This window comes from Sinobaca sp. TMA16-18 (assembly GCF_059510535.1).
In genome coordinates this window covers 1-57,671 of record NZ_JCAKFM010000007.1, presented here as the reverse complement: position 1 = coordinate 57,671, position 57,671 = coordinate 1, and the positions used below count along the sequence as shown (strand labels likewise).

Here is a 57,671-nt window from a genome sequence, read left to right as displayed (position 1 = left end):
CGTTCACATTAATCTTTTCTGGATCGATCTGCAGGTCCTGGGCAACTGCCAGTGACTGGGAAGCGAATGCTTCGTTGGCTTCCACCAGATCAATGTCGTCCATCGTCAGGCCGGCGCGCTCAAGCGCCTGGCGGGAAGCAGGAACCGGACCGTATCCCATAATAGCAGGGTCAAGCGCTGCGTTGCCGTAGGAGACAATTGTTGCTAATGGGGTGAGGCCAAGTGCTTCTGCTTTGTCCTTCGACATGACGACAAGAGCGGCCGCACCGTCATTTAAGCCCGAAGCATTTCCTGCAGTCACGGTACCGTCTTTTTTAAACGCCGGACGCAGTCGTTCGAGTTTTTCCATCGTCATGTCTTTTTTAGGATGTTCATCCACTGACACGGTAATCGGATCTTTCTTTCGCTGCGGCACATCCACCGGAACAATTTCTTCATCAAAATAGCCGTTCTCAATCGCGGCGGCGGCCCGCTGCTGGCTGCGCAGAGCAAATTCATCCTGCTCTTTTCTGCTGAACGACCAGCGCTCCGCAATATTTTCAGCGGTAATACCCATGTGAATCGGTTCAAACGAGTCCATCAGTCCGTCCTGAAGCATCGTATCCACGAGCTCCGTGCTGCCCATCCGTGTGCCCCATCGGGCCAATGGCATGACATAAGGGGCGTTGCTCATCGATTCGGCGCCGCCGGCAAGAACCACGTCAGTGTCGCCTGCTTTGATAAACTGGGCAGCCATGCTCACACTTCTTAGACCCGATCCGCACACTTTATTAATCGTCATTGCCGGTACCGTATGCGGAAGACCGGCATGTACGGCAATCTGGCGGGCCACGTTCTGGCCGAGCCCGGCTGACAGCACATTCCCTAATACGGTTTCTTCAATATCGTCCGGAGATAAACCGGCCCGTTTGACTGCTTCTTTTACAGCGACTTTTCCCAGGTCTACAGCAGATACATGTTGAAATGCCCCTCCAAAACTACCAATCGGTGTTCTGGCTACGCTTACAATAACGGCTTCTTTCATTCTTATCGACTCCTTTTAGAATATAGAAAAAGAGAAGCTGTCTTCTCTTCTCTTTTCCTTTGTAGTATGCAATTTATATGCCAACTCAGCTAAACTGATAGAGGTCTTTGTACTTGTCCGATAAATAGCGCAGTAAATAATCGGGATTAATTTCTTCGCCGGTGGCGTCTTTGATTAGTTCAATCGGCGTTTTGCTGCGCCCATATTGATGAATGTTTGCCGTCATCCACTCGCGGATCGGCTCCAGGTCCCCCTGCTCCACCAGTTCATCAAATGCCGGCAGGTCCTTGTCCATTGCGGCTTTTAACTGGGCGGCATAAATATAGCCGAGCGCATAGGACGGAAAGTAGCCGAAAGCGCCAAACGCCCAGTGTACATCCTGAAGGACGCCTTTGTCGTTCGACGGTGGCGTGACGCCCAGATACTCCTGCATTTTTTCATTCCATACGCGGGGAAGGTCTTTTACTTTCAGGCTGCCTTCGATCAGCTGCTTTTCCATTTCATAACGGAGAATGATATGCAGGCAGTATGTGAGCTCGTCCGCTTCAATCCGGATCAGGGAAGGCTTTGCTTCATTGATTGCCCGGTAAAATTCCTGCAGGGACACTCCTGTAAATTGGTCCGGTGCATAAGACTGCAGCAGCTCGTAGTTTTTCTCCCAGAATTTCGGGTGCCGGCCGACAAAATTCTCCCAGAACAGCGACTGGGATTCATGAATGCCCATCGAGGCGCCATCGCTTAAAATCGTTCCGGTCAGTTCGTCGGCAATATTCTGCTCGTACAGCGCATGCCCGCCCTCATGGATTGTACCGAAGACCGCTGTACGAAAGTCCGCTTCATCATACTTCGTTGTGACCCGGACATCGTTTGGATTTAACCCGATTGCAAAAGGATGCACCGTCTCATCCAGGCGGCCCGCTTCAAAGTCATACGTCATCTGCTTTAATACATCCAGGCTGAAAGCCCGCTGCTTGTCTTTCGGAAACGTGGAAAACAGAAAATCCGTCTTTGGCTTTTGGTCGGAGGAGGTGACCCCTTCGACGAGTGGAATTAACCCTTCCCGCACTTTCGCGAAAATTGCATCCAGTTTATCGACTGTCATGCCCGGCTCATAGTCTTCAAGCAGCGCATTATACGGGTGGGAGTCATAGCCCCAGTGGTCGGCGAACCGGCGGCTGAAATCTACAATTTTCTCCAGGTACGGTTCAAACATCGCAAAGTCATCGGCCTCTTTCGCCTCTTCCCATACGCTTTCCGACTTGGCAGTCAGAATGCTGTATTCTTGAAACTCTGCTTCGGGTATTTTTGTCATGCGGTCGTATTCTTTTTTCAATTCCGCAGCGGCTTTTTTGGATGTATCCGATACATCGGTCCCCTGGTGGCCGAGCACCGCATGTAAATATTTTGCTGTTTCATCAGACGTTTTAATTTTAAACAGCTCGGTAGCCATCATCCCTGCCACATCCGCCCGTTCATCGATTCCTTTTTTCGGTGCCCCCGTGCGGGAGTCCCAGTTTAACAGACCAATTGCCTGTTCATAGGCGCTGATCTTCTTTAAATGGCTCCGGAATGCCTGTTCCAGGTCTTGATTAAGTGTCGTCATCGTTACGTCCTCCATTATAGATATTTCGTTACTGGAAATACTTTCTCTTTAAGTATAAACAATCCTGCAGGAATTTTGAAAGAATTTTCTATTCATGATATAAAGAAGAAGGAAAGGCGGGATACTATGAATTTATCCATCAGCGAAGCCGCGGCTCTGCATTATCAAAAGGAAATGGGCATGCAGGCAGGCGACCACCTGAGATTGTTTGTCCGTGTCGGCGGCGTCGGCTCCGGCGGATTTTCCATCGGTGTGAGCAGGGAAAATCCGGAAAATACTGCCTATATCCTTGAGAAAAGCGGCATTCAGTTTTTTGTAAACCCTCAGGATCAATGGTATATCGACGGCATGGATATTACCTATGACGAAACGATCGATTACCTGAACTTTTCAAATCCCCGCATGGAAGATACCGCCCATCCGGAATAAATAAGAAAGCCGGCCATGGCGGCCGGCTTTTTTTATCCTTCAATGGAGGAAAAAGAATGGGTAATATCGCGCGCCGTGTTTTCGACAACCACAGTCGTCCCTTTCAATGTCCAATCATGAATCGTTAATTCTTCGATGCCTTCCGGGCGGTCCGGACGGCTCAGGCGCTGGCGGTCGAGGCGGATTCTGCCTGTTTCCCCGGCCAGTGCAGCCGCGTCTTCCTCCCGCAGCTGGATGACCTCGTTTTGTTCATCAGATACGTTCGCTTCATGGACGTTTCCAACGCTGTGCCACTGTCCGTCTTTTTCAATCGATAGGTTCCAAAGCTTCGGCTGTTCCATCTTCTGCCCCTCCTTTGCTGTCTAGTAACAGATATTCCCTATCGCTGCCGGCGCGAAACAAAACGTCCTTTTTTTCCGGGAACGGAGAAAAAGGACGTTTGGGTATTAACTGCGGCGCGGCGGACGCTCTCCCCAGTACTGGTAATAATCGGTGCGGATGTTGCCATTGTAAAGCTTGCGCTTTTTAGTGGCTTTCGCGCCGTACGTATTTTCAAACTTTTCATCAGACGTAATAATATAAACCGACCATGTGGAGAGCGGCTTCCAGATCTTGCCGAGGTTCCGGTACAGCTCTTTAACTTCTTCTTTTTCCCCGACGCGTTCGCCGTAAGGGGGGTTTGTAATAATCGAGCCGTACTCTTTGTTTGTCGTAAAGTCGACCGCCTGCATCTGCTTGTAGGTAATCGCGTCCTGCAGTCCGGCTTCTTCGGTGTTTTCTATAGCAAGCTCCACCATCCGGTGGTCAATGTCACTGCCGGTAATATCAAGCGGCAGATCGTAGTTCGCTTTATCGTCCGCTTCCTCGCGGGCCTGGTCCCACCATTCTTTTTTTAGAATGCCCCAGTCTTCCGAGTCAAAAAAGCGGTTGATACCAGGGGCAATATTCCGGCCGATGAGGGCGGCTTCAATCGGAATCGTGCCGGATCCGCAGAAAGGGTCAACGAGCGGGTAATCCGGGTTCCAGTGGCTGAGCTTAATCATCGCAGCGGCAAGCGTTTCTTTTAACGGAGCGGCGCTGTGCAGCGACCGGTATCCGCGCTTATGAAGGCCGACGCCTGTAGTATCGAGCGTAAGCGAGACTTCGTCTTTTAAGATAGCCACTTCCACTTTGAATAAAAAGCCGTCTTCAAAAAACCACTCTTTTTTATACGTCTGCTTCAACCGCTCCACGATCGCCTTTTTTACAATCGCCTGGCAGTCGGGGACGCTGTACAACGTTGATTTAACCGAGCGTCCGGTCACAGGAAAAGCCGCATTTTCCGGAAGAATGTCTTCCCAGGGCAGGGCTTTCGTTTTTTCGAACAAATCATCAAACGTGCGCGCCTGAAACGAGCCGAGCTGCAGTTTAATCCGGTCGGAGGTACGCAGCCACATGTTCAGGCGGGGAACGGCCGAAAGCGGAGCCTCGATAATGACCTTGCCGTTTTCAATTTGGGTATTCGTGTAGCCGAGATCCTTTACTTCTTTAGCCACGATTGCTTCAAGCCCCATCGTGGATGTTGCAATAATCGTTACGTTCTGTTCCATATTATCTCTCCTGTAGCCTGCACGGCTGCTTTTTCAAACCAGATGTTCTGTATAGTATCTATTATATACATAGAAAAAACCCCTGAAAACAGGGGTTTTTATATGCTGAAAGCATTCATGTAAGCCATGTTCTGTTCCTTCGTGCTAAAACGGCTCTTAACCTCGCACTCCGGCGGCAATCATCTATCTGCAGACGAATCTGCCCTTTCTTTCCGTTTGGTTCCTTCCGAAAGGCGCCCCTACCTTATTTTGGGTTTCTCGCTCGAGGGGTTTACCCCGTTCCACTTTTTCCGTTTCCGGAAAAACTACGTCACTGTGGCACATTAAGGATACCGTAACCATATCTTGCGACGTAGGTTACTTCTCCGCCGTCATCCCTTAAAAAGAGATGCCCTGACTTATGCATTCGTCAGGCACGAACACTACAGCCATCCCAGGCTGTGCGAGCATGGACTTTCCTCTGCACTCATCGAAGAGTACAGCGATTGCCTAGAATGCTTTCAGCATGATCTAAGACCATGTGCAATTATATCCGTTCTTGTGCATTTACGCAACTATGCATCGTGCTTTCTTTTCTCTTTCTGCACGGCCTGTTTGGATAGCTGGTCTGCTGCTTTATTTTTCGAGGACGGAATCCACTTAATAAAATACAAAGGGTGCTCTTCCAAAATGAGCAGGCTTTCCTGCAGGTGGAAAGCAAACACCGGATTTTTTACGTAGCGTTTAGCCACGGCATCATCCACTACCTTCGAATCGGTGCAGATGACCGCAGACTCCCAGCCGTGCTCTACACAATAAAGAAGAGCCAGCCGCAGCGCCATAAATTCCGCTTCGTGGTTGGTCCGCACGCCAAGCGGCACAGCCCGGCTCTCCGCACCGCCGCCGTCCGGCTTAATATGAATGCCGGCACCCGAATACCCCGGGCTGCCGGCACTTGCTCCATCAATATAAATAGTATTCATCCGTTCCGATTAACGGGAATTTTCGTCGTAGAGCTTTTTGCCGAATACTTCTTTTTCCAGGTTGGACAGGCGGCGGAGAATATCGTAATTGGTGCTGCCGGCAGCCGTGCTTTCATTGTCGTCGGTGTGATCGCGTCTGGATTCTCTTGATGATGTAATCGGCGCGGTGGAAGCACTGGAGCCGTTGCTGGACTGTTCCAGGTCACGGATGCGGTTTTCAAACGTTTCATAATCCTGAATCACAAGATCCAGAAACTGATCCACTTCGTCTTTATTGTATCCTTTTACACTGCTTTTAAAGTCTTTGTCTAAAATCTCTTTTGCGCTTAGTCTGGTATTTTCCATTCAAGCTCACCTCATGTCGTAATATTCTGTATCAAAATGATTGTATCATATCATACCTATGCCTATACCCCTGATCTTAATTTTTCATGCGCCGGTTTAGAGCCACTGCTCTTCTTCCACCACATCCTGAATGTCCTGCGGGGTAACCCAGATGATTTCATAGCCGTCGTGTTCCTGCCTCGTTTCGGCGGGTCCCAGGTAAAATTTCGGCGTTCCCGTCATGTCCTCATCATACAGCAGCAGCAGCCCTTCCGTGTGGCCGATAATAAAATCATTTTTAGCACGGAGCTGGCTTGGGTTTGTATATTTAGCATTTGAAATGGGCTTCACAAAGTCCGCCTGTTTCAACAGTTCCGCGTAAGCAAGCTGGGCCGGTTCCGGCCAGATTTTCTCCTGTTCCAGAAAAGGCGGCAGCACAGCAAGCTTCAAGTCCTCCCATTCTTCTTTCATCTGGACCACTACTTCGCCCGCCCACAGCTCGACCCCGGGCTGGCCGGAAATAATAACCCATTCCAGGCCGTTGTCGAGCAGCGCGAGAATGCGGCGCTCCAGTGCTTTTTTTATAAATTTGATTTCTTTGGCATCTGGTTTAAAAATGCCGAGTTCGTGCGGTTTGTATCCCGTTACGGCAACGGTTTTCATGTTATGGCCCTCCTTGGCTGAGCTTGTGTTCCAGCCGGCCGGCCCGTTTGGCCAGATCTGATTTCTGTTTATCGGACAGCTGGTCCGCCGGCAGCGCGGCAGCCTGCTGCACGAGCTCGAGCGCCTGCCGGCGGTTTTTCACCTGATGCTCGTAGTATTTGGCAAGCTCCACCGCCGCTGCGGGGGCGAGGCGCTGCTGAGCGCTCCAGACGAGCAGCCATTTTTCTTCGGCCTCTTCCAGCCGCTTTTCTTTTCTGAGCAGATCGGCATGCGCCAGCAGGCATTTTTCCTGCCACTCTTCACCCATCAGCTCCTCTGCCCCGCTTTTGCGGTAGCACCAGAGCGCTTTTTTCGTTTCACCCTGCTGTTCGAACCAGCGTCCGATTTCGTACGACTCCCGGCCCGAGGGTGCTTCTTCGAGCACGCGCTGCGACAGTTCAATATAGAGCGTAATAAGTGACAGCACGTCCCATTCGTTGTGCTGAAGGATGCCTTCTATAAACCCGGGGTTCGGGTCGTTTAGAAAGTCAAAATAAAGCATCGGAGCCATGTACCCCGGCGTATCGTCCACCCGTTCAAATTGAAGCACGTCGTGTTCCACAATCGAGAGCCTGCATGACTCCAGCGAGTATTTAAACAACCGCCTGGAGGCATGAAGCAGGTCAAAATGACCGAACTGCGGCAGGTTTGGCACTTCCCGGCGCAAAAGCGTATGGCGTGTGCGGAGCTGCGGCCAGTCAAATGATTTTCCGTTATAGGTGACCAGGTGCTTCATGGAAGGCACGTCGGTGAGAAAATGATGGTAAAACGCGACTTCCGCTTCCGGTCCCGGCAGAAAATACTGCGTTACGGTCACGTGATTCTCTTTAAAGCGGGCGTCGCCCAAAAGAAAAATCATGTTGCCGGTGCCGCCGCTCAGTCCGGTTGTTTCGGTATCAAAAAAAAGCAGGTCTTCCGGGCGCCGTCCTTCCGGATGAAGCGGGTGCACTTCTTCGGTCGCGGCCCATCGTGCAAAAACGGAAAAGATATCCTCGAGGCGGTGTTTGCCGTGCTGGTAGTCAAGCGGATAAACAATTTCCCGTTTCATAATATGGCGGTCTTCAAAATACAGCGGAAACCCCTGGACTGCTTCCCACTCTTTTTGGTAAGGAACTCCGGCAACCGGCCGGTCCGGCTGAGGATTTTCCGCTTTTTTCTGCTTGTCCGGCAGCGACAGGTGATTTTTCATGCGCTGCAGCTTATGTTTCATCGGCCGGCACCTCCTGCTTTTCGGCTTTTTCCAGCTCCGCTATAAAGCGCAGCGTCAGCCATTTGGTCTCTTCCATGCCGGTATCGAGTCCGACACAGGAAGGGCAGCCTGATGTGCACGGGCACCCCTGGATGAGCTGGCGGCACTCTTTAATGAGGCGGGGAAGCTGTTTGTACAAGCTGGAAGCAAGCCCCGTCCCGCCCGGATACCGGTCGTAAATAAAAATCGTTGGCTTTTCTGAGTGGGTGGCTTTCATCTGTGGCACGACGTGAAGATCGCTCTGGTCACACATCACATGGACCGGCGCAACGTGGCGGATAATCTGGGCCAGTCCCGTCAGTGCCTGCTCGAGAGGGTCTTTTCCAAACTGTTCCAGTACGTGATTCGGAAAGCTCAGCCAGCAGGCGTTTGTATGCAGCTCTTCTTCCGGAAGGTAAATCGGACCTGAACCGATGTTTTCAAAGCTGCCGAGCTTAATTTTTTTGAAGATCGTGGCTTTGGCGTGGACCATCACATCGCCGTAGGCCGCTTCATAAAAATCAAAAACAGCTGATTCGTCTTCTTCGAGTACTTTCAGTTCCACTGCAAGGTTGGCGTCCGTGTAATAGTCCACGCGCACTTCTTCGACAAACGCCTTCTTCTCCTCCCAGTCGAGCTTCTCGACCTGGTACTGAATGCCCTGATGGAGGTAGACTGCCTCGTCATGCAGCAGCGTCATTGCGCTGAAACGGTCCATTTCCCCGATCACTTTGGACTGGGAAGGAATCGTCTGGTCGATGATAACGACATTTTCCTGGGACGCCGAACGGAGGCTGATGCCGTGGGCCGGAAACGAATCGCTCATCCAGTACCATTTGTTCACGCGGTGGTGCAGCACCTGTTCTTCCGCCAGGTATTCCAGCACATCGGTAATATCGAGGCCGTCAAATGTGTCCCCTTCTTTAAATGGAAGCTCAAAGGCGGCACATTTTAAATGATCGACTAAAATAATTAAATTTTCCGGATGAATCCGTGCGGTTTCCGGATTCTGTTCAAATAAGTATTCCGGATGCTGCATCATGTATTGATCGAGCGGCGCGGAGCTTGCGACAAGCAGTATCAACGATTCTTCCTGCCTGCGTCCCGCCCGTCCCGCCTGCTGCCAGGCGCTGGCAATACTGCCGGGATAGCCTGTCATAATGCACACCTGGAGCTGGCCGATATCGATGCCAAGCTCCAGCGCGTTTGTACTGACAACGCCCATCACGTCCCCGGTACGGAGGCCCCGCTCAATCGCCCGGCGTTCATTGGGGAGGTAGCCGCCGCGGTACCCCTGAATGCTTTTCATGCCCAGCTCTTTACGGACGAGTGTCTGCAGCTGACTGAGAATAACCTCTACCCGCGTCCGGCTCCTTGCAAAAATAATCGTCTGGATGTTTTCCTTTAAAAAACGGGACGCCCAGCGGTTTACTTCAGACGTCGCCCCTTTGCGGATATTCATCGATTCATTGACAATCGGCGGATTGTAAAATACAAAATGTTTTCTGCCGGTCGGTGCGCCGTTGTTATTGATCAGCGCCGTTTCTTTGCCCGTGAGGGTTTCGGCCAATTCCTTCGGGTTGGCGATCGTCGCGGACGTGCTGATAAACACGGGGTCACTGCCATAGTAGGCAGCAATCCGTTTCAGGCGGCGCAGGACATTGGCCACATGGCTGCCAAACACCCCCCGGTACGTATGAAGCTCGTCGACAACGATATATTTAAGGTTTTCAAACAATGCCACCCATTTCGTATGATGAGGCAGAATGGCCGAATGCAGCATATCGGGATTGGTCATTACGACGTGGCCGGCTTTGCGGATCGCCTGCCGAATCGTCGGAGACGTGTCCCCATCGTACGTAAAGCTTTTGATCGGCTCCCCCAGCTCATCAATAAAGGCATTGATTTCATGCATCTGATCCTGGGCCAGCGCTTTGGTGGGAAACAAATACAGCGCGCGGCTTTCTTTGTCATCTAAAATAGACTGCAGCACGGGAAGGTTATAGCAGAGCGTTTTTCCGGAAGCCGTTGGGGTCACGGCCACAAAGCTCTGCTTCTGGGCGTAGGCTTTTTCAAAGGCGGAAGCCTGATGCGTGTATAGAGATTCGACCCCCCTCCTGGTCAGCGTTTCCCGGATACGGGTATCAAGGCTCACCGGAAAAGCGGCTGTCTTAGCCGCCGTTTCTTCCACCGTATGCCAATGTTCTATTTGATCGCTTCCTTCTTCTTTAATAAGAGAAATCAGCTCGGATAATGTTTGTTTTTTCATATCTCGTTCACCTCTGTATTCCTATTGTAGCGAATATACGTTTGTTTTTCCATTCTGCGCAGCCGGTCGGTTTTGAACTGTCATAATACAGCACAAAAAAAGCCGGAGTTCCTGGGAACTCCGGCTTTTTGTATTTATTTATTTGATTAGCGGCGGCCGTGGTACTCGTTAATCATTTGAAGCACGGACTGTTCCTCATTCGTTGGGATAAAACGGTTTTCGCCTTCTTTTTTCGTTTCGTTTTTCATGTGGAAAGCCTCCTTGTTTTTGTTATATTATAGTACTGAGTATATATTGTTGTTATAATACAGTCAAGTGTTTTCACTTATTTATTTTAAAAAATGCAATTTTTTCTTAAAATACCGGTGTGAATAGAAAAAACCTTCCTTTATACAAAAGGAAGGTTTTTTGATGCTGCTGTTTCTGCCTCAGCAGAAGGTATCTTTTGGTTTGGGGACTGACAATCCGAACAACGGCCGGAGAAACAGCGCTAAAAACGTGCCGGCCAGCGCCATCACGCCCCAGATATAACCGTGGGCGCTGAAAGACGCTATCCCGCCGAAATACGCGCCGATGTTGCAGCCAAAAGCGAGGCGGGCGCCATATCCCATCAGCAGGCCGCCGATAACAGAGGCGGCAGCGTTGCCGGCTTTTATTTTCGTGAAGGAAAACAGGCCGCCGGCCGCGGAAGCAAGAAACGCTCCCAGAATAACGCCAAAGTTCAAAATGGTTGTGGAATCGGCGAAAATAGAACCGTGAAGAGCCGTCAGGTCACCGGCCCAGTAACTCCAGCTCTCTACATCAAATCCCATTGCATACGCGGCTTTCGATCCCCAGAGGGTGAAAGCAGACGTTACGCCCCATGGCTGATCCCGTGTCGCGAGCGTTACTGCATTAAGCACGGCTAAAATAATCGCCGCGGCGAACAGCGGCCACGAGCCGCGGAAGATCCGGCGCCATCCTTTTTCGGACGGCACTGCTGCCATTTTCGGCGGGCGGCGCTTTTTCTCAATAATGAGGGTAACCGCGGCGATAACAGCAAATATCCCTAATGAGACGAGCCAGGCTCCACTGTAACCGAGTCCCGTGGACGTAGCCAGCGAGAATGGTTCCGCCGCAGGCATGTCTTCCATCCAGAAATCAAAATGAGCGGCACCGATCGTCGAACCGATGATAAAAAACAGCAGCGTGATGAACATCACGGAACGTCCGCCCCCGACCGCATAAAGCGTGCCGGATGCACATCCCCCTCCAAGCTGCATGCCGATACCGAAGATAAAAGCGCCAACGATAAGGCTGACACCGACCGGTGATACGTACCCGGCTGGTGTTCCTCCAAAAAAGGAAAAGCTTGTTGCCAGAATCGGTGCAAACAGCGTAACCGCTACCGCGAGCATCAGCATGTGGGCCCGAAGTGACTGGCCGTTTCCAACACTCGCCAGCCTCCGAAAAGCCGAAGTGAACCCAAATCTGGCATGAAACAGCGTATAGCCGAGCAGCAGCCCGATGACGAGCAGCAGCGGCTGTACGATATCCTGTGTCAGAAGCAGAAACACCAAAAGGACGGCCGAAACAAGCAGGCCTCCTATAATCAAGCCGTTTTGCGGCTTATTTAATGTAGAAGATTTCTTTTCAGCCGATTTTTGTTCCGATACCGGCTGTACAATAGTAGACATTCACTTCACCCCTTAATCCTATCTTATAAGTCAGAATTACTTGTATATCTTAGGGCGAATGACGAACAATGTCAAGAATCAGGATTTCATTCAGGAGATTTATTTTTAACTCATTAACAATACGAATGGTTGTAGGGGATAAAAAGGATTCATAAGCCCCCTCCTTTGTATTCCTCTCATTTAATCAGGCGATTTTTTGTTAAGAATCCAGGCGAACAGAAAATAGATTACAGCAATAGTACACCCAATCAAGACGAACGTTTGATTTGAATTTAGAGAATTGCCTTGAAAAAAATGAAAAAGCACATTTATGTAGGATAATGCTCCAAGAATAACAAGTATTATCATGATCGCGTTTAAAACAGGATTTTTAAACAACAAAGTAAACCCTCCAATTAATAGGCACTGATAAAAAGCCTCTCACCATTAAAAGTGGAGTGAATCAATGGGCAGCTTTTACTTAAGGTTTTGCTGACATACTGCATTTCTTACAATAAGAAAACCTCTTTTGTTATTGAGGTTCTGGAGTTAAATTGTAATGCAGTGGAACAAGACTATCAAAGAAATGCCTGTTACATGACTAGAAAGGCTGCTGTTTGTTTTAAACGATTGTTTTGAGTAAACGTTCATAAACAGAGGCATCTGTCTTGCTGAATAATACAAAGCGAATATGCTTCACATGCAGAAGAGAGGGAATCATCTCCAGTACAGCATGCAAAGCTGCAGGGGCTGCTTCCTCCAAAGGGTACCCGAACGCTCCTGTTGATAAGGACGGGAAAGCCACACTTGTAATCGTATTCTCTTCCGCCCTTTTTAAAGCCTCTGTGTAACAGCCGGTCAACATTTCCTCTTCGGGCTTATCTTTTCCATAGACAGGTCCCAGGCAGTGAATAACATAGTGGTTGGGAAGATTGAAGGCGTCTGTAATCACCGCTTCTCCGGGCCTGATAGGGGCGTATTTTTTCCCGGCTGCGGCCAGCTTAGGCCCCGCTGCCCTGTGAAGAGCTCCGGCTACTCCACCACCCATTTGAAGTTCGGCATTAGCTGCATTGACGACGGCTTCCATATCTGTCTGAGACGCAATATCTGCTTGGACGACTTCGAGAAGAACCCCGTTCCTCTGCTTTTGCATGCGATCCCTGCTTTCTTTCGTGTTTTTATAAAACATTTCCCGTTCTAGTGATTTTTAATCAGCGTACAGCCCCTTTTTTACAAAAGAAGACTGATCCCTTTTTTTATTTTTCTGTTATAAAACAAAAAAAAACCTGCCCGGTGATGGACAAGTTATGGATATATAAAGTATCAGCGGCGGCCATGGTAATCGTTAATCATCTGCATAATGGACTGTTCCTCCTGATTCGGTGTGTACCTGCTTTCGTTGTCTTTTCCCATTTCTTTTCTCATAAGAGAAACCTCCTCGTTTTGTTTGTTATAGGTTAATTAGAAGTATAGGTTATTGTTATAATACAGTCAAGCGTTTTTGAAAATAAATTTTAAGTATTCTGAAAAATAACCAAAAAAAAGAAACCCATCTGGGCTTCTTAGTTGTTATGCGTATTCAAATGGAAACTGGGATTGGTATAAGCGTGTGTAGAGTCCATTTTCCGCCATTAAGTCGGCATGGGAACCCCGCTCGACAATGCCCTTTTTGGTCATAACAAAAATAGCGTCCGCCTGCTTAATAGTCGCCAGTCGGTGTGCAATAATAATAGTCGTTCGTCCCTCGGAAAGCTCTTCGAGGGCGGTTTGAATCAGTGCCTCTGTTTCGGTATCCAATGCAGAAGTGGCTTCATCTAGGATAAGGATAGCCGGATTTTTCAAAAACATGCGTGCAATTGACAGACGCTGTTTCTGCCCGCCGGATAGTTTTACCCCGCGCTCGCCTATTTTTGTATCCAGGCCGTCCGGGAGAGCCGCGACTACGTCTCTGAGCTGCGCTTTTTCCACGGCTTCCAGGATTTCTGTTTCCGATGCGTGCAGCTTTCCGTATGCAATATTGTCGCGGATGGTGCCGTCAAACAAAAATACATCCTGCTGAACAATACCGATGTGGCTGCGCAGCGACACCATATTTATATCTTTAATATCGATGCCGTCTATTGTAATACGTCCCCCGGTTAGTTCATAAAAGCGGGGCAGCAGGTTGCTTATCGTTGTTTTCCCCGAACCGGATGGACCGATAAACGCTGCCGTGGTTCCGGCAGGAATAGACGCATTAATGTTACGAAGCACCGGCGTTTGGCTGTCATAGGAAAATGAGACATTTTCATAGCGGATGTCGCCGTTTACCTGGACCGGCGTTTGCCCTTCGGAAGCTTCGGCATTTGTTTCGGTCGCATCCATTAAATCCAGGTAGCGTCTGAAACCGGCGATTCCTTTCGGGTACATTTCCATGACGGCATTTAGCTGCTGGATCGGTTTAATCATCACGTTGGTCAGGAGGACAAAAGCAACAAATTCTCCATTCGTAATCCGGTTGTTCATAATCGACCAGGTACCGGCCATCAACACAAACAACAGCAGGAACTTCATCATAATCTGGCTTGATGTGACGTGAAGGGCCATGATTTTGTAAGACTCCAGCTTGGAAGCACGAAAACGCCCGTTGTCTTCCGCAAAACGATCGATTTCAAATTTTTCATTGGCAAAGGCTTTGACGACGCGGATACCGGTAATGTTGTTTTCCACTCTTGCGTTGAAATTTCCAATGTTTTTAAACATAGACGACATGGCGTATGCCATCTGTTTGCCCAACACGTAGGTTAATGCAATAAACACCGGTACGAGAATAAACGTCATGACCGCCAGCCGCCAGTCGATCGTAAGCATAATCGTAAACGCGCCGATAAGCGTCATAAACGCAACAATAAATTCTTCCGGTCCGTGGTGGGCAACCTCGCCGATATCCATCAAATCGTTGGTCAGGCGTGAAATCAGGTGCCCTGTTTTTGTTTCATCGTAGTAGGACAGAGGCTGCTGCTGCAGACGCTCAAACAGCTCGCGTCTCATATCTGTTTCAATATTAATGCCCAGCATGTGGCCCCAGTAGGCAATCACATAATGAAAGCCGCCGTTCAGCACGTACATGACGAATAATGCGGCGCTTCCCCAGATAATCCAGTTCCAGTTTTCGTTTGGAAGCAGGTCATCAATAATACGGTTGACGGCAAGCGGAAAAGCAAGTTCCAATAAAGCCGCCAGCACGCCGCAGACGAGGGTAAAGAAAAATAATTTTTTGTAAGGCTTATAGTATTGGGCAAAGCGACGAATCATTTAATAAACCTCCTGTTTATTCCATTGGGGCACCGGTCATTTTCTCTACAGTCAGGTAATCCTCGTATGTATCCAGATAATAAGACGTGGTTCCGACCGAAATTTATGATAATGATAATCGTTTTCAATTAATTATATATAGTATGCATGAAAACAACAAGTTCTTTTTCATCAAACCGGGAGATCGACATATGGCTGCGCAAAAAAGCTGCCCGCCGAAGCGGACAGCTTATGGTAACCTTATTGAAATGATTTGACGCCGAGGTAATAATTCTGCCAGTAGCTGTCATTCACATTGACTGTTTCCACGTCGGAGCTTCCAGAATGAATCATTTGACCATCGCCGATGTAGACGCTGCTGTGAGAAGCGCCTGCTGTGGCATACGTGCCTTCAAAGAAAATCACATCGCCGACAGACGGGCTGCTTTTAAACGTGCCGTCATTTTCCCACATCTGAGCGTGGGTACGCGATATATCGATGCCGTTTTGATTAAATACGTAGTTGTCTGCGCCGGTTCCGCTGTTTCAGCCGCAGCCTCGTTTTGTACTGCTGTGGCATTGGTTGTACCCGGATCTGCAAAAGCAGAAGCTTTTTCACTTACTGTCGGGCTGAATGCCAAAGCAGTAAGGATGGCAGATGATACTAAGTATTTACTTGATTTACGTTGAAAAACTGTCATGATGTATCTTCCTTATGATCGATGGCCATTTGTGAAGCCATAGCAATCATAACTGAGAATGACAGTGGGTATATTTCATTTTATTTACAATATCGGAACAATATGAAAATTCACCATAATTCATTAAATTAATTCGTAGTAATTGAACTATTTTAATTGATTATTCGTAATATTGTTATTTTATGTATATAACATAAATTAAAAACCCCCTGGTTTAGGGGTTTCCTGCCAATATGCCATGCAGCAGCATATCTACAAAATAATCGGCTGCTTCCCGGTCGCTCAGTTCACCGGCCGGATCAAACCACTGGTAACTCCAGTTGGTAATGCCGAGGAGTGCCAAAGCGGTCAGCGCAGGATGAAGCTCCTGCCGGAATTCATTGTTTTTGATCCCTTCTGCAATCACCTGCTCGATCTGCTGGCGGAATTGATTTCGTTTACCGGCGATCAGCGAATACCCGGTTTCCTGCAGGTGCCTCATTTCCCGGTAAAATATGCGGGCGCTCGCCCCGTCCTCTTTAATTTTTGTGAGCAGCAGAATGACAGTGGCTGTTAGTTTCTCACGGGCGGACTGGGGTGTTTTTTCATACAGCGCCTGCTGTTCGGCCAGAAGGTTTTCAATATAGTCCAGATGAATTTCCATTAACAGCGATTCTTTGCTCGTAAAATAATAATAAAAGGTTCCTTTCGTCACGTGTAACGATTCGACGATATCGGAAATCGACGTATCGGAAAATCCTTTTTTCTGAAACAAAGCAATGGCCTGCTGTTTGATTTTTTTTCTCATGAGTTGTCCCCGCATTCGTAAAGGTATGTGTATAAGATACCACGAAGAATCCGGGGAAGAGAATCCTTCGTGCGTGTGCAGCGAAATATACCTTATTTTTCACCTTTCAACCGCGCTACTCTTCTTTGATACTATCAATGCTTTTTCTGCTTCCCAGAAGCACGATATACAAAATAACTCCTGCACCAATTCCCCAGGCCGGTCCCTGCAGGGCTGTTAAAACGCCGATAAACAGGGTGATCCCGCGTTCCGTGTTGGTCTGAATGAGCGACATCGCCAAATAGGCACAGGCAAATCCCGTCAATAAAAGTGTAAGCGACAGGGCAACTTCTAATAAAGGAAGAATTAAACTGATCACAGGCATTAAAAATCCAACGGGCAGGGCAAGCAGGTAAAAGTTAATATTGCCGGTAAAAATGGAGTCCATGACATCCCGGCCCTGTTTGTAGCGTTCAATCACATACACCTGGACGCCGGTCCAAATCGGGCCGTGTAACGGGATAAACGCTCCAGCTGTAAATAAATAGCCGATATTCCGGAAAACCAGCGCATAGTGGGTACGCGTGTAATTCACCCGGATTTTCTCATCTTTTCTGGAGGAAGCGGCTGATTTAATTAATCCATCTGCTACTAATAAATCTCCAAATACCAGAATATAGATACTTAAAGCAATGGGCACAGCGCTAAGCAGCATGCCCCAGCTTGGAAGCCCGACACCGTAAGGAGTTAACAGGGCAAACATATCTCCAAACTGCGGAACAAAAAATCCCCATTCCATCACAAATTGAATCTCTCCAGCCAGGCTTCCAACGATGCCTGCTGTAATAAAGCCAACCAGCAGCACATTGGCCGCCAGCAGTCCTTTTATACGCTTGTACTTAATTTTCTGAAATGGAATCGAATATAAAATAAGCAGAACGACTATCCAGGCGCTGATTAACGTGAAAGGCAGCGACTGCACCCGTTCAAATTCCGACATAAAGGCAGCAATGGCCGCCCCCATAATAACCCCTGCTTTTAAGGTGTTGGGGACTAAACGATTAAATTTATCCCCGAGGCCGGTTACGCCGAAAAATAAAAACAAAAAGGAGAGGACGATCATAACCGCCATCATGGCCAGAACGGCCTCCTGGCCGGGTGTAAATCCCCCTAAAAAGATAATGACCAGCGGCAGGGCGGGCGTAATCCATCCCGGCGCATGGGGTTCGCCAAATAACATCGTATGGCTCCATACCCAGAATAATTGAATGGACATCGTTGTCCAGGCTACTTCAAAGCTGACGTCAAAAAACTGCATCATCAGCGGGGCAAGCGAGCCGCCGGTAGCGGTGGCAATAATGGCTCCCTGAATGAGAATAGGAAGGGAAATTCCTACATGTACACCTGGGATTCTCGTAGTAAAAGGACCCCAGTTCAAGCCGGGCTGTTCGTATCCGTATTTTCTTTTTTTGGGCATTCTCTCATCCTCTCTTACAATTCAGATGGAAGGTTCGAATGTGTATGAATCCTCTGGTTGATTTCCCGGTTGGTCCGCCGGCCGGCTGGCAGCCATACGCTTTATGTTCTCAGTATAATTTTTCCGGTAGTCTGCCGGTCCTGCATAAGAGATTGGGCCCGCGCGGCCTGGTCAAGTGGAAACACTTCCCCTATCGGCAGTTTCAAGTCTCCTTCCTGCAGAAAAGTGAACAGTTCCTCCAGGCTGCGCTGCATCAAATCCCGCCGTTTCATAATCTGTGGAAGAAAGAATCCAATCACCGACTGATTGGCTCCCATTAATCGGCCGGCCTGAAGGCGGCTCGGTTCCCCGCTTGCGGAACCAAAAACCACGAGGCGTCCAAATGGCGCGAGACAGTCCAGCGTCCGGCTGAATATGTCGCCTCCGGCCATTTCCATCGCCACGTCCACGCCTCTGCCGTCTGTCGCTTCCAGCACTTGTTGTTCCCAGCCGTCTTCCGTGTAATTGATCAGCACGTCTGCCCCGAGCTCTTTAGCATAGGCCAGTTTCTGCGGCGTACTGGCGGTGGCAATGATCTTTCCGGCACCAAATCGTTTAGCCAGTTGTACAGCAATACCGCCGACGCCTCCTGCAGCGGCATGCACAAGAACGCTTTCTCCCTGCTCGAGCCGGCCCATCGTTTTGAGTACATGATACGCGCTTAGTCCCTGCAGGGGAAAAGCCGCTGCTTGATCAAAGTCAAGCGAATCCGGAAGCGGGATAATCGCCTGTTCATTAACGGCGGCAAATTCGGCATAGCCGCCGTCCGTAATCAGGGCCGCGACCCGGTCTCCCGGTTGGAAGCGGGAGACTTCTTCTCCTATGGCTTCGATCGTGCCGGCAATTTCCGATCCCGGATAAAAAGGAAGCGGCGTCGGTACGACATATGCTCCCTGGCGGCGGGCAATATCAGCATAGTTCATGCCAATGGAGTGGACCCGCACGAGCACTTCTTTCGATGCCGGAACCGGCTGTTCTTTTTCTACCTCTTCAACTACTTCCGGTCCCCCGTAAGCTTTATACTGTATAGCTTTCATATGAGCGCCTCCTGTTTTTTTATTTAATCATCCAGCCGCCGTCCACGAGCACGTCTGAGCCTGTCATGTATGATGCTTCATCAGACGCAATAAACGCGGCGACATTGGCGATTTCTGCAGCGCTGCCTGGTCTTTTCAGCACCGTGTTGTACTGAATCGCCTTTTGGAATTTTTCATTTTTTAAATTTTCTTCAATTAACGGGGTATCGATAAAGCCGGGTGAAATCGAATTGGCGCGGATTCCGTAAGGGCCCAGCTCCAGGGCCAGCGCTTTCGTAAAATGCATGGCGCCGGCTTTGGCTGCACTGTAATGCGGAATGTACGCGCCGGCTTTGTGGCCGGATAAGGACGCAATCGTTACGACCGCCCGGCCGGTTTTTTCCGCTTCCCGTTCGGCTTCCGCTGACATAATGGCACCAAGTGCCTTTGAGACGAGAAATACGCTTTTTAGGTTCACATCCTGAACCGCGTTCCACTCCTCCTCGGTCGTATCCATAATTCTGGAATGTTTGGAAGCCCCCGCTCCATTGACCAGAATATGGAGACCGCCTCCTTCTTCTTCAATAAACGCCGCCAGTTTCTGTACTTCGCCGGCATTCGTTACATCCGCTGCGAATACACTGGCGCCGGGAATCTCTTTCGCCGCCGCTTCCAGCTTGGCCAGGCTCCGGCCGACGAGAATAACGGACGCTCCTTCTGCTGCCATCTTTCTGGCTGTTTCTTTTCCTATGCCGCTGCCGCCGCCGGTAATAACGGCGGTTTTGCCTTCAAAACGCATACCGATCTCCTCCTTATCCCTGATAACGCCCGGCTGTATACTGCTCATCTGCGATAAACCGCAAATTATCCCGTATCGGCCGGGCCCTTTGATACGATGCACAGACTTTATAAATCGCATCTGTCAGCTCTGTTTTTTCCTGTTCTTCCCCGATTTCCAGGATAAGCGCGCGTGCTGTACGTTCGGCCTGTTCGAGGCTTGTGTACAGGCAGACAGACGTCAGTGCCTGCTTTCGTTGATGTGGGGCTTCCCCGTCTTTTTTAAGTGCGGTTATCGTCCGCAGCAGCGCCGACTCCGCGGCATACAGCTGAATGGAAAGCTCTGCCAGGCTTATCAGCGTTTCCTGTTCGTTTTTTATTTGTTTTCCATACGTACGCAGTGAGATCCCCGCGCAGACAAGAAGCATCTCTCTGATTGCTTCCACCGCCCGCTGTTCGTATGCGAGCGCGCCGGTTTCTGCAGGCTTCGGTTTCTGGAGGTTTGTAGCGGCATCGTGTGCGAGGGCACCGAGGTCGATCTCTCCTTTGGCAGCCAGGCGGAAAAGAGGCGTCGGCACGAGCAGCCGGTTGATTTCATTGGTTCCTTCAAAAATGCGGTTGATACGGGAATCGCGGTAGGCCCGTTCGATTCCGTACTCTTCAATGAAACCTGCTCCTCCATGCAGCTGCAGCGCTTCATCCACGACCAGATCCAGTGTTTCCGATCCATACACTTTGCAGATAGCACACTCGACGGCATATTCTCTCAGCTTCTGGTTAATGGCTTTATGCTCCGTTTCCGTATAAAGGTCTCCAAGCGCCTCTTCGAGAAGACCGGCTGTCCGGTACTGCATGCTCTCCGCCGCGTACAGCCTGGCTGCCAGTCGGCCTGTTTTTTCTTTTGTAGCGGTAAAATCTGCAATCCGGCTTCCAAACTGCCGGCGCTCCAAAATAAAACCCATCGTCTTTTTAAAGGCCGCTTTGGCTCCTCCGACGCAGGCAGATCCGAGATTAAACCGCCCCAGGTTGAGAACATTTAAGGCAATCAGATGGCCCTGTCCCACGTCTCCCAACAGGTTTTCGCGGGGAACGATACAATCTTCGAGAATGACGCTTCTCGTCGACGATCCTTTGATGCCCATCTTTTTTTCTTCAGGACCAAGCGTTAACCCGGCAAAAGTTTTTTCGACTATAAATGACGTAAAGTGCTCTCCATCTACTTTGGCGTACACGATGAACGTGTCGGCAAAAGCGGCATTGGTAATATACAGTTTGGTTCCGTTTAACAGGTAGCTTTGTTTGGCTTCCGACCAGACGGCGGTTGTCTGCGAAGCGAGCGCATCCGATCCGGCATTAGGCTCGGTCAGGCAGTAGGCGCCCAAATACTCGCCTGAAGCCAGTTTCGGCAGGTAGCGCTGCTTTTGGTCTTCGGTGCCGTAGTAGGTAATCGGCAGTGTCGCGATACACGTATGATTGGAATGCGCGACCCCGTAGCTCGATGTGCCTCCCACCGCCTCTCCAACAATAGCTTTACTTATTTTGTCCATCCCAAGACCACCGTGGGATTCGGGGACGCTGTGGCCAAGCAGGCCAAGGTCTCCTGCTTTTTTTAACAACGTGGTTGTTGTCGTAAAATCCTGCTTTTCAATCCGGTCTATTTCCGGGCGTACGTCGTTTTCTACAAACCGCTCGGCCGTTTTGGCAATCATCAGATGTTCTTCGGTCATTTGTTCCGGAGCAAACGCGTTTTCCGGGGCATTCCCGCCTATCATAAACGAGCCGCCCGGATGTTTGATTGTTGAGTGCTGCATATGTTTCCTCCTTATAAAAAAGATTGGTTGGTGATGCTGTCGTTTGTATACCGGCAGATAGCTGAACTGCTGTTAGTGTTTGCAGCATAGTCCAGGTCTTCGTTCATGTTATAGTCAAGCAGCTTTTTTCCTACGTGGGATGACTGCAGCACGCTCCGGGCGCTCGGCCCATTCTGGTAAACGCTCAGCGCCGTGCGGGCGGCATCCGTCATCGTGCACGCTTTACCGACAAGCACTGCTTCAATCAGGCAGCCGGCCCCGTACATGTCCTCGAGGCTGATTTCTCCTGCATTGCCTGCCGCGGTGATCAGCAAGGTGGACGGCTTCGATTTAGCGGCCAGTACCAAAGCAAGCGCGTGGGCATTTAAGAGCGACCCTGCGTATACTTCTTCTGCATTCTGGAGCCTGCGCAGTGCCGCCGTGCCGTTCGTCGTAACCAGAATAACGGTTTTTCCTTTGGCCTGCGCAGACAGATGAACCGGCCCCGGATAAACAAATCCTTGTATCGGAAGCGCCTGCTCTTCCCCGGCCAGAATATACGAGTCCGGCGGAAGAGAAGATGCGTGCTCGAGAGCCTCTCTCTGCGTGGCGGCCGGGATCACCCGGATGGCTCCATTTTCGAGGCAGGCGGCAATCGTCGTGGTCGCCAGCAGGACATCGACCGCGACCGCTATCTTGGAACCGCGGACGAGCTGAGCTTCCTCTATCTCTTCTTTACGCGTCAGCACATGAATATTCACGAACGGCCGCCTTTGTCGGCTAGCTTTTGTACAGCTTCGTTCATGAGGGTCTGCACCGTTTGGCCGAAGGAAGCAAACCGCGGATCCGACGTTTGCCCATTTTGATAGCGGTAATAAATCTGCTGGGCAATGACCGCCAGCTTAAAGTAGGCAAAAACAAAATAATAATCAATGCCTTCCGGATCTCTGCCGCTTTGTAAGCTGTACTGGTGCAGAAATTCATCCCTGGTATAAAAGCCGGGATGCACGGTAACCGGCGTACCTCCAAGCGCCCGCTTCATCGTTTCCGGATCCGACGCCTCAATCCAGTAACTCAGCGCTACGCCAAGATCAGCCAGGGGATCGCCCACCGTTGCCATTTCCCAGTCAAACAATCCTTTCATTTCCTCTAGGTCTTCCGTAAACATGGCGTTGTTTAATTTGTAGTCGTAATGAATCACGGTCGTTTCTTTTGAGGCCGGGAGGTGGTCCTGCAGCCACTGCATCAGCTGCTCTGCCGCTGGAATATCTTCGGTGGCGGCCCGCTGGTATCGAGAGATCCACCCTTCCACCTGTCGTTTTAAAAAGCCGTCGGGGCGGGTGATATCGATGAGCCCGGTTTGTTTATAGTCAATCCGGTGAAGCTCGGCAAGCCGTTCCACCATCTGCGCGGAAATAGTCCGGCATAAGGCCGGCTCCGGCTCGATATGGTCGGGAAAGCGGGTATCAAGCACTACCCCGTGCTTTCGTTCCATAATAAAAAACGGCGCCCCGACAATAGAGGTGTCCCCGCTGTAAGTGATGGGGACCGGTGCGGCTTCATAATAGGGAGTGATTTCTTTTAAAAACGTGAATTCGCGCTCCATGTTATGAGCTTTCGGCGCAACGGGACCGAGCGGCGGCCGGCGCAGCACCGCTTCCCAGCTTCCGACAGACAACGCATAGGTTAAGTTGGAATGCCCTTCAGCAAACTGGGTCACCTGCATGGTGCCATCCGGCAGATCCGGAATCCGGGAGCGCAGAAAAGCCTCCAGGCGGTCCTGATGCAGTTCTTCTCCTGATCGAACGGGAATTGTCGTCATATCGTGCCTCCTAAGAAGTGTAGGTGTACCAGCCCTGCCCGGTTTTTCGTCCCAGATTCCCTTGTTTTACTTTCTCTTCCACGCAGGCGGCCGGTTTATCTTCGGGATCTTTGGTTTCCTGATAGCGCTGCTGCTGGACGAAATACCCCACATCGATTCCAGACAAATCCATCAGCTCAAACGGCCCGATTGGATGGCGCAGCGCTTTTTTGACAATCGTATCAATCTCTGTGTAATCGGCGATGCCTTCTTCATAGAGGTGCACCGCTTCTTTTTGGAGGGCACCGAGAATACGGTTGGCCACAAAGCCGGAAATTTCCTTTCGAAGCAGGACCGCGGTCCGGTTCATCCGATGGCTCACGGCCATGGCCGCCTGCGCGGTTTCTTCGGAGGTCTCATCACTCATGACGACTTCCACGCAGTCCATAACGAGCGGCGGATAGAAAAAGTGCATGTTCACGACACGGTCCGGCCGATTGGTGGAAAGCAGGCTGTTGACAATAGTTGAGCTGTTCGTCGCCAGCACCGTATGAATGGGTGACCATTCATCTAATTGGCTGAAAACCTGCTGCTTGATGTCGAGCTTTTCCACAACCGCTTCAATAATAAAATCCGCTTGACCTGCGGCCTGCTGCAGGTCTTCGGTGAACGACAGCCGTCCAAACGCTTCCTCTTTTTCCTGTTCGGTAATCTTTTGTTTCTGTACCCAGCCGGTCATCAGCTTTTCCAGCGTTTGTCCGGCTTTGTTCAGATTGTCTTTGTCGATGTCGCAGAGAATGGTTTCGTAGCCTCCGAGCGCCCCGAGCATGGCAATCTGATGGCCCATCTGCCCTGCTCCAACAACAGTAATCGTTTTAATGTCATTCATGCGTATCCATCCTTTCTTGTTAACGTACGTGCGACCCGCCGTCGACGATGACGACGTCGCCGGTGACATAATCAGAAGCTTTCGATGCAAGAAACAAAACGACTCCTTTTAATTCATCCGCTCTGCCAAAACGGCCGAGCGGGGTACCGCCAAGAATTGCTTCGCCCCCGTGCTCCATGATGACTTTGGACATTTTGGTTGGGAAAAATCCGGGGGCCACGGCATTCACATGTACGTTGTGCTGCCCCCATTTGGAAGCCAAATCTTTCGTAAACGTAATAATGGCGCCTTTACTTGTGTTATAGCCGATCGTATCCATCACGTCGGGGGCGGAGCTTTTCAGGCCGGCCACAGACGCGATATTAATAATTTTACCGGCCTGCTGCTCGATCATGACACGCCCGGCGGCCTGGCTCATTAAAAAGGTACCCGTTACATTGACATTCATCACTTTCTGCCAGGCTTCCAGCGGCATATCTGCCACCGGTGCCCCCCAGGTGGCCCCGCTGTTATTAACGAGAATATCTATCGAGCCGAATTGGCTTTTTGTTTCGCTGATCACATGATCCACCTGCTCCTGGTTCGTTACATCACAGGCAAAGGCTGCTGTCTGCACGCCCTTTTTTGCAAGCAGGGCTGCCGTTTCTTCACAGGCTTCAAGCTTGCGCGAACAAAGCACAATATTCGCGCCGGCCTCCGCCAGCCCTTCGGCGATCTGCAAACCAAGCCCTCTTCCTCCGCCGGTCACAACCGCGGTTTTTCCCTGCAGCGAAAATAAATCCAGTACATTCATTTGGTTTCCTCCTTCAGCCGGTGTTTTTTCAATTCGAGGCGGGCAATCTGGGCCCGGTGCACCTCATCGGGTCCGTCAGCGAGGCGCAGCGTTCTGGCATTCGCCCACTGGGCGGCCAATGGAAAGTCGTCGGAGACGCCCGCTCCTCCAAATGCCTGGATGGCACGGTCGATCACACGCAGTGCCATGGACGGTGCGACGACTTTAATCATTGCAATGTCAGCCTTGGCTTCTTTATTGCCGACTGTATCCATCATGTAGGCCGCACGCATGGTCAGCAGGCGCGCCTGTTCAATGTCTATGCGGGAATCAGCTATCCATTCCGCTACTACGCCCTGCTCGGACAATTTTTTCCCGAACGCTTCGCGCTCCTGCACGCGGCGGCACATGTATTCCAACGCCCGCTCCGCTGCCCCGATCAATCTCATACAGTGATGAATGCGCCCCGGCCCGAGCCTTCCCTGGGCGATGGCAAATCCTTTCCCTTCGCCCCAGATCATATTGGCTTCCGGCACATAAACATTCTCAAATGTAATTTCCGCATGCCCGTGCGGTGCATGATCGTATCCAAACACGGACAGGGTGCGTTCGATGGTGATTCCGGGAGTGTCAAGCGGAACGAGGATCATTGACTGTTGTTCATAGCGCGGAGCTTCCGGATCCGTTTTTCCCATGAAAATAGCTATTTCACAACGGGGATCGCCGGCACCGGAGGACCACCATTTTGTGCCGTTCAGTACATAGCCCCCGTCCGTTTTTGTAATGCGTGCCTGAATATTAACGGCGTCTGAAGAGGCCGTGTCCGGTTCGGTCATCGTAAAACAGGAACGGATGTCACCATTTAGCAGTGGGACGAGCCATTGCTGCTTCTGTTCCTCGGTTCCGTATTTAGAGAGCACTTCCATGTTGCCGGTATCCGGGGCACCGCAGTTAAAGACTTCAGGTGCCAGCAGAGAACGTCCCATGATTTCACAGAGCGGGGCGTACTCCTCATTCGTGAGACCGGCGCCATGCTCACGGTCCGGCAGAAATAGATTCCAGAGACCGGCCTGCTTGGCCTTTGTTTTTAATTCTTCCATCACGGGAGGAATCCCGCTCCAGCGGGTTTCCATTTCATTTAACTGCTGTTCGTAGACCGCTTCATTAGGATACACATGTTCCTCCATAAATGCAGTCAGCTGCGCATGGAGCTGTTGTACTTTCGTCGAATAAGAAAAGTCCATCTGCTTCCTCCTTCATTATACTAACCGGTCGGTATGTTGATAGTATAGCAAACTATGTAAGCGGATACAAAAACTATTTTATATAATGGATGTGCTTGACAATATACTCTATGGGGTATATTATTACGAATAGTAACTCATTTGAAGGAGGTATACAGAATGTTTCATTATACCGTTAAATCGTCTAAAACCGTTCAGGAAGCTGTTGCCTCGCTGGAACAGCACCTGCAGAAAGCAGGGTTTGGCGTCTTGTGGGATTTTGACCTGCAGGCTAAGCTGACCGAAAAAGGAATAGAATTTCCAGAACCCTACCGTATTCTTGAAGTTTGCAATCCTAAAGAAGCAGAAAAAGTCCTGCACCGCCATAAAGCAGCCGGTAATTTTCTTCCGTGCAAAATTACCGTGTATGAAGAGAATGGGGTTACCCATATTGGCATGCCTCGGCCTACCATACTCATTGGATTTATAGAAGATGAAGAATTAAAAGAAATAGCCGCCGATGTCGAACAGCGCATGACCCAAAGTATCGATTATTCCAAATAAGAAAGGCAGAGAAAATAATGACAGAAAATATGACGATCAAACAGATGACCCCAAATGAAGTAGAGGCTTCCGCCGATTCTTTCATCATCGATGTCAGAGAACCGAATGAAACAGCTTCCGGGTATATCCCGGGTGCCCGCCTGATTCCCCTTGGTGAACTGTTGACCCGGCTGGACGAATTAGAGGCTGACACCGAGTATACGATGGTATGCCGGTCCGGAAACCGCAGCGGTCTCGCCGCCGGATGGCTGCAGGAACGCGGCTACCGCGTGAAAAATATGCAGGGCGGCATGCTCGAATGGAACGGTCCTATCGAATAAAAGACAAAAAAAGGAACAGCTTATTAAACATAGCTGTTCCTTTTTGTGCTATTTTTTCTCTTTTTTCGGTACGGCCTTCTCAACAAAATGATCAGCTAAATCATGAAGCCGGCGGCGCAGGTCTTCGCCTTCCATCATCCGGCCGTGTCCAGTCAGGGCTTTTTCCGGCTCAAGCCCGGCCAGCTTTTTCACAGAGGCTTCTGCGTCGCTCCAGTTTTCCGTTAAATATTTAGGCGGACCGTTTAGCTCGGGTTCCTGGGCCATCACCTTGTGTAAGGACTCCTGCTTGACGGTAACAAACGCATCCCCGGCCAGGAGAATCCGGTCTTTTTCCCTGAACAGGGAAATATGGCCTTTTGTATGACCCGGGGTGTGATACCAGGTCCATTCCGGGAAAAACGGAATGGAGCCATCTTCTGGAAGCGCATGAACATGCTCACTAATATCTACGGCTTCCCGGGAGAAAGCAGGTGACATCTTCGCGATGAGTCCTCTGGCCGCCCCGGGATCTGCTTTTGGATAATCTTCCTGTCCCGTTAAATGAGGCAGTTCCAACGTATGGGCATATACAGGAACATCTTCCTCCCAGCCTTTGATTAACTGATGCAGGTTTCCTACATGATCAAAGTGAGCGTGCGTTAAAATGATGGCTTTCGGTCCGATATTGGAACCAAAGCGCTGGTTCATCGCATGCTTGACGCGCTCAAGCGTCCCCGGCATGCCGGTATCTACAATAATCCAATCGCTGTGCTTGGAAGGATTACCAAGCATATACAGATTGGCAATCTGTGTGGTGTACATATAAACATCCGGTGCCACAGCAAGACCTGTATTGGATATTTCTGAGGTAATTGGAATATAATTGTTCTTCATCGGATAAGCAGCCTCCTTGTAAAGTATAGTTACTTATCTTATTTACCTCTTAGGCTGACTTTAAACATCTTCTTCCCATCAGTCTGCTATAGCAGCTTCCGGCAGGTTTCTTTTTGAAGGTAAAGGGTTACTTCATCCGGAGCAAGGGCCGGGCTGAACCAGAAACCCTGAATAGTAGAGGGATAGGTTTTAGACAAGTAGTGTACCTGTTCTTCTGTTTCAGCGCCTTCTGCCACCAGTTCAATGCCCAGCTTCGTGCATAGCTTATGCACGGAAGCAAATAATGCAGCATCAAAAGGAGCAAAGGGCAGGTTTTTAACAAACGCACGGTCCAGCTTAAGGGTATTGATAGGGATTTCTTTTAAGTAAAGAAGGTTGGATGTGCCTGTTCCAAAATCGTCCAGGGCCAGTTTAATGTCCCGCCTGCAGAGCTCGTTGGAAAAATCCATCGTCGTTTTTAAATGGTCACTAAGCATTTCTTCTGTAATTTCGAGCTGAAGCGGCGTGCGTTGAAGGTCGACGGTTTCTAAAATGGCATCCAGCCGTGAAAAGAACACCCTATTTTTCATCTGAGTTTTAGCTACATTGACAGACAAAAGAATGGGAATGTCCCGATCACTGTTCCATACAGCCATCTGCTTCAAGCCGGTTTCGAGCACCAACATGCCCAGTTCATCCATTAAGCGGAGCTCCTCAATCATAGGAAGGAATTTACACGGGGCCAGCAGTCCCCGTTCCGGATGCTCCCACCGCACTAAAGCTTCCATGCCCTTAATCGTGTGGTCGGCTCCATTTATAATAGGTTGATAATGAACGACAAATTCTTCGTTTATAAAGGCGCGGCGGATATCATTTTCGTGAAGCACGTATTCTTTGTAATACGCTTTATTTTCTACTTCTTTATAATACCGGTAGCTGTTTTTCCCCTGTTTTTTCGCTTCGTACATAGCAATATCTGCCGACTGCAGCAGCTGCTCGTAAGAGGCGCCGTCTTCCGGGTATTCACTGATGCCGATACTGCCGGAAATAAAAACACGGTGTTCTCCAATTAAAAAAGGTTTTTCCAGTTCTTCAAGCAGCAGTTCATACGGGAATACAGCAGAGGAAGGCACGATAATAACAAATTCATCCCCGCCCATACGGATAACGGCTGCGCCTTCCGGGGTATGATTTTTCATGCGCCGGCTTGTTTCTATTAATACCTCATCGCCTGCTTTATGGCCGAATGTATCGTTTACTTTTTTAAAATGATCCAGGTCAATGAATAAAAGCGAAAATTTTTCATTTTGGTTCATTTGTTTATCCAGTTCTTTTAATAAATAAGAGCGGTTGTACAGATGGGTCACCGGGTCACGGTAAGCCAATTCATGCATATGACGGTGAGAAAGTCGAAGCGAATCAATCAGGCTGTTGGCCGAGTTTTGCAGGGTCGTGATTTCATCCCTGCCGTTTACAGCGACACTGTCTTCAAACATGCCTTTCTGTTCAATGGCATTTAAATTGCCGGACAGTGCCGTTATTCTTTTTAAAATAGAGCCGTTGAGCAGAACAATCAGCAGCATCGTTAGAATTACCATGCCGCCGGTATACGAAAACAGCAGCGTATTGATCGTTTGAGCGCCCTGGTTGTAAATCGTTCGAGGCTGTTCAAACGTAAAAGCTGCGGCACTGGATGCGTTGGCATAGGGCAGACGGTATTCGCTGGACAGCAGGCCTTCCTCCGACACCGAAACATTCCGGTAAGGTTCTGTGGCCGCACTGCTTGAAATGGATTGAAACTGCAGCGGAGCCTGAATCGCCGCAGCCATTGAGTCAATATAGCGGCTGTTTACTTCCCGTCCCATAATCAGCGTTCCATTGGAACCGGAGTTGGTGCTGGTAGCTTGAATAGGGAGAGCGGAGATCATGTATGTTTCTGTATCATATTGGTAAAGCTTTGCTTCTCCCATCATGAGCCGGCTGAATGTTTCCATTACATTGGCCTCGTTAATGGCAAGTGCTTCGAGTCCTTCTTCCGGGGCACCCGGCTCCTGTTGACTCTGGCTGAATAAGACGTCTTTTTTTTCATCGATTATCATTATAAAAGATAACTTGCCATTATCAAGTGATTCTCCGCCCAGGTTACTCGTTATATACCCCTCATCCCGGCCTCCGCTCTCCACAAAAGCATATGTATCATCCCAGGACGCCCAGTCGCGGTTAAAATTTAACAGCTGTTCCTGTTCGTTTGCAAGCAGCTCGGCCAGACGGTCAATGTTTTCCTCCGCTCCCTGTTCTTCAATCGAACGGAACTGCTGCAGCAGCATCGGATAAAAGATGCCTACCAGCAGGGAGAATAATAAAAACCCGCTGCCGGCGACAATCCATATTAATTTTTTCTTTATGCTCATCTCTCTCGCCACCCTCCCCTGAAACAAAGGAGCACTCTTTATTTAAAATAAAAGGTTGTCCATTTTTTGAATCAGCGTCTGGATTTCCGGCTTACTTACCTGTTCATCTGCACCTACTTTTACGCCTTTATGGTAAAGATCCTCTGTAATGAGGGAAGAAAAGAGAATGACTGGTATATTTTTGGTTTTTTCCAGTTCTTTGATTTTTTTGGTTAAGTGATGGCCGTCCATTTTAGGCATTTCAATATCAGATATCACAATATCCGGCACTTTTTCTCCTTCAGCCAGCTGTCTCCAGGCATCTTCCCCGTTCGTGCTTTTGGCGATCTGTTCGTAGCCGGCGCGCTCGAGCGTGTCCAAGATAAGCTGCTGCAGAATCGGCGAATCTTCCGCCACCAGTACACGTTTGGCGGCTCGTTCGGGACGAAGGCCTCTGACGATCGTATCCGGCTGAATGCCCGCCTTCGGGTTAATGTCACTGATCATCTTTTCATAATCAAGCAGCAGCGTCATGCCTTCTTCTCTTTTAATAACGCCGATCGTATGGGAATGGGTCCCCTGAATCAGCTGCTCCGGTTCTTCAATTTGCTGCCAGGAAATCCTATGGATACGGGAAACCGACTCCACGTGAAAGGCGACCTTCATTTGGTTAAGCTCACAGATAATATACTTATCGGTTCCCGCTCTTTCATGCGTATAGCCAAGTACTTTGGCGGTATCAACGACCGGCATGATTTCATTTCTCAAGCGGATAATGCCTTCTACGTGCGGATGGGCGTTTGGTGTTTTTGTGACCGGCAGCGGCTGGATAATTTCCCTTACTTTTAATACATTAATACCATATGTTTCTTCACCAATAGAAAACATGACGATTTCTAGTTCATTTGTTCCACTTTCCAGTAGAATTTCATCTTTTTCACGGGTTGTCATCCGAATTCCTCCTCGATATTCTAAAAAAATAGGACTTTTGTTTTATTTTATCCTATTTCTACAATAGTACAAGAGAAATTTTTCTGTAAAAAAACAAACTGTCCGCTGCGGACAGTTTGTTTGGAATTTGTATCGGTTTTAGAGGTGGATCGTAACATCCGCGTCGTCGCGAAGTTCTGTTACGAGCTCCTGGACACGTTCGTTTTCTTTTTCCGCCCGTACCTGTTCTTCTACCTGCTCTCGTTCAGGTGCAGGTGTTTCAGGAGCATCTTCACCAGCCTGCTCGGCCATGGCGGCCTGCTGTTCTTCCATGGCTACCATTTGTTCATCTATTTCGTCTTCGCTCACTTCAATACCCTCGGATTCCTCTTCAATAAGCTGTTCCACCCGGAGGGATTCTTCAATCTGTGCGCGGAAGTCGTCTTCTGTGAAGCCCTGTTCTTCCAAAGCAGCTTCATAGTCTTCATCGTTTTCAAACTGCTCTTTCTGCTGGTCTAAAATTTCATCTACTTCTTCGGTGTCCGCTTCGTAGTCACGGTTTTCTGACTCCTGCACAAGCAGGCGCTGTCCGACAAGCTGTTCTGCCGTGGAAGCTTTCAGCTCCTCTTCCATTTCCCCGTCTTCGTCTTGTTCCTCAAGGTTCATTCCCTGCATGGAAAACATGGATAATGTCGTTGTATACGCTGTTTCAAACTCATCTTTTGTAATTTCTTCGCCGTTCACTTCAGCGACTACGTCGGGAACATCGTCAAGGTTTACTTCCGGCTCCTGCGGCTGTTCCGCTTCCTGGCCTTCCGATTCTGCACTTTCCTGCTGTTCTTGTTCTTCATCCGATCCTGCTTCTTCTTCGGATTCTCCCCCGCATGCTGCAATCACGGAAAGAGAAATTGCCATACTGGCCGTTAATAACCATTTTTTACTCAAAGAAAAGCTCCTTTCATATCTATACTGTTCCGTATTGTAACATACTTCCAGGGTGGAAAGATAACGGAACGCCTGCTCTCACCTGCGTGTTCAAGGATTTACTGCACCGGTTTTCCAGTTTTGATTCGAAGCCAGGGCCGCTCTTCTTCCCATGTAACAGATGCCTGAACATCAAAAGCGTCCGAGATGAGCGCATTGGACAGTACGTCTGTTTTGGAACCGTGACAGAGCAGTTTTCCGTCTTTTAAAAGCGCCATGTTGATGACCGCCGGCGGCAGTTCTTCAATATGATGGGTCACGTATAAAAGCGTCGGGGCATTCGGTTCACTCAGCGCCCGCTGCAGCAGCTCGAGCAGTTCTTCTCTTCCTTTTACGTCAAGGCCGGTGCACGGCTCATCGAGGATCAAAAGCCTTGGCTGAATCACCCAGGCGCGTGCCAGCATCACACGGCGTTTTTCTCCCTGGGACAACCGGCTGTATGGTGTATCGGCATAACTGCCGACTTGAAAAAGATCGAGGCATGTCTGGGCATAAACGACTACCTCTTCTTTAGGATCGTCGTACAGGCCGATCGACGCGAAATAGCCGCTGATCACCACTTCAATTGCCGTATCGCTGCTTCTTGCCCGGTAGCGGTCATCCAGCGCATCGCTCACCCAGCCGATTTCCCGGCGCAGCTGCTGCATCGGGACCTGGCCGTGTTTGCCCATCCAGCTGTGAACGGTTCCTTCCGTGGGCCAGATATAGCCGGTTAACAGCTGAAGAATCGTTGTTTTTCCGGATCCGTTTAAACCGAGCAGTCCGGTATGTATACCCGCTTCCAAAGAGAATGTAATATTTTCAAGCCTGGTCTGTCCGCCGGTTCGTACACTGACCTTATGCAAATGAAATAATTCCTCTGGCATCGTTATCTCCGCCCTTTTTCTTTTCAGTATACCAAAAATGATCCGGCCCCCGCCGGATCATTTGATTATTCGTTTGACGTTTTGTAGATTCTCCAGCCGAGCCGGTCAAAATACTCATCAATCACATCATCATTTGGTTTTGCATTCGGTTTGTTAACCGCCCGGGCCACGCTGTAATGATATTCCGAGACCGTATCCAGCGTATCTGCTTCCGGCATCAGGATGTTTCCATTATCGAGCTCATAAAAACGGAGCTGTTCAATAAAAGACGCTCCAAGGCGGACGTCAAAAAACACTTCACGTCCTTTGCTGCTTCCCGTTTTTGTGAACCAGTCTTTGCTTACCTCTTCTGTGCCGCGTTCTTTACAGAAGTGAATCGAGACACTTAGGTTTTCTTTCAGCGTGTACACTTGATGGTATTCATCATACAACCAGTTCTCGCTGTTGCCATTATGCACAATCAATGTTTTGAAATCTTCATAATTCAAAAAATGACCCCCTTTGTCTTTTATATGCAGATGCATACCGCATTCCCCTGCCTGCTTCTCTTTAAACGAAGAGAGCATCCCGGTATTTAAAAAGCCGGGCTTCTCAAGACGGGTGTCTTCGTCTATAATAGACTCTTATGTATAAATATATATTTTTTTATCTCTCGTATAATTGCGGAAATATGGTCCGCGCGTTTCTACCAGGCTGCCGTAAACGGCCTGACTACGAGTGCAGCGACGGTATTTTTTTGTATGCGGTCCGCCTGTCACTCGATCCGTCGGGAGGCAGGCTTTTTTTGTTTATAAACGAGCAGATAACTTAAAAAAAGGAGCAGAATAATGGAACAATTAAAACAGGCAATTATCGAACGCGGCAGTGTGCTGTCCAACCATGTTCTCAAAGTGGATACGTTTTTGAATCATCAAATCGATACTGTATTAATGGCTGAGGTAGGAGAAGAGTTCGCCCGGCTTTTTCAGGAAGACGGCATTACTAAAGTATTAACCATCGAGTCCTCCGGTATTGCGCCAAGCTTTATGGCAGCCACTAAGCTCGGGGTTCCGCTCGTGTTTGCGAGGAAACGAAAGTCTTTAACGATGGATGAACATGTATTTGCCAGCAGCGTGTACTCGTTTACCAAACAGCAGGAATCCGAAATTGCCGTATCCAAAGATTTTCTCGAGCCGGGAGATCAGGTACTGATTTTGGATGACTTCCTTGCCAACGGCCAGGCGGCCAAAGGCTTAATCGATATCGTCGAAAAAGCGGAAGCGGTCGTTGCCGGTGTCGGCATTGTTATTGAAAAGTCTTTTCAGCCGGGACGCGAACAGCTTGTAAACAGCGGCTACCGGGTTGAATCCCTGGCACGGGTGGAATCGCTTGAAAACGGGCGCGTAACCTTTGTGGAATCACATGCCCCCATTAAATAAGAAAAGAGAAGGTGAAGCAGCACATGAACGACCAGACGGTTCATTATCCGTGGTTTAAGCGGCAGGATCTTGATGCCTTTTTTGCTTTGTTTCAAAACAACCTCGCCAACTTTGTCGTGATTACCGTAACAATGCTTGGTATGGGGTTTCCCGCTTCGATCGTGTTTGGCAAAGTAATTCCCGGGACGGCAGTTGCCGTGATGGCGGGGAATTTATATTACGCCTATATGGCTTCCCGACTTGCTAAAAAAGAAAACAGAAGCGATGTGACGGCCCTGTCCTACGGCGTGAGCACGCCGGTGATGTTTGTCTTTTTATTCGGCGTGCTTGCTCCGGCTCTGGCGATTACCAATGATCCGGATCTAGCCTGGAAAATTGCCGTAGCTGCCGCTTTTATAAGCGGCCTCATTGAAGCTCTCGTCAGCTTAACCGGCAACTGGATCCGCGATCACCTTCCCCGCCCGGCACTTCTCGGAGCTCTGGCTGGTGTGGCTTTTTCATTTATTGCCGGTGAAATGTTGTTTCATACGTTTGCTATTCCTGTTGTTGGGCTCGTTGCCCTGGCGATTATCCTTGTCGGCTTTGTTGGAAAAGTCGTGTTTCCTTTCCGGATGCCGGCTTCTCTTCTGGCTGTGGTCGTTGGTACTATTCTGGCCTTTGCGCTCGGACATCAAAGCCCGGGGGAAGTAGCCGAAGGGTTTTCCAATATGGGCTTTTATCCGATTCTGCCCAGCCTGGCCGCGTTTGATGGAATGACGTTACTATTTGGAGCAGCAGTTGGACTGCTTGGTGTACTGCTGCCTATTACGATCTACAACGCTATTGAAACGATGAATAACGTAGAGGCGATGGCCGCAGTTGGAGATTCGTACGATGTCCGGGAATGCCAGGCTGTTGATGGCACCGGTACCATGCTCGGCGCCGTGTTTGGCGGATTGTTTCCTACGACCGTTTACATAGCAACGATAGGCTCTAAAGAAATGGGAGCCGGGCGCGGCTACAGCCTTCTAAACGCTGTGGTGATACTGGCGGCCGCTGTGACCGGCATGATTGCAGCGCTGTCTGCCCTGATTCCGCTTGCTGCTATCGCCCCGGTGCTTGTCTTTGTCGGTATGTCGATGGTAGCCGCCGCTTTTTCAACCACCTCCAGCCGATACTTTCCGGCGGTTGCGCTTGCTATGCTGCCGTATCTGGCCAACTATACGATGACCCGCTTTAACAATCCGGCCGGGGAAGTAGTAGCTGATATTTCAGAAGGGATCGTTCCTCTCGGACAGGGTGCCCTATTTACCGCGATCCTGATCGGTGCAGTAACGGTTTCGATAATTGACCGGGAATGGCGGCGCGCCGTCCTGTTCACTTTAACAGCGGCAGTGTTTTCGTTTGCCGGGTTTATGCATGCGCCGGCACTCGCCTGGAATGCAGCCCCTGATTTCACCGCAGGCTATCTTGTTGTCGCTGCTTTCTTCGGTCTCTGCGCCTGGCAGCAGCGGCACCAGACGAAAACAGACCAATTGAATAACCAAGAACATCGAGTGTCATAAAAAAACCGGGTTCCTTTTAAAAAAGGACCCGGTTTTTGCTGACTTCTGTTTGAGTCTGCAGCAGCAGGGGTACTGCTTATTATATTCACCCAATAACAAGGAGGCAGAAATAAATGGAATTTAAAGATAAACAACAGGACGGCCAGCCCGTTCAGCAGCAGCATAAACAGCCCGGTGAAGTGGAAAAGATGGATCCGAAGCCGATACATGATAACCCGGAATATAAGGGTGCCGATAAACTAAAAGACAAGATAGCGCTCATTACCGGCGGGGACAGCGGCATTGGAAAAGCAGCTGCTATTGCCTACGCCAAAGAAGGGGCGGATCTTGCAATCGTCTACCTTGATGAGCATGAGGATGCAGAACAGACGAAAAAAGAAATAGAAAACTACGGACGTCGTTGTCTGTTACTGCCGGGCGATGGCGGGGATGATGCGTTTGCCAAACAAGCGGTGGAAGCTACGATTAAAGAATTCGGCCGTCTGGATGTATTAATAAACAATGCCGCCGAACAGCACCCACAGGAAAAAATTGAAGACATTACAAAAGAACAACTGGAAAAAACGTTTCGCACCAATGTCTTTTCGATGTTTTATTTCATTCAGGCAGCGATGCCTCATTTAAAAGAAGGGGCGGCCATTATTAATACGACATCCGTTACAGCATATGACGGCTCCGCCGGATTAATTGACTACTCTGCCACAAATGGTGCGGTGACCACGCTGATTCGTTCGCTGTCCACCTCGCTTGCATCCAAAGGCATCCGCGTGAACGGTGTAGCTCCAGGACCTATCTGGACGCCGCTGATTCCTTCCACATTCGGAGAAGATAAAGTCGAGAGCTTCGGCACGAACACACCGATTGGACGGCCGGGACAGCCGGCGGAACTGGCACCAGCGTTCGTAATGCTTGGCTCCCAGGACTCCAGCTACATGACCGGCCAGGTCATTCATGTTAATGGCGGGCGGTTTGTAACCACTTAAACAAAAAGAGATACCCTGTCTGTTTATATAACAGCGGGGTATCTCTTTTTTATTGGTTGAATGGCCAGAATGCAGCGTTTCCGAAACGACCGGACCGCTTTTTTAGTATGGCAGTAAGCCACGATGCGTTCTGTTTCATTTTTGTATATTGTTATTGTCCGCTGCGTAATGCCGCTTTTGCTCTCATAAACGAGCTGAAGCGGCATCTGCTCCTCTATTGCTCTTTCAATCATTCCCTCCATCATCCCCGCTCCTTTCTTATATAACTAAATTATATAAGAACAAACGTTCGATGTAAAGCGAACAGCTTTGACATGCTGCCTATGTCTGCGATAAAAGATTGGTTATTTCATAAACAACGAGTTTTTGATAATCAAAATCTTCTCCGTACCGTGCCTGCACTCCTTCGTAAGCCTTTTTTCGTTCGGCCGGGAAGGCTGCATCTGATTCTGTTAACTGCATCGCCTTAAAGGCAGCCATCGGCTCCTGAATAAAAGCAGGTCTTGGCCCCCATGTGAAATGAACGTCTCCGGACATGTTGGAGAGAATAACTTTAGGAACCGATGCGCCTCCGTGCGTACGGAATGCATCTATAAAGGCAGGATGGTCTTCCTGGATAAACACTTCAGTGGGAATGGCCGCCTGCTTCATTACTTCGGTTATGACCGGAAAATTCCGGTGCACGTCACCGCACCAATCCGAGGCAATAATCGAACAGTGCAGGTCTGACCTGGTGCGTATGAAGCTTAATACTTCCTGAGAATGATCCACCCAGGTAAATCCGTCCTGCCACTCCTTCATTTTTTCCTGATATTCCGGTTTCATCTGTGATACAAAAGCATCAACAGTGATTCCTTTCCCAATCATATCTGCAACGTTCTGCTTTGTAGGCATGTTATATCCCCCTAGTTATATTAAACCGATAAATGCTGTAAATACTGCATACTCTCTTTTACGCTCTGGATAGGCTGCTGCCGTGATTCATCCTGTTCCACAATCTGCCAGTCCGCCCCGTTTTGTTCCGCTTTCTTCACAATGGCTTCTATATCCATGCGCCCGGTTCCAAGCTCTGCAAAAAATGCCTCATCGTCCCGGGTCATGTCTTTTAGATGCACGAGCGGCATCCGCTCCCTGCAGCGCTCCATCCATTCAAGCGGATCTTCATTGGCTTTTTGTACCCAATATGTATCCAGTTCGATCATAACGAGGGACGGATCCGTATGCTCGAGAATTACCGCAAGCGGCTGCTCTCCTTCCAGCTTCTGCAGTTCAAAGTCATGGTTGTGGTAGGAAAACGTAATGTTTTCTTCCCGGCAGGCTTCACCGATGCGGTTGAATGTAGCTGCTAATTCTTTGTACTGCTGAATGCTCCGGCGTCGTTCCGGCTCCAGATAGGGGCAGACGATGTGCCGGCAGCCAAGTGCATGGGCAAATTCAATATGGTAGGAAATATTATTCTCCAGTTCTTCGAGTGGTAAATGCAGAGAAGCTGTCTTCAGCTGGATTTGTTTTAAAAACACATGAAGCACCTCTGCAGACATTCCACCTGTATCCCCTGCCAGTTCAATTCCCTCATATCCCATTCGGGAAACTTGATGCAGCGTGCCTTCGAAGTCTTCTTTGCATTCATTTCGCAGCGTATACAGCTGCAGTGCTGTTTTTGTCACTATAATCCCTCTTTCATTAGTAGTGTGATGGATATAGTTTACCATTTTTGAGTATTTAATCGATTGTTTATATTTTATATAATGATTTGGTACGTGAAATTATTTAAGTTGTCATTGCTTCAGGCTTTACATAAAGCAGGCTTTTATGCTTTTAAAATTTCTCCCATCTTTCCCAACTCCTCTTCTTCTTCCAAAATATGCTACACTTATTGGTATACATAACGTTCCTGCCAGAAGGGAGAAGATTCAGCATGAGTTACCCGGTGCTTCATCTGCAGAAAGTAAAAGGGTCCGAGTTAAAAGAGATCCAGGCTCATATTCAACGCGAAAAAGAGGAACTTCCCGGTGATGGTATTGACCGCCGCCGCACGGTACTTAATTACGATTTGATCAACGACCAGCCTTTTGATTACAAAAAAGTTATTAACAAAATTATCGACCAGCGCTACACCGGCCAAAAGGTGATTCGAAAAGAAGCTGTTAAACTGTGTCATCTGACGGTTATCAATGATGCCTCTTTTTTTGAAAACCTGTCTCCTGAAGAAGAAGCCCGCTTTTTTGATACCAGTTTACTATTTTTTAAAGAACGGCATGGCCTGGAAAACATCATGTATGCGGCCGTACATAAAGATGAAAGTGCCCCTCACCTGCATATTGGCTTTATTCCGTTCCTGGAGAACGGGCAGCTTTCCGCCAAAGACTTTTTTGGGCAGAATAAAGATTTATACATGCTGCAATCCGAATTTCATACATTTTTAAAGCAGCATAATTTTGAGTTGGATCGGCCGGATCCAAAGATTGAAGAGCTCCACCTGGAAGCGTACGAACGCGATCTATTGATTCTCCGTGAAGAAGTAAACCGGCTGGAACACCGGTTGAATGAAGGCGAAGATTTTCTTGGCGAGTTTGAAAAATTGACGGGAGCAGTAAAAGAAAAAAGTGCCATCCAGCTCTCCGAGAGATTTAAAACAAAGTCCGTCATCGAATTACCTAAGGATGACTACAAACATCTTTATACACTCGCTCTTCATTCCTACACCCGACGCCGGGATGCAGGCACCTATAAGCAGAAATACGAGCAGACGCTGTCTGAATTAAATGAAGCGCGTATCCGTCTGCGCGAAATCAAACAAACGAAAGACCAGGCGCTTGCCTACGGAAAAGTGTTAACCAGTGAATCCGACCTGCTCCGTGACACGCTGCTGCATTTTAAGGAGATGTTCTCGGACTCCTACGAGCACCTGGACTGGGCGATTGGTCATGCGAAAGCCTCCGCCCACTTATCTAGTAAAACGAAAGAAGTGCCTATTGATTTTTACAACAGCGAAGATGCTGAAGAGCTTGAAGGAGCCAGAGACTTTTTCGAGCAGGGCAAACAGTCCCTGACCCGCCAGGAAAAACTCCATTTCCAGCGTTTATTTCCGGAAGACGTTCCGCTTGATGACCAGAACTATCCAAAATCATAAAAAAGAAGGAAGGCTCTCCGTATAGGAAGCCTTCCTTCTTTATATTTACAACTGCCCGCCGTTTGTTTCAATCACTTTTTTGTACCAGTCGAATGACTCTTTTTTCGAACGCTTCATCGATCCGTTGCCTTGGTTATCACGGTCTACGTGAATCATGCCGTAGCGTTTTTTCATTTCCCCGGTTGTAAAGGACACAATATCAATGATCCCCCATGGGGTATATCCCAACAGCTCGACGCCGTCGTATTCAACAGCTTTCTCGAGCGCTTCAATATGCGACTTTAAATATTCAATCCGCTGCGTGTCATGTATCGTGCCATCTTCTTGTACAGTATCGACCGCACCGAAGCCGTTTTCGACGATGAACAATGGGATCTGGTATCTGTCATACAGCCTGTTAAGCGTGTAGCGCAGACCGGTTGGGTCAATCGCCCAGCCCCAGTCGCTCGACTTGATATACGGGTTTTCCACTCCGTTTGCCAGGCCGCCGTTTACGATATTGCCCGTTGTACTGTTCTGTGCCCCGCTTTTAACGGTAGTCGACATATAATAGCTGAAGCCTAAATAGTCGACGGTCCCATTTTTTAAAATCTCTTCGTCTCCATCTTCGAAAGGAATGGCATACCCTTCTCTCTCAAATTCTTTTAATGCGTACCTCGGATAGCTGCCGCGGATATGCACATCCGGAAAGAAATAACGCTGTCTCATCGACTCCTCTGCCAGCATCACGTCTTCCGGATTGGAGGAATATGGGTAAATCGGTACATGGGAGACCATGGCTCCAATTTCAAAAGCTGGATTTATTTCTTTACCTTTTGTTACAGCAAGAGCGCTTGCTATCAGCTCATGATGTCCCGTCTGATACATAATTTCTTTAGCGTTTTCGTCTTCTTTTACAATAACGCCGGAGTTCGTCCATAAAAATAACGGGTTATCCACGTCCATTTTGTTATTGATTTCATTAAATGTCATCCAATATTTCACTTTATCTTTGTAACGGTTGAAGCATACTTCCGCAAACCGGACAAAGAAATCGACCACTTTTCTGCTGCGGAATCCGCCGTATTCCCGGGCCAGGTGGAGCGGCATTTCAAAATGGGACAGTGTAATCACCGGCTCGATGCCGTGTTTGATTAATTCATCCAGTACATTGTCGTAAAACTGCAGGCCTTCTTCGTTCGGTGCCTCTTCGTCCCCGTTTGGAAAAATCCGGCTCCAGCCAATTGAGGTGCGGAGGCATTTCAGTCCCATTTCTCCAAATAATGCAATGTCTTCTTTATAGTTGCTGTAAAAATCAATTGCTTCATGATTGGGATAAAATTTATCCGCTTCCACTGTTGCTGTGATTTCCCGCGCCACCCCGTGGGCTCCCGCTGTCATTACGTCGACGACGCTCGGACCTTTACCGCTCTGGTCCCAGCCTCCTTCAAATTGATGGGCGGCAAGCGCGCCGCCCCATAGAAAATCTTTTGGCATTGTTGACATATAAATGTCCTCCTTATTTTATAACCGTGAATAATTCCTGATCGAGCGTGCTGTCTGATGCGTCTTTGAAAATAATCTCTTCATAATCGCCGGAATTGGTAATAATGATAGGTGTTATCGTATCCAGACCTTCCGATTCAATCGACTGTTTGTCAAATTCAAGCAGCACGTCTCCCTTTTTAAAGGTACTGCCGTCTTCAATCTTCAGCGTAAATGGCCTGCCCTGCAGATTCACTGTCTCCAGTCCTACGTGGATGAGGAGCTCCACGCCTGCTTGAGAGCGCAGGCCGATAGCATGTTTTGTAGGAGCGGCCATTACGATGGTGCCGTCAAAAGGAGCATATACTTTATTCCCGGACGGCCGGATAGCAAGTCCACTTCCCATTGCCCCGGAGCTGAATACTTCATCGGGTACCTGAGAAAGCGGAATCACGTTTCCTGCGAATGGCGCACGAACGATTTCTTCATTACTGACGGTATCTTCAGCCGCAGCTACCTGTGCACTGCTGCCCTGCTCGTTGATCAGCGTATTGTTTCCTGCCTGCTTAGCCGTATCTTCGCCGAAACCAAGCAGCTGAATCAAAATAATCGGAAGAATTACGGCAATACCGACTCCCAGCAGAATACCCCAAATTGACATCGGATATTCCGGATCGATCCCGTTTACAATCGTAAGCGGTCCGGGAAGCCCCGCATAAGCGAAGTAATAGGGATTAAAGAAGCTTGCTGCGATTGCTCCGACAGCGCCGGAGATGCAGCCATAAATAAATGGCTTTTTAAATCGCAGGGTGATGCCGTAAATCGCCGGCTCGGTAATACCGAATATACCGGTTATACCGGCAGACGTTCCTACTTTTTTAATTTCCTGTGATCTTGTTTTAATAATAACACCGAGGACTGCGCCGACCTGTGCCATCACGGCAATGGTCTGGTAAGCCTGGAACGAATCCCGTCCATACAGCTCGTAGTTGGCCAGTACCATCGGTGTAATACCCCAGTGAACCCCGAAGATAACAAGTACCTGCCAGAAGGCGCCGATAATTGCGCCGGCCAGTGCCGGTGCATACTCTGCAAGGAAGTTGTAGCCGTTGGCAATCCCGTTGGCACCCAGTGTTGTAATTGGCCCGATTAATACGATCGTCAACGGTACCATAACGATCAGGCATAACAATGGAACAAACAGTGGACGAATTACTTCGTTCATCCGCTTATTTAAAAACCGTTCCAGATAAGACAATATCCACACCAGAAATAATGGCGGAAGTACAGATGATGTATACACGGTTTCCGAAAGCGGCAGTCCGACAAACGTAGTCTGTGCTCCTTCTGATATTTCAGCGGCCATAGCTGCCCAGTCCGGACTGACCAACGCCGCGCAGGCGGCCACCGCTATATACATATTTGTTTTAAAATGCTTGGAGGCTGTAATGGCAATGAATATAGGCAGAAACGTAAAAGGTGCCCACGATATAAAGCTGAATACTTGATAGGTGCCGGTATTGGCAAATGAGTCCGAGAATAAATTAATGAGTATCAGCATGCCCTGCAGAATACCTGCCGCTGCCAGAATGTAGATAAATGGTGCAAATACAGCTGACATCGTAGCAATAACCCGGTTGACGACCGTTCCTTTGCTCGCCTGGGGTTCATCTGATTCGTCGACCTTTACAAGAGAGGTAAATTCATCATGTACTTCTCCAACGTGCTGGCCGATCACGACCTGAAACTGGCCGCTGTTCTCCACCACCGTAATAACGCCGGGCATCGAAGATACCAGCTGCTTGGCGTCCGGTTTGGACCGCTTCAGTACAATTCGCAGCCTTGTCGCACATCTTGCCACACTGAGAACGTTTTCTTCCCCTCCTACTGCTTCCAATATATCTTTCGCCAGCTTTGGATAATCTCTTACTTTTTCCGCCACATTCCATCCTCCTTCAATTGTTATGCGTTTACATTTTATATTGTACCGTAACAATTAAATAAATACCATATAAATTTTTAATGTATTAACAATTAAATTAAACAGTTTTCAGCATAATTATGGTAGAATTGGAACACAGATAAACGCTAAATTAGACGATAATGAGGAATGTCCATGTTAAAATACCAGCAGATCGCAGAAGAAATTGAAAAAGAAATAGAGGAGAAAGATTTACAGCAGGGAGATAAACTGCCCGTACTTGATGCGTTTATGGCTCAGTTTGAAGTGAGCAAAAGTACGATAACAAAGGCACTGGATCTTCTCGAGAAAAAGGGAATTGTCTATCAGGTACGCGGAAGCGGCATTTTTGTACGGAGGCATAAGCGCAGAGGTTATATCGGCCTTCTTTCCAATCAGGGGTTTAAAAAAGAGCTGGATGGTTTTCAAATCACATCGGAAGTGCTTGCTCTTGATATCCGACAGCCGACAGCCGAGGCCGCCCGTAATCTGGCAGTCGATCCCGCCGAGAGCGTGTATTATGTAAAGCGGGTCCGCTACATTAACGGGCAGACGCTCTGCATCGAGGAGTCCTACTATAATAAATCTGTTGTGTCCTATTTAAACAATGAGATTGTTTCTGAATCAATTTTCAACTATATAAGTGAAGCGCTCGGATTAAACATCGGTTTTTCTGATTTGTATTTTAATGTCGGTAAAATCAGCGAAGAAGAAGCAGAACTGCTTCTTCTTCCCGCCGCTTCTCCCGGACTGTTCGTGGAACAGATTTTTCATTTGACGAACGGGCAGCCGTTTGACTTCTCAAAAATCACCTACAATTACGAGCAGTCCCAGTTTTTTATCCAGGCAAATAACTACTTTCTATAAAAAGACAAAACAAACCCCTGCACTGAGCGGATCTCATGCAGGGGCTTGTTTTCTATTCTGCTGTTTCAGATGGCTCGGACTCCTGTCCGAATATGTCTACTGTGGTGACGTAATACCGGCTTCCTGCCAGGTCAGGTGAACTGAAGCTTTTTCTTTCATGAACCGCGATGCTTTCTATATGCCGGTTCTCTCCCTCTCCATTCTTTTCATACACCCGGTAGCCGGCCACGTTCTCATCGCGCACGGCATGAAACGACAGCTGACTGCCGGAAAGGACAACATTGTCCGGTGCTTCGGGAGAATCGCCATTTTCTATTTTCTGGACGTCTTCCTCCTGAAGCTCCGTATATACAACCAGGCGTTCATCGTGCGTTCCCTCGGCCTGGTCAAACGTGCCGGTACACGTAATCAGGTTCAAACTGCGGGTAGTGGACGGCCCGAAGATTTTTTCAATCGGCGCCTCGGTTCTGTCATAGCTGACAGAGCGCGTCACTTCAAACATCAGCACTTCTCCCTCTTCATCTGTCACTTCAATCTCATCGCCTGCTTCCAGCTTCTCCAGGTCATAAAAAACGGCAGGTCCGGTTCTGCTGTCGACATGTCCGGCCATTACCGCATTGCCTTTTTCACCGGGTTTTGCTCCCGGTTCGAACCAGGCCACACCATCTTCGGTAGACGGCACGCCCATCTGCCCGTTATCAAGGACGCCCTGCGGCTCCAGCTCGGCCTCCACATCAATGGAAGGAATCGACAGACCCGCCGGGCTGGATTGTTCTGCTTCTTCTTTCAAAGCCATCTCGGCTTCTGCTTCATTCAGCAGAACAAATTCTTCCTCTACTGCTTCCAGGGATTCCCCCATATCTTCTCCGGCAGGTTCTGGACTCTGCGGCGTATCTGCAGGGACGGCTTCTTCATTTGCTGAGCCGGACGCAAACACCTGAAATCCTGAATACCCGGCAGTTCCTGCAAATAGCAGCATCGCCAGCAGAATCAGAATACTGCTTTTTTTTCGTGCTTTCTTGTTTTGTTCCATGCGTGTCATAAGCTGACCCCCACCTTATTTTATCCATTTACAGCATGTGCTTTGTTTGTTACTAAGCTAACGGAAAAAAAAAGCCCATGGATCACTTTATATGTAAATTTCATTAAAAAAACCAGCCTCTTCGTGAGGCCGGTTGACATGCTACTCTTTGTTTACCTGCTTTCGGACTTCCTGTTCAACAAACTGGACGCTTGTTCCGACAATCACCTGAATATTGTGCTTGCCTACAATATTCGTTCCCGGTACGCCGGTTTGTTTAATTCGTGCCTCATCGACTTTGTCCATATCATTTACTTCCAGGCGGAGCCTCGTTGCGCAGCTGTCGATGGCTGCTATGTTAGCCGCACCTCCCAGGCCTTCAATAATTCCTGCGGCCTGAACAGCGGTGGCATCGTCCTGGTCGATACGTGAATCAGTCATACCGCCGGCAGGTGCCACGGCCGGGTCTTCTTCCCGTCCCGGCGTTAAGAGATCCAATTTCACAATCAGATAGCGGAACAAAGTGTAATACACAATGGCGAAAAAGAGTCCCTGTACGAGCAGCATATACGGCTGGCTCGCAAGCGGCATGGCAAAGGCAAGCATGTAATCGACCAGGCCGGCGCTGAAGCCAAAGCCTGCGATCCACTCAAAGTTGGCTGCTATAAATAAGGAAAGCCCGGTTAACGCAGCATGCACTACATATAACAGCGGCGCTAAAAACATGAATGAAAATTCAAGCGGCTCGGTTACCCCTGTGAAAAAAGAGGCAAAACCTGTCGCTAAAAGCAGGGAGGCGGCTGTTTTGCGCTGTGTCGTTTTAGCTGTATGGTACATGGCAAGGGCGGCTGCCGGCAGTCCAAACATCATAATCGGATAAAAGCCGGCCATGTAGCGTCCGGTAATACCCGGCTCACCTTCACTGCTCCAATAGTTACCAAAGTCATTAATGCCGGCAAGATCAAACCAAAAAACCTGATTAAGCGCATGGTGAAGCCCGGTGGGAATCAAAAGACGGTTAAAAAATCCATACAGCCCCGCACCAACGGAGCCCATATCACTTAAGGTCGTACCAAAAACAACAAGTCCGTTGTACACGACCGGCCAAATGAAGAAAAAGATAGCTGCCAGTACTACTGATGCCGCCGCTGTCACAATCGGCACCAATCGCTTGCCGCTGAAAAAGGCGAGCGCATCAGGAAGCTTTACTTGACTGTAGCGGTTGTACAAAGCCGCCGCTACCAACCCGGTAATAATCCCAATAAATACATTTTCCGTTGCTTCATAGGCCAGCGGCACTTCTTCTACAGGCACACCCGTGAGTCCTGCTACTGAATCGACATTCAAAAGCTGTGTGACGACAAGAAAGCCGACTAGGCCGCTCAGGGCCGCTGCCCCGTCTTTGTCACGTGACATGCCGATAGCGACACCAATGGCAAACAAGATCGCAATATGATCAATAATTGAAAGACCCGCGTTTAATAAAAATAAGCCTGCCACATTGCCTTCGTCAAAACCAATGATCCAGTTGCCGACGCCAGAGAGCACAGCCGCTGCCGGAAGTACAGCAACGGGCAGCATCAACGACCGCCCGATATTTTGTACATATTTCATCATACATACTACCCCCTATTATTTATTTAATAGTGTACTGCCTTATTCCGGCTTTTCTGTATTAAACGTAAGGCCATGGCCGGCTGGATACAGCACCGTACCGTCTGCCGCCGGTATGCTTACCGGAAGCGTTCCCTGCGGCGCCACTTCCCCGAACAGCACCCGGCCCGTCGCAGCAAAGCTCGCATCCTGGAAGCCGTACTGGGCCACGTAGGCATCTGCTTTCTCATAGGCGGATAGATCATATGGGTTACGGACGCCCACTCCAACCACCGGGATGTCATACGTGCTGATGATCTGATTAAACAGCATCATGTTAGGGTTATCGTCTGCCCTGTCTTCTGAAGTGGCAGTCATTGAACCGATAATCAGCACGTCAGATTGCTCGATTTTTGCTGCATCCCCGCTGCTTAGCGTGTCCTGATCCGGCTCCAGTGCTATATGGTGGGTTGTTCCTGCACGGCTGTTGATTTCATCTGCAAGCGGCGAGCCTGTCTGTGTTTTAGCAACTACTTCTTCGTTTACAGCGCCGTCGTAAGAAGAATCAATAACCGTTATCACCTGTTCGTTGTCTGCATCAAGCGGAAGCACATCCCTATCGTTTTTCACTACAGTGATTGACTGGTTTGCTATGTTCTTCTCTATAAGCTGATGATCCTCTGACCCTACGGTCTCATTTGCCTGCTTCTTCAGCACGCTGCGATCTGCAGGAGATTCCTGGGCAAAAACGCCGCGGTTCATTTTGAGAAGCAGTATTCTTTTGACCGCTTCATCGATTCGTTCCTGTTTAATGGCACCTGTTTCCACGGCTTCGATAACGCCGTCATATACGTCCGGAAGACCGACCGGCATCAGCACGATATCTGTTCCCGCATTAATAGTGCGGACGGCAGCATCCACCGGTTCAAAATGGGTATCGATTGCTTCCATGTTCATCGCGTCCGTCATTACTACCCCTTCAAATCCCATGTCCTCACGCATCAGCCCGGTCAGTACTTTTTCAGACAACGTGGCCGGCAGGGCAATATCCGAGCCATCCTCCCGGGAGGAGACGAGCGTATCATCTATATTAGGAAACGTGACGTGGGCCGTCATGATCGCATCCATTCCCTCTTCCTGAGCCGCCAGGAAAGGGACAAGCTCCACATCAAACAGCCGGTCCCGGTCATGCGGCACTTCCGGGAGGCCGATGTGAGAGTCTACATTCGTATCGCCATGGCCCGGAAAGTGCTTTGCAATCGCTGCAGTTCCATGCTCCTGCAGACCCTCCGTGTAGGCATTACCGAGCTCTCCTACACGAACCGGATCTTCCCCGAACGAGCGGACACCGATCACCGGATTGTCCGGGTTATTATTCACATCCATCACAGGCGCCAGATTCATATTAATGCCAAGTGCCTCCAGCTCTGCGCCAATGACGCTTCCCGCCTGTCTGGCCAGCTCGTCTGAATCAGAAGCACCTATCGCCATATTGCCGGGCAGGTCGGTTCCTTCCTGAAGACGGGTGACGATGCCCCCTTCCTGATCAATCGTTACGAGCATGCCGAACTTATCGGCTGTTTCCTTATAATCCTGCACCAGGTCCACCGTCTGTTCAGTTGTTTCCACATTTTCAAAAAATAAAATCGTGCCTCCCAGGTGATGGTCCTGTACTTCTTTTTTAATTTCGTCATTTATTGCCGTCACATTTTCTCCGTCCCATGTCCGGTAGTCCGGCATCATCATCTGGCCTATCTTTTCTTCAAGCGTCATTTCCTCCAGCGCTCTGTCGATCATTGCGTAGCCATTTCCTTCAGCGGGTTCCAAAGACGCTCCCTCTTTGTCTACATGTAAAGTAATAGAATCTGTATTTGTTCCGTCTGAGACAGTAAGATCCGTTTTTCCGGATTTTTTCAGTGCAAGGCTGCCCTGTTTATCCACTTTTGCTACGGAAGGATTGGAAGAGCGCCACTTGATGCCGTCTGTTACTTCTGCATAGCCGCCTCCCGAAGTATATCGAAGTACCGTTAAAGCATGGTCTTCCTCGATACCTTGTAAGGAGTCTTGTTCTAAGTACGGAACATTTTCCAGAAGAAATAAGTCTCCCTCCTTCTGGGTCGGTTTTTCCGCCTGCACGGATGCCGGCATCCATAAATGACCTATTAATAATACAGCCAGTCCCATTTGCACAGAATATTTCATAGGCAGTCCTCCTCCATTTCAGTCTCTCGTATTTTATCAAAATAAATGTCAGTTCATGCTTATATAGTAGTCTATACCAATTTAATTGTAAAGGTTTTTTTGTATACCTCCGGCTTCTTTTTACAGGATTCCTCCTTTGTTTTTCCAGTTTTATCCGGTAAAATAGAGATCGCTTACATAATGCTGTAATGAAAAGAAAGGACGTTACGATGGCTTCTCTTCCCAGACTGCTTTCAGCTCACCTGCCGATATTAATTGTTCTTACTGCTGTCCTGACCTACTTTTCTCCTTACTACATTATTACTTATTCCTGGGTACCCGGGCTTTTGCTGGGGATTGTTATTTACTTCACCGGCTTATCGATGGACAGCAGCAGCTTCCGGGCCATGCGGTTCAAAAAGCGGGAAATAATAATTGCGGCTTTATTAAAATGGTCGCTTACCGCGGGCATTTCCATGATTCTTGCCTATGCTTTTTTCTCCAGCGAACCGCAGATCGCCGCCGGCATTATCCTCTCAGGCACTGTTCCGAGTGCCACGGCGGCCGCTCTATATACGTTTTTAGCCGGAGGCAGCACTTCTTTAGTCGTTATCTCTTCTCTTCTGGATACCGCTATTAGTCCGCTGGCCGTTATCATTGCTATGGTCGGCATTGAAGGAAGCCAGGTATCGATTTCTTTTTGGAGTCTGCTCCAATCTTTCCTGTTTATCGTCGTGATCCCGCTTCTGCTTGGCCTGCTTACCCAGCGGATATTTTCCGAGGCGGCCGCTTATTCTAAACCATTAACCCGGATCGGGTCCTCTTTGTCCCTTCTGCTGATTGTTCATCTGCTTACAGGTGAAGGATCAGAAGCGGTACGGAGCTACCTGCCTGTTATGCCGCTTCTCACCATCATTGTTTTTATTCAGGTTACAGCCCCAATGGCCCTCGCCTACATCGCCGCCAAAAAACTCCGCTTGTCTGAAGCAGACGCCAGAGCGGTGCTCTTTCATGTCGGGCTCTGTAACACAGCGCTGGCCGCTATTCTTGCGTTTGAATTTATCGGTGATATAGGAGCCATCCCACCTATTATTAATATGATTTTTAATTTATCGATCGGCTCTGCTGTTTCCAGCCGGTTTAAACATATTTCCTGAGATTTTGTTATTCTGCCATTATTTTACTTAAAATAATGTTTTATTTCTTTTTAATCAGGGGATTATAAAGTACAGTCGTTTTTTTAAACAAAGCTGAACCGCAAAAATTAAATAACCGACAGCAATGGTTTAGACTATAGAGCTAAACATAAGTCGAAAAGTGAAGAGCCCCGCTCTTTCTTTTCGGCTTTTTTTATTTTTATATTAATAAAGGAGAGATGAAAATGACTAATTTACTACCCAGAACGAAAAAAGAGAGCCAAAAAGAAGGGGTATCCTCTACGGATATACCGAGCGTATTCCGCGCCCAGCCTTTCAGGGAAAATCTGGAGGATGACTGGACGGCAAGCTACGGCCTTCCACAGATAGATATTTGGGAAGCCAGCCAGGTGTATGTGCTGGAAGCAGAGCTGCCGGGTTTTCATAAAGACCATATCAGCATTGAGTATGAAAATGGCTATATTACCATGCGGGGCGAAAAGACGATGCCGACGTTAAAAGAGGGAAACCGAAAGTATATCCGAAAAGAACGCTCGTTTGACACATTTCTGCGGAGTTTTTATATTGGCCAGGTAGAAGAAGAAAAAATCAATGTACGGTTTCAAAAAAACATTCTATCTATACAGGTTCCTAAATTAAACAGCAAAAGCCAATTTACTTTTAAACGGATTAAAGTGGAATAAATAACACATCAGAGCAGCTGCTGATTGAAAATAGGAATAAAACCGAAGTTCAGACGTTTACTATTAAAGAATTAAGGTAAAACAAATAGTAAGACTATTTTATTGAACCCTATACGTCAGCACTCACCGGACAGCAGAGCCGGTGCAAAAGCCAGAACAAAGACTTTGTCTTATTCTGGCTTTTTTTATGGTATACCAATTTTGGAGAGGGGTCCTGCATTGAAAAAAAATAAGAGCATTCCCAGAGAAAAAGGATTGGACAATACTCGCGACCTGATTAAAGAAGGATTTCATTACTTACCTTCCCGCAGAAAGAAGCTTAATTCCGACCTGTTTGAAACACGTCTTATGGGACAGAAAGTGGTTTGTATGGCAGGCGAGGAAGCAGCCAGAATTTTTTATGATAACGACAAATTTAAACGTAAAGGCGCTATGCCAAAGCCGTTAAAGGTGTCCTTATTAGGAGAAAACGGCGTACACGAACAGGACGGCGAAATGCATAAACAACGAAAAAGAATGTTTCTATCGATGATGACACCGGACCGGGTCGAGGAAATGAAAAACATTGCGCTTCGTACTCTCGATGACCAGGCGGGTATGTGGGAACACAAAACCAGAGTTACCTTATTTTCAGAAGTGCAGGAGATATTAACAAAGGCCGGCTGTGAATGGGCCGGCGTTCCTCTTTATGAACAAGAAGTTCGGCAGCGGACAGAAGAGCTGGTGGAAATGATAGATTCATTCGATGGGTCAGTCAAACGAGCGGCTAAAGGAAAAAAGGCCCGGGATCGTAATGAAGAATGGCTCATGGCTATTATACGAAACATTCGTTCCGGGAAATACTCCCCGGCGCCCAATACACCGGCTTACATTATTGCCCATCACCGCGAGCCTGACGGAAAACATTTGAAAACCCACACCGCGGCAGTCGAACTAAACAATTGTTTCCGTCCGCTTGTCGCCACCGCTAACTTTATTGTGTTTGGACTGCTTGCCCTTCATGAACATCCGGAGGTACAGCAGAAAGTAAAAGAAAACAAGAACAATTACAATCATATGTTTTCCCAGGAGGTCCGCCGGTATTATCCATTCGCTCCTGCTATGGGTGCAAAAGTGAAGCAAAACTTTATTTGGAACGACTACCGTTTCAAAAAGAACATGCTCGTTATTCTGGATATATATGGGACAAACCGCCATCCCGACTTATGGGAACATCCGGACGACTTTCTACCGGAACGGTTTGAAAATTGGAAAGGCAGTCCTTTTGCTTTTATTCCGCAGGGAGGCGGCGATCATCATACAGGTCATCGCTGTGCCGGGGAGTGGCTGACCGTTATCGTAATGCAGGCGTTCTTTGATTATTTCTCCAACCAGCTTACGTATGATGTACCTGATCAGGATTTATCATACGATATGACCCGCATGCCGCCCTTTCCTCAAAGCGGCTTTGTCGCAGCCGGTGTAAAGAAACAACCTAAAACGAAAGCCGCCGCGTTTTCCGCTTCCCTTACCCACTAATTTCATTGTGTAACACTGTGACGTAATTGGCTGGATATAAGGCCTGCCATAAGTCGAAACCATTAGACAAGATGTCTTTTCGTTTCGGCTTTTTCTTTTTTAATAAAAAAATGGAGGCGATACAATGGAACATGTAAAAGCATTAGCCTTAAAAGGAGCCGCTACGCTGTTTGTCCTGTTTTTAGTGTTAACGATTATTTACAGCATGTCTTTTTTCTATGTGATTGGTTTTGCTATTATTCTAGGCGCCGTGTCCTACCCTCTTGGCGATCTGTTTGTTCTCCCTAAAAAGGGGAATATGACCGCCCTGCTGCTTGATGGGGTGCTCACTTTTGCTGTTGTGTTTTTTGGCTTATTAATTTTTTCCGGTTCTGTTTCTACCATAGCAATGGCTGCCCTGTTCGTTACCGTTGGAATGTCGGTCGTTGAATATTTTTTTCATCTATATCTTGCTACTCATGTTCTACCTGCCAATAACGCAGTAACCATTGACCGTAAATAAAGTAAAAAAAAGAAACCCGGGGTGTCCGGGTTTCTTTATCAGCTTGTCGAGAAACTGTTCCGTTTTATATATCCATACATTATCTCGAATACTTTAAAAGTCTTTTGTGAAAAAAAGAAGAAAAATAAACAGGGGTGACTCCTGCAGAACAGCCATAGGAGAAGATAAAGAGGCGTTTTCCCCTCTTTAGCTGAGGCATGGCCTGCGGAAAGCACCCCTGTAAAGGTTTTGTATAAAAACACCTATATTTTGTCTTTTTCAACAGCCTGAAAAAGAAACCCGGGCTGTCCGGGTTTCTTTATGGCTTCAATACTACTTTTATGCAGTTCTCTTTCTTTTCATCAAATATGTTATAGGCATGTTCCGCTTCATCCAACGGCAGCGTATGCGTAATAATATCTGTAGGATCAAATACGTTATCCTTTACCATTTGATACAGCTCCGGCATATAATGAATTACCGGCGCCTGGCCGGCTTTCACCGTGACATTTCTGGTGAATATAGAATGCAGGGGATAAGCATTGGCCGGAGAGCCATAAACACCGGTAAGGTGAATGGTACCGAATTTTTTTACACAATCCGACGCCATAATAATAGGATCGATCGTACCCACCTGGCCTCCTAATGTTTTTACCCGGTCTTTAATCGTCATATCCCCATCCATTCCTACGCAGTCAATAACAACTTCTGCGCCGCCTTTTGTTATTTCATACAGATGGCCGCTCATGTCTTTATATTCTTTAAAATTGAATACTTCTACGTTGTTCGTTTTTTTAGCGTGTTCCAGACGATAGCCCACATGGTCGACGGCGATCACACGGGAAGCTCCTTTATACCAGGCAAACTTCTGCACCATCAGTCCTATCGGTCCGCAGCCAAGTACAATAACCGTGTCTCCTACTTTTACGTTGCTGTTTTCCACGCTCCAGTAAGCGGTAGGAACAACGTCGGATAAAAATAATACACTTTCATCTTCTAATTCACTGTCTTCCGGTACAACAAAAGAGGAAAAGTCTGCATAAGGTACTCGCAGAAATTCAGCCTGCCCGCCTGGATAGTCGCCGAACATCTTTGAAAAGCCTAAATATCCGCCGGTATTTTTGTCGAGGTTATGAGGATTGGAATTATCACACTGGCTTTCCATTTGATGACTGCAGAAAAAGCATTCTCCACAGCTTACATTGAAAGGCACAACGACTCTGTCGCCTTTTTTCACTTTTTTAACCTCTGCTCCCACCTCTTCGACAATCCCCATTGGTTCGTGGCCGATAATATAATCGTTCTGCAAAGGAATGGTGCCATGATACATATGAAGATCCGACCCACAGATGGCTGTTGACGTGATTCGCACGATCATGTCTGTATTTTTTTCGATGGAAGGAGCCTCTACTTCTTTTACCAATACTTTCCCTTTTCCTTGATTCGTTAATGCTTTCATCTTATTCCCCTCTCTTCCCTTTCGTATTTTATTCATTTATCCTCTTGTGCTCTTTTTTCGCCGTACATAGACTGTTCAGCTGCGCCATAATTGTTAAGTAAAAAAATATCCAAACAACGCTGTCAATAACAAAACCGTTCTCAAAGGGTCTCCTGCGTCCTATAAACTTTTATAGTAAAAAAGCCGAAAAAAGATATTTTATCTTTTTTCGGCTTTCCATCAGCTCCATCGGTCTGCAGATTCCTGTCTGTATATAGAAATGTAGTATTTAAATACCCGATCTCCCCTGTCTGCAAAACATATTTCGGATTATAATTTTATTAATTGTTTAAGCGGGTCTTTATTTGACGGATAGCTCCGTTTGTTTCAGCGGCATGTTTTGTAGGCAGCTGATGCTTGCCTCCTTTAATACAGATAACAGACAGTAGAGGAACCCTTTCCCGGAAATCTTTTACATACTTGCGGGTCAGCACATCTCCACTTCCATAGAGAACAAACACGGGACAGGTGAGGCTTTTCAGCTGCTCTCTGGCATCATACGTTCTTCCGTTTTGATACATTTGTTTTAATATCGCAGCATCGCTGTTTTTTATGTTGGCTGAAATTCTTTTCTGCTGGGATTTCTTTTTTGTGTGGGAAAAAGACAATCCTTTCCCTAGTACACTGAGCAGGCCGCCCCCGGCCCCCCAGATGCCCAGCTTGAATTTCACAGCCAGAAGCAGTGTGTTTACGACGGGAAACGTATTAACAAGCAGAAGAGCCTTTACTTTTTCAGGATACTGCACCGCTGTAATCTGGGCGGGTGTGCCTCCAAGTGAATAACCGCACAAAATAACCTTTTCATCCAGATGATCGATCAGCGCTGCTGTGTCCTCCGCCCAGTCTTCCATTGTATATGTTGTGCGTCCGCCGCTTTCGCTTTTTCCATTTCCTCTCGGGTCAAAGGTGACAACACTGAAATCCGTTTCCAGTTCTGCCTGCTGTTCAAATACTACCGCGCCCAGGCCGGGTGGTGGTAGAAACAGCAGAATTGGACCGGCTCCCTTTTTTTCATAATACAGCTTCGCATCTTTGGTTTTGAAATAAGGCATATCATCATCCTTTGCTTATTGATTGGATAATACTTCATTAAAATATGTCGAGAGTTCCATGATAGCGTCATACGACTGGGGATAAACCCCAAGCTTTCTAACAAACGCGTGATCCATTCCCTTGTATTCTATATGGCGGACCGGTACGCCCCGTTCTATCATCTGCGACGCAAACTGCTCGCCCTGCAGCCGGAGAAAATCAAATTCAGATGTTGTGATCAGTACAGGAGGCAGCTCTTCTTTATTTTCTTTAAGCAGCGGAGAAACCAAAGGCAGGTACACGTCCTTTAAGTCTTCCAGATACAGCGTCTGAATAAAATACAATGACTCTTTCATAGCTGTTAATTCGCTGCGGATAAGCGCTTCATCTTCAGTTATATTGTAGTATTCAATATTCCAGGAATCCCTGGAAATATCAGATAAATCCACCATGGGACAAAATAGACCAATACATCGGATATTCCAGTCCTCTTCTCTGCTTAATTGATGAACGCCCAGGGCAATATTACCGCCTACACTGTCTCCAACAAGTCCAACCTGCTGGGGGTTTATGTGGAAAATCTCCGGAGATTCATATACGTGCCGAAGTGTTTCCAGACAATCGTTCAGGCCCTGCTGATAAGGATGCTCAGGTGCCAGCCGGTATTCTACGGATATCACGACGGTCCGGGAAGTTTCCGCCAACGTCTTACAGATATTGTTGATTACTTCTTCATCCCGGTCAAAAAAGCCGCCGCCATGGTAATATATCAAAGCAGGCTTTATCGTTTCTGTCCGGTTGTATATTTTTAATTTTAACGTGCGGCCGTCTAAATAAAGATACTCTGTCTCTGTTTTAACGTTTTCGCTCAAATCTTTATTGCTTATTATTTTTCGGCTGCGGATCTCCTCCAGGTCTTTGATCTCCATCGGCCGGCGTTCGGCAGGGCTTGTCTGTTCCAGAAATTCCTTTACCCGTGGATCAAGTCCCTGCGTGTGTTCCTCGAAAGGAATACCTTTTTGCAATGTATTTATCCTGCCTTTTTTTATATACGTCCCGTTACTGGATAGTCTTCCCACCATTTGATCATGCGTAAATGCGGCGCGTTCCTTTCCTCTCATTCGTTCCGTTCCTTCTTTCTGTTTATTTTTCTGCCGGCTGTTGTATCGGCCCTATGTAACGTCAACATAGTTATATAGTACTTTCTTTTTATTCTTCTATTATTGCATAAGGAATTGTACTTCTGTTACTATCTTTCCCTTCTCTCTTTTTTTCGTAACGTAAAGATTACCATTATTTTTCTAACCGATTTTGTATACATTTTTACTTTTTCTTGTATTTATGTTTATTTTGGTGTAAAAGCAGGTATCCATATAAGAGCAGGTGTATATATAACGTACACGTGTCCTAATGAATGATTATCCACCCACCCTTCCGACATACTTATAACCGCCGGCAGCAGTGAGTCAAATATAAAGTTGACCATAAGCCGAAAAGAAGCCCTGCTTCTTTTCGGCCTTTTTTCGTACACAGAGGAGGCGCAGTTCATATGCTCTGCTTAAACTGCTTTTATACACGAGGCAACACCCCGGCCGGTTCGTATGATCTTAGGCCTGCAATGTGAAACAGGTTTTGTGGCATCGCGAAAATTCATTTTTATAGGAAAAAACATTTTGAAGGAGTGCATCAAACCATGACAACAGATAGATACCCATCCCGCCACCAGCCCGAGGCGTCCATTACGGAGCGCAAGGACCCTGTGGCGTATAGAAACCCCGACTTTTCCGACGGCCCGCTCACGAAAGCCGACGAAGCGTTTTACGATGAAAACGGCTACCTGCTGTTTGAAAACCTGTTTGAGCCCGATGAAATCAAAACGATGATCCGTGAACTCAAGCAGACGATGGAACGCAACCAGGAGCG

Annotated in this window: 54 protein-coding genes, 1 other RNA gene, 1 pseudogene and 1 riboswitch (1 of these 57 running past the window's edge); of the genes and pseudogenes, 14 read left to right on the top strand and 42 right to left on the bottom strand. The window is 48.3% G+C overall.

Translation table 11 applies throughout. The annotated features are described in order from the left end of the window. Together AC5W14_RS12975 and AC5W14_RS12970 are read right to left on the bottom strand one after the other, a co-directional pair. Positions 1–1,024, bottom strand: the 5' portion of a protein-coding gene (locus AC5W14_RS12975; protein WP_496194675.1) for an acetyl-CoA C-acetyltransferase. 155 nt of this gene lie to the left of the window's left edge; only the first 1,024 of its 1,179 coding nucleotides appear in the window; it begins with the start codon at positions 1,022–1,024; the stop codon falls past the left edge of the window. An 85-nt stretch (positions 1,025–1,109) separates the two neighbouring features. Further along, complete coding sequence (locus AC5W14_RS12970; protein WP_496194674.1) at positions 1,110–2,627, bottom strand: carboxypeptidase M32; 1,518 nt, start codon at positions 2,625–2,627, stop codon at positions 1,110–1,112. 126 nt (positions 2,628–2,753) lie between these two features. Between AC5W14_RS12970 and AC5W14_RS12965 the strand changes: the two genes are divergently transcribed. Continuing rightward, the gene (locus AC5W14_RS12965; RefSeq protein WP_496058274.1) at positions 2,754–3,056 is read left to right on the top strand and encodes an iron-sulfur cluster biosynthesis family protein; all 303 of its coding nucleotides are present in this window, start codon (positions 2,754–2,756) and stop codon (positions 3,054–3,056) included. Positions 3,057–3,088: 32 nt separating this feature from the next. On the opposite strand, the gene AC5W14_RS12960 is transcribed toward AC5W14_RS12965, so the two are convergent. From AC5W14_RS12960 to AC5W14_RS12905, 12 genes are all read right to left on the bottom strand, one after another. Beyond that, a complete protein-coding gene (locus AC5W14_RS12960; RefSeq protein WP_496194673.1) occupies positions 3,089–3,397 on the bottom strand; it encodes a hypothetical protein in 309 nt (102 codons plus the stop codon). 105 nt (positions 3,398–3,502) lie between these two features. Beyond that, positions 3,503–4,645 carry a THUMP domain-containing class I SAM-dependent RNA methyltransferase gene (locus AC5W14_RS12955; protein WP_496058272.1) on the bottom strand — a complete coding sequence of 381 codons (1,143 nt, stop codon included), beginning with the start codon at positions 4,643–4,645 and terminating at the stop codon, positions 3,503–3,505. A gap of 115 nt (positions 4,646–4,760) precedes the next feature. Beyond that, positions 4,761–5,142: RNase P RNA component class B (gene rnpB / locus AC5W14_RS12950), an RNA gene on the bottom strand. Positions 5,143–5,199: 57 nt separating this feature from the next. Next, positions 5,200–5,607: an RNase H family protein gene (locus tag AC5W14_RS12945; protein WP_496194672.1), complete on the bottom strand. Its 408-nt coding sequence runs from the start codon at positions 5,605–5,607 to the stop codon at positions 5,200–5,202. Positions 5,608–5,616: 9 nt separating this feature from the next. After that, on the bottom strand, positions 5,617–5,952 hold the full coding sequence (gene gpsB / locus AC5W14_RS12940) for a cell division regulator GpsB (RefSeq protein WP_496058270.1): 336 nt from the start codon (positions 5,950–5,952) through the stop codon (positions 5,617–5,619). Between the two features lie 96 nt (positions 5,953–6,048). Next, positions 6,049–6,594: an SLOG family protein gene (locus AC5W14_RS12935; protein WP_496058269.1), complete on the bottom strand. Its 546-nt coding sequence runs from the start codon at positions 6,592–6,594 to the stop codon at positions 6,049–6,051. Between the two features lies 1 nt (position 6,595). Continuing rightward, a complete protein-coding gene (locus tag AC5W14_RS12930; protein ID WP_496194671.1) occupies positions 6,596–7,843 on the bottom strand; it encodes a ribonuclease H-like domain-containing protein in 1,248 nt (415 codons plus the stop codon). Beyond that, entirely contained in the window at positions 7,833–10,130 is a 2,298-nt protein-coding gene (locus AC5W14_RS12925; protein WP_496194670.1) for a DEAD/DEAH box helicase, read from the bottom strand. Before AC5W14_RS12925 ends, AC5W14_RS12930 begins: the two co-directional genes overlap by 11 nt. A gap of 428 nt (positions 10,131–10,558) precedes the next feature. Continuing rightward, complete coding sequence (locus AC5W14_RS12920; RefSeq protein WP_496058266.1) at positions 10,559–11,806, bottom strand: YeeE/YedE family protein; 1,248 nt, start codon at positions 11,804–11,806, stop codon at positions 10,559–10,561. 601 nt (positions 11,807–12,407) lie between these two features. Then, positions 12,408–12,938: a macro domain-containing protein gene (locus AC5W14_RS12915; RefSeq protein ID WP_496194669.1), complete on the bottom strand. Its 531-nt coding sequence runs from the start codon at positions 12,936–12,938 to the stop codon at positions 12,408–12,410. Positions 12,939–13,354: 416 nt separating this feature from the next. Further along, a complete protein-coding gene (locus tag AC5W14_RS12910; protein ID WP_496194668.1) occupies positions 13,355–15,079 on the bottom strand; it encodes an ABC transporter ATP-binding protein in 1,725 nt (574 codons plus the stop codon). Positions 15,080–15,319: 240 nt separating this feature from the next. Next, entirely contained in the window at positions 15,320–15,532 is a 213-nt protein-coding gene (locus AC5W14_RS12905) for an NlpC/P60 family protein (RefSeq protein ID WP_496194667.1), read from the bottom strand. Between the two features lie 33 nt (positions 15,533–15,565). Here AC5W14_RS12905 and AC5W14_RS12900 point away from each other — a divergent pair, with 33 nt between their 5' ends. Further along, complete coding sequence (locus tag AC5W14_RS12900) at positions 15,566–15,748, top strand: hypothetical protein (RefSeq protein WP_496194666.1); 183 nt, start codon at positions 15,566–15,568, stop codon at positions 15,746–15,748. Between the two features lie 225 nt (positions 15,749–15,973). Here AC5W14_RS12900 and AC5W14_RS12895 read toward each other — a convergent pair whose 3' ends face one another. From AC5W14_RS12895 to AC5W14_RS12850, 10 genes are all read right to left on the bottom strand, one after another. Beyond that, positions 15,974–16,546, bottom strand: coding sequence for a TetR/AcrR family transcriptional regulator (locus AC5W14_RS12895; RefSeq protein WP_496194665.1), 573 nt, complete (start codon positions 16,544–16,546; stop codon positions 15,974–15,976). 115 nt (positions 16,547–16,661) lie between these two features. Further along, positions 16,662–18,002 carry a permease family protein gene (locus AC5W14_RS12890; RefSeq protein WP_496058260.1) on the bottom strand — a complete coding sequence of 447 codons (1,341 nt, stop codon included), beginning with the start codon at positions 18,000–18,002 and terminating at the stop codon, positions 16,662–16,664. 101 nt (positions 18,003–18,103) lie between these two features. Further along, positions 18,104–19,078, bottom strand: a complete 975-nt coding sequence (locus AC5W14_RS12885; RefSeq protein WP_496194664.1) for a quinone oxidoreductase family protein — start codon at positions 19,076–19,078, stop codon at positions 18,104–18,106. A gap of 19 nt (positions 19,079–19,097) precedes the next feature. Beyond that, the gene (locus AC5W14_RS12880) at positions 19,098–19,856 is read right to left on the bottom strand and encodes an SDR family NAD(P)-dependent oxidoreductase (RefSeq protein ID WP_496194663.1); all 759 of its coding nucleotides are present in this window, start codon (positions 19,854–19,856) and stop codon (positions 19,098–19,100) included. 13 nt (positions 19,857–19,869) lie between these two features. Beyond that, entirely contained in the window at positions 19,870–21,645 is a 1,776-nt protein-coding gene (locus AC5W14_RS12875) for an acyl-CoA dehydrogenase FadE (RefSeq protein WP_496194662.1), read from the bottom strand. Between the two features lie 11 nt (positions 21,646–21,656). Further along, complete coding sequence (locus tag AC5W14_RS12870; protein ID WP_496194661.1) at positions 21,657–22,385, bottom strand: 2-phosphosulfolactate phosphatase; 729 nt, start codon at positions 22,383–22,385, stop codon at positions 21,657–21,659. Then, positions 22,382–23,446: a phosphotransferase family protein gene (locus tag AC5W14_RS12865; RefSeq protein WP_496194660.1), complete on the bottom strand. Its 1,065-nt coding sequence runs from the start codon at positions 23,444–23,446 to the stop codon at positions 22,382–22,384. The genes AC5W14_RS12870 and AC5W14_RS12865 overlap by 4 nt, the downstream gene beginning before the upstream one ends. Before the next feature lie 10 nt (positions 23,447–23,456). Then, positions 23,457–24,320 (bottom strand): 3-hydroxyacyl-CoA dehydrogenase family protein, encoded by an 864-nt coding sequence (locus AC5W14_RS12860; RefSeq protein WP_496194748.1) that lies wholly within the window; start codon positions 24,318–24,320, stop codon positions 23,457–23,459. A gap of 13 nt (positions 24,321–24,333) precedes the next feature. Next, positions 24,334–25,107: an SDR family oxidoreductase gene (locus AC5W14_RS12855; protein ID WP_496194659.1), complete on the bottom strand. Its 774-nt coding sequence runs from the start codon at positions 25,105–25,107 to the stop codon at positions 24,334–24,336. Continuing rightward, positions 25,104–26,330, bottom strand: coding sequence for an acyl-CoA dehydrogenase family protein (locus AC5W14_RS12850; RefSeq protein ID WP_496058253.1), 1,227 nt, complete (start codon positions 26,328–26,330; stop codon positions 25,104–25,106). The genes AC5W14_RS12855 and AC5W14_RS12850 overlap by 4 nt, the downstream gene beginning before the upstream one ends. A gap of 159 nt (positions 26,331–26,489) precedes the next feature. Here AC5W14_RS12850 and AC5W14_RS12845 point away from each other — a divergent pair, with 159 nt between their 5' ends. Then, positions 26,490–26,873, top strand: a complete 384-nt coding sequence (locus tag AC5W14_RS12845; protein ID WP_496194658.1) for a DUF302 domain-containing protein — start codon at positions 26,490–26,492, stop codon at positions 26,871–26,873. Between the two features lie 17 nt (positions 26,874–26,890). Beyond that, positions 26,891–27,193 carry a rhodanese-like domain-containing protein gene (locus AC5W14_RS12840; RefSeq protein WP_496058251.1) on the top strand — a complete coding sequence of 101 codons (303 nt, stop codon included), beginning with the start codon at positions 26,891–26,893 and terminating at the stop codon, positions 27,191–27,193. A 48-nt stretch (positions 27,194–27,241) separates the two neighbouring features. Here AC5W14_RS12840 and AC5W14_RS12835 read toward each other — a convergent pair whose 3' ends face one another. The 6 genes from AC5W14_RS12835 to AC5W14_RS12810 form a co-directional block, all read right to left on the bottom strand. Beyond that, positions 27,242–28,066, bottom strand: coding sequence for an MBL fold metallo-hydrolase (locus tag AC5W14_RS12835; protein ID WP_496194657.1), 825 nt, complete (start codon positions 28,064–28,066; stop codon positions 27,242–27,244). Positions 28,067–28,152: 86 nt separating this feature from the next. After that, a complete protein-coding gene (locus tag AC5W14_RS12830; RefSeq protein ID WP_496194656.1) occupies positions 28,153–30,456 on the bottom strand; it encodes an EAL domain-containing protein in 2,304 nt (767 codons plus the stop codon). 42 nt (positions 30,457–30,498) lie between these two features. Then, the gene (locus AC5W14_RS12825) at positions 30,499–31,386 is read right to left on the bottom strand and encodes a chemotaxis protein CheV (protein ID WP_496194655.1); all 888 of its coding nucleotides are present in this window, start codon (positions 31,384–31,386) and stop codon (positions 30,499–30,501) included. 138 nt (positions 31,387–31,524) lie between these two features. Next, a complete protein-coding gene (locus tag AC5W14_RS12820) occupies positions 31,525–32,310 on the bottom strand; it encodes a SurA N-terminal domain-containing protein (protein ID WP_496194654.1) in 786 nt (261 codons plus the stop codon). A gap of 98 nt (positions 32,311–32,408) precedes the next feature. Further along, entirely contained in the window at positions 32,409–33,215 is an 807-nt protein-coding gene (locus AC5W14_RS12815) for an ABC transporter ATP-binding protein (protein ID WP_496194653.1), read from the bottom strand. 65 nt (positions 33,216–33,280) lie between these two features. Then, positions 33,281–33,703 (bottom strand): hypothetical protein, encoded by a 423-nt coding sequence (locus AC5W14_RS12810; RefSeq protein ID WP_496058245.1) that lies wholly within the window; start codon positions 33,701–33,703, stop codon positions 33,281–33,283. 144 nt (positions 33,704–33,847) lie between these two features. Further along, positions 33,848–33,949: riboswitch (purine riboswitch) on the top strand. 93 nt (positions 33,950–34,042) lie between these two features. On the opposite strand from AC5W14_RS12810, the gene AC5W14_RS12805 reads away from it, so the two are divergent. The 3 genes from AC5W14_RS12805 to AC5W14_RS12795 all read left to right on the top strand — a co-directional run bounded on the left by AC5W14_RS12805 (position 34,043) and on the right by AC5W14_RS12795 (position 37,160). Next, positions 34,043–34,633: a xanthine phosphoribosyltransferase gene (locus AC5W14_RS12805; RefSeq protein ID WP_496194652.1), complete on the top strand. Its 591-nt coding sequence runs from the start codon at positions 34,043–34,045 to the stop codon at positions 34,631–34,633. Between the two features lie 23 nt (positions 34,634–34,656). Beyond that, the gene (locus AC5W14_RS12800) at positions 34,657–36,177 is read left to right on the top strand and encodes an NCS2 family permease (protein WP_496194651.1); all 1,521 of its coding nucleotides are present in this window, start codon (positions 34,657–34,659) and stop codon (positions 36,175–36,177) included. A gap of 113 nt (positions 36,178–36,290) precedes the next feature. Continuing rightward, the gene (locus AC5W14_RS12795; RefSeq protein WP_496194650.1) at positions 36,291–37,160 is read left to right on the top strand and encodes an SDR family oxidoreductase; all 870 of its coding nucleotides are present in this window, start codon (positions 36,291–36,293) and stop codon (positions 37,158–37,160) included. Positions 37,161–37,183: 23 nt separating this feature from the next. Here AC5W14_RS12795 and AC5W14_RS12790 read toward each other — a convergent pair whose 3' ends face one another. The 3 genes from AC5W14_RS12790 to AC5W14_RS12780 all read right to left on the bottom strand — a co-directional run bounded on the left by AC5W14_RS12790 (position 37,184) and on the right by AC5W14_RS12780 (position 38,827). Beyond that, positions 37,184–37,405: a WYL domain-containing protein gene (locus AC5W14_RS12790; protein ID WP_496194649.1), complete on the bottom strand. Its 222-nt coding sequence runs from the start codon at positions 37,403–37,405 to the stop codon at positions 37,184–37,186. 76 nt (positions 37,406–37,481) lie between these two features. Continuing rightward, entirely contained in the window at positions 37,482–38,054 is a 573-nt protein-coding gene (locus tag AC5W14_RS12785) for a thioredoxin family protein (RefSeq protein WP_496058241.1), read from the bottom strand. A gap of 20 nt (positions 38,055–38,074) precedes the next feature. Further along, a complete protein-coding gene (locus tag AC5W14_RS12780) occupies positions 38,075–38,827 on the bottom strand; it encodes a sugar phosphate isomerase/epimerase family protein (protein WP_496194648.1) in 753 nt (250 codons plus the stop codon). Between the two features lie 251 nt (positions 38,828–39,078). Here AC5W14_RS12780 and mobV point away from each other — a divergent pair, with 251 nt between their 5' ends. Next, on the top strand, positions 39,079–40,293 hold the full coding sequence (gene mobV / locus AC5W14_RS12775) for a MobV family relaxase (protein WP_496194647.1): 1,215 nt from the start codon (positions 39,079–39,081) through the stop codon (positions 40,291–40,293). A gap of 45 nt (positions 40,294–40,338) precedes the next feature. Here the strand turns inward: mobV and bglA are convergent, their stop codons facing one another. Together bglA and AC5W14_RS12765 are read right to left on the bottom strand one after the other, a co-directional pair. Beyond that, positions 40,339–41,778: a 6-phospho-beta-glucosidase BglA gene (gene bglA / locus AC5W14_RS12770; protein ID WP_496194646.1), complete on the bottom strand. Its 1,440-nt coding sequence runs from the start codon at positions 41,776–41,778 to the stop codon at positions 40,339–40,341. A 13-nt stretch (positions 41,779–41,791) separates the two neighbouring features. Continuing rightward, the gene (locus AC5W14_RS12765) at positions 41,792–43,699 is read right to left on the bottom strand and encodes a beta-glucoside-specific PTS transporter subunit IIABC (protein ID WP_496194645.1); all 1,908 of its coding nucleotides are present in this window, start codon (positions 43,697–43,699) and stop codon (positions 41,792–41,794) included. A gap of 174 nt (positions 43,700–43,873) precedes the next feature. On the opposite strand from AC5W14_RS12765, the gene AC5W14_RS12760 reads away from it, so the two are divergent. After that, positions 43,874–44,584 carry a GntR family transcriptional regulator gene (locus AC5W14_RS12760; protein ID WP_496058236.1) on the top strand — a complete coding sequence of 237 codons (711 nt, stop codon included), beginning with the start codon at positions 43,874–43,876 and terminating at the stop codon, positions 44,582–44,584. A 52-nt stretch (positions 44,585–44,636) separates the two neighbouring features. Here AC5W14_RS12760 and AC5W14_RS12755 read toward each other — a convergent pair whose 3' ends face one another. From AC5W14_RS12755 to AC5W14_RS12745, 3 genes are all read right to left on the bottom strand, one after another. Beyond that, positions 44,637–45,626 carry a class F sortase gene (locus AC5W14_RS12755; RefSeq protein WP_496194644.1) on the bottom strand — a complete coding sequence of 330 codons (990 nt, stop codon included), beginning with the start codon at positions 45,624–45,626 and terminating at the stop codon, positions 44,637–44,639. A gap of 141 nt (positions 45,627–45,767) precedes the next feature. Next, positions 45,768–47,222, bottom strand: a complete 1,455-nt coding sequence (gene nagE / locus AC5W14_RS12750) for an N-acetylglucosamine-specific PTS transporter subunit IIBC (RefSeq protein ID WP_496058234.1) — start codon at positions 47,220–47,222, stop codon at positions 45,768–45,770. Between the two features lie 39 nt (positions 47,223–47,261). Further along, positions 47,262–49,400 (bottom strand): glycoside hydrolase family 3 protein, encoded by a 2,139-nt coding sequence (locus tag AC5W14_RS12745; RefSeq protein ID WP_496194643.1) that lies wholly within the window; start codon positions 49,398–49,400, stop codon positions 47,262–47,264. A gap of 188 nt (positions 49,401–49,588) precedes the next feature. Here AC5W14_RS12745 and AC5W14_RS12740 point away from each other — a divergent pair, with 188 nt between their 5' ends. The 4 genes from AC5W14_RS12740 (at position 49,589) to AC5W14_RS12725 (ending at position 53,239) form a co-directional block, all read left to right on the top strand. After that, positions 49,589–50,536, top strand: a complete 948-nt coding sequence (locus tag AC5W14_RS12740; RefSeq protein ID WP_496194642.1) for a bile acid:sodium symporter family protein — start codon at positions 49,589–49,591, stop codon at positions 50,534–50,536. A gap of 224 nt (positions 50,537–50,760) precedes the next feature. Beyond that, positions 50,761–51,219 (top strand): Hsp20 family protein, encoded by a 459-nt coding sequence (locus AC5W14_RS12735; protein ID WP_496058231.1) that lies wholly within the window; start codon positions 50,761–50,763, stop codon positions 51,217–51,219. A gap of 165 nt (positions 51,220–51,384) precedes the next feature. Then, complete coding sequence (cypC, locus tag AC5W14_RS12730) at positions 51,385–52,737, top strand: CYP152 family fatty-acid peroxygenase CypC (protein WP_496194641.1); 1,353 nt, start codon at positions 51,385–51,387, stop codon at positions 52,735–52,737. A 124-nt stretch (positions 52,738–52,861) separates the two neighbouring features. Continuing rightward, positions 52,862–53,239: a DUF2512 family protein gene (locus AC5W14_RS12725; RefSeq protein WP_496194640.1), complete on the top strand. Its 378-nt coding sequence runs from the start codon at positions 52,862–52,864 to the stop codon at positions 53,237–53,239. Between the two features lie 298 nt (positions 53,240–53,537). Here AC5W14_RS12725 and AC5W14_RS12720 read toward each other — a convergent pair whose 3' ends face one another. From AC5W14_RS12720 to AC5W14_RS12705, 4 genes are all read right to left on the bottom strand, one after another. Next, a complete protein-coding gene (locus AC5W14_RS12720) occupies positions 53,538–54,677 on the bottom strand; it encodes a zinc-dependent alcohol dehydrogenase (protein ID WP_496058228.1) in 1,140 nt (379 codons plus the stop codon). A 320-nt stretch (positions 54,678–54,997) separates the two neighbouring features. Then, a complete protein-coding gene (locus AC5W14_RS12715; RefSeq protein WP_496194639.1) occupies positions 54,998–55,768 on the bottom strand; it encodes an alpha/beta fold hydrolase in 771 nt (256 codons plus the stop codon). A 15-nt stretch (positions 55,769–55,783) separates the two neighbouring features. After that, positions 55,784–56,869: an alpha/beta hydrolase gene (locus AC5W14_RS12710; protein ID WP_496194638.1), complete on the bottom strand. Its 1,086-nt coding sequence runs from the start codon at positions 56,867–56,869 to the stop codon at positions 55,784–55,786. A gap of 224 nt (positions 56,870–57,093) precedes the next feature. After that, positions 57,094–57,234, bottom strand: a complete 141-nt coding sequence (locus AC5W14_RS12705; protein WP_496194637.1) for a hypothetical protein — start codon at positions 57,232–57,234, stop codon at positions 57,094–57,096. A 207-nt stretch (positions 57,235–57,441) separates the two neighbouring features. Here AC5W14_RS12705 and AC5W14_RS12700 point away from each other — a divergent pair. Further along, positions 57,442–57,671, top strand: a pseudogene (locus AC5W14_RS12700) (ectoine hydroxylase); the annotation flags it as partial.

Bases quoted from the DNA above. Each gene is read 5' to 3' on its own strand.
- AC5W14_RS12970 (WP_496194674.1), bottom strand. From the start codon at position 2,627: ATGACGACACTTAATCAAGACCTGGAACAGGCATTCCGGAGCCATTTA.
- AC5W14_RS12965 (WP_496058274.1), top strand. From the start codon at position 2,754: ATGAATTTATCCATCAGCGAAGCCGCGGCTCTGCATTATCAAAAGGAA.
- AC5W14_RS12960 (WP_496194673.1), bottom strand. From the start codon at position 3,397: ATGGAACAGCCGAAGCTTTGGAACCTATCGATTGAAAAAGACGGACAG.
- AC5W14_RS12955 (WP_496058272.1), bottom strand. From the start codon at position 4,645: ATGGAACAGAACGTAACGATTATTGCAACATCCACGATGGGGCTTGAA.
- AC5W14_RS12945 (WP_496194672.1), bottom strand. From the start codon at position 5,607: ATGAATACTATTTATATTGATGGAGCAAGTGCCGGCAGCCCGGGGTAT.
- gpsB (WP_496058270.1), bottom strand. From the start codon at position 5,952: ATGGAAAATACCAGACTAAGCGCAAAAGAGATTTTAGACAAAGACTTT.
- AC5W14_RS12935 (WP_496058269.1), bottom strand. From the start codon at position 6,594: ATGAAAACCGTTGCCGTAACGGGATACAAACCGCACGAACTCGGCATT.
- AC5W14_RS12930 (WP_496194671.1), bottom strand. From the start codon at position 7,843: ATGAAACATAAGCTGCAGCGCATGAAAAATCACCTGTCGCTGCCGGAC.
- AC5W14_RS12925 (WP_496194670.1), bottom strand. From the start codon at position 10,130: ATGAAAAAACAAACATTATCCGAGCTGATTTCTCTTATTAAAGAAGAA.
- AC5W14_RS12920 (WP_496058266.1), bottom strand. From the start codon at position 11,806: ATGTCTACTATTGTACAGCCGGTATCGGAACAAAAATCGGCTGAAAAG.
- AC5W14_RS12915 (WP_496194669.1), bottom strand. From the start codon at position 12,938: ATGCAAAAGCAGAGGAACGGGGTTCTTCTCGAAGTCGTCCAAGCAGAT.
- AC5W14_RS12910 (WP_496194668.1), bottom strand. From the start codon at position 15,079: ATGATTCGTCGCTTTGCCCAATACTATAAGCCTTACAAAAAATTATTT.
- AC5W14_RS12905 (WP_496194667.1), bottom strand. From the start codon at position 15,532: ATGTGGGAAAATGACGGCACGTTTAAAAGCAGCCCGTCTGTCGGCGAT.
- AC5W14_RS12895 (WP_496194665.1), bottom strand. From the start codon at position 16,546: ATGAGAAAAAAAATCAAACAGCAGGCCATTGCTTTGTTTCAGAAAAAA.
- AC5W14_RS12890 (WP_496058260.1), bottom strand. From the start codon at position 18,002: ATGCCCAAAAAAAGAAAATACGGATACGAACAGCCCGGCTTGAACTGG.
- AC5W14_RS12885 (WP_496194664.1), bottom strand. From the start codon at position 19,078: ATGAAAGCTATACAGTATAAAGCTTACGGGGGACCGGAAGTAGTTGAA.
- AC5W14_RS12880 (WP_496194663.1), bottom strand. From the start codon at position 19,856: ATGCGTTTTGAAGGCAAAACCGCCGTTATTACCGGCGGCGGCAGCGGC.
- AC5W14_RS12875 (WP_496194662.1), bottom strand. From the start codon at position 21,645: ATGCAGCACTCAACAATCAAACATCCGGGCGGCTCGTTTATGATAGGC.
- AC5W14_RS12865 (WP_496194660.1), bottom strand. From the start codon at position 23,446: ATGACGACAATTCCCGTTCGATCAGGAGAAGAACTGCATCAGGACCGC.
- AC5W14_RS12855 (WP_496194659.1), bottom strand. From the start codon at position 25,107: ATGAATGTACTGGATTTATTTTCGCTGCAGGGAAAAACCGCGGTTGTG.
- AC5W14_RS12850 (WP_496058253.1), bottom strand. From the start codon at position 26,330: ATGGACTTTTCTTATTCGACGAAAGTACAACAGCTCCATGCGCAGCTG.
- AC5W14_RS12845 (WP_496194658.1), top strand. From the start codon at position 26,490: ATGTTTCATTATACCGTTAAATCGTCTAAAACCGTTCAGGAAGCTGTT.
- AC5W14_RS12840 (WP_496058251.1), top strand. From the start codon at position 26,891: ATGACAGAAAATATGACGATCAAACAGATGACCCCAAATGAAGTAGAG.
- AC5W14_RS12835 (WP_496194657.1), bottom strand. From the start codon at position 28,066: ATGAAGAACAATTATATTCCAATTACCTCAGAAATATCCAATACAGGT.
- AC5W14_RS12830 (WP_496194656.1), bottom strand. From the start codon at position 30,456: ATGAGCATAAAGAAAAAATTAATATGGATTGTCGCCGGCAGCGGGTTT.
- AC5W14_RS12825 (WP_496194655.1), bottom strand. From the start codon at position 31,386: ATGACAACCCGTGAAAAAGATGAAATTCTACTGGAAAGTGGAACAAAT.
- AC5W14_RS12815 (WP_496194653.1), bottom strand. From the start codon at position 33,215: ATGCCAGAGGAATTATTTCATTTGCATAAGGTCAGTGTACGAACCGGC.
- AC5W14_RS12805 (WP_496194652.1), top strand. From the start codon at position 34,043: ATGGAACAATTAAAACAGGCAATTATCGAACGCGGCAGTGTGCTGTCC.
- AC5W14_RS12800 (WP_496194651.1), top strand. From the start codon at position 34,657: ATGAACGACCAGACGGTTCATTATCCGTGGTTTAAGCGGCAGGATCTT.
- AC5W14_RS12795 (WP_496194650.1), top strand. From the start codon at position 36,291: ATGGAATTTAAAGATAAACAACAGGACGGCCAGCCCGTTCAGCAGCAG.
- AC5W14_RS12790 (WP_496194649.1), bottom strand. From the start codon at position 37,405: ATGATGGAGGGAATGATTGAAAGAGCAATAGAGGAGCAGATGCCGCTT.
- AC5W14_RS12785 (WP_496058241.1), bottom strand. From the start codon at position 38,054: ATGCCTACAAAGCAGAACGTTGCAGATATGATTGGGAAAGGAATCACT.
- mobV (WP_496194647.1), top strand. From the start codon at position 39,079: ATGAGTTACCCGGTGCTTCATCTGCAGAAAGTAAAAGGGTCCGAGTTA.
- bglA (WP_496194646.1), bottom strand. From the start codon at position 41,778: ATGTCAACAATGCCAAAAGATTTTCTATGGGGCGGCGCGCTTGCCGCC.
- AC5W14_RS12760 (WP_496058236.1), top strand. From the start codon at position 43,874: ATGTTAAAATACCAGCAGATCGCAGAAGAAATTGAAAAAGAAATAGAG.
- AC5W14_RS12755 (WP_496194644.1), bottom strand. From the start codon at position 45,626: ATGACACGCATGGAACAAAACAAGAAAGCACGAAAAAAAAGCAGTATT.
- nagE (WP_496058234.1), bottom strand. From the start codon at position 47,222: ATGATGAAATATGTACAAAATATCGGGCGGTCGTTGATGCTGCCCGTT.
- AC5W14_RS12745 (WP_496194643.1), bottom strand. From the start codon at position 49,400: ATGAAATATTCTGTGCAAATGGGACTGGCTGTATTATTAATAGGTCAT.
- AC5W14_RS12740 (WP_496194642.1), top strand. From the start codon at position 49,589: ATGAAAAGAAAGGACGTTACGATGGCTTCTCTTCCCAGACTGCTTTCA.
- AC5W14_RS12735 (WP_496058231.1), top strand. From the start codon at position 50,761: ATGACTAATTTACTACCCAGAACGAAAAAAGAGAGCCAAAAAGAAGGG.
- AC5W14_RS12725 (WP_496194640.1), top strand. From the start codon at position 52,862: ATGGAACATGTAAAAGCATTAGCCTTAAAAGGAGCCGCTACGCTGTTT.
- AC5W14_RS12720 (WP_496058228.1), bottom strand. From the start codon at position 54,677: ATGAAAGCATTAACGAATCAAGGAAAAGGGAAAGTATTGGTAAAAGAA.
- AC5W14_RS12715 (WP_496194639.1), bottom strand. From the start codon at position 55,768: ATGCCTTATTTCAAAACCAAAGATGCGAAGCTGTATTATGAAAAAAAG.
- AC5W14_RS12710 (WP_496194638.1), bottom strand. From the start codon at position 56,869: ATGAGAGGAAAGGAACGCGCCGCATTTACGCATGATCAAATGGTGGGA.
- AC5W14_RS12705 (WP_496194637.1), bottom strand. From the start codon at position 57,234: ATGGTCAACTTTATATTTGACTCACTGCTGCCGGCGGTTATAAGTATG.